The organism is Pseudomonas sp. B35(2017) (assembly GCF_002113645.1).
Taxonomy (GTDB): domain Bacteria; phylum Pseudomonadota; class Gammaproteobacteria; order Pseudomonadales; family Pseudomonadaceae; genus Aquipseudomonas; species Aquipseudomonas ekonensis.
In genome coordinates this window covers 57,672-115,342 of record NZ_NEIZ01000017.1, presented here as the reverse complement: position 1 = coordinate 115,342, position 57,671 = coordinate 57,672, and the positions used below count along the sequence as shown (strand labels likewise).

Sequence of the window (57,671 nt, the reverse complement as noted above, 5' to 3'; positions counted from 1 at the left end):
GCGATGGCCATGGTAATGCGCACGAACCTGAAAGATTCTGACCTGGGTGGTCACATCTCCAGCTTCGCCTCCAGTGCGACCCTGTACGACATCGGCTTCAACTACTTCTTCCAGGCCCCGACCGACGAGCACGGCGGCGACCTGATCTACTTCCAGGGCCACACCTCTCCGGGCGTCTACGCCCGTGCGTTCATGGAAGGCCGCATCAGCGAAGACCAGATGAACAACTTCCGTCAGGAAGTCGACGGCAACGGTCTGTCGTCCTACCCGCACCCATGGCTGATGCCTGACTTCTGGCAGTTCCCGACCGTGTCCATGGGTCTGGGCCCGATCCAGGCGATCTACCAGGCGCGCTTCATGAAGTACCTGGAGCACCGCGGCTTCATCCAGCCGGGCAAGCAGAAAGTCTGGTGCTTCCTGGGCGACGGCGAGTGCGACGAGCCGGAATCCCTGGGCGCGATCTCCCTGGCCGGCCGCGAGAAGCTGGACAACCTGATCTTCGTCATCAACTGCAACCTGCAGCGCCTCGACGGCCCGGTCCGCGGCAACGGCAAGATCATCCAGGAACTCGAAGGCGTGTTCCGCGGCGCCCAATGGAACGTGACCAAAGTCATCTGGGGCCGTTTCTGGGATCCGCTGCTGGCCAAGGACGTCGACGGCATCCTGCAGCGCCGCATGGACGAAGTCATCGACGGCGAATACCAGAACTACAAGGCCAAGGACGGCGCGTTCGTCCGCGAGCACTTCTTCAACACGCCTGAACTCAAGGCCATGGTCGCCGACCTGTCCGACGACGAGATCTGGAAGCTCAACCGTGGCGGCCACGACCCGTACAAGGTCTACGCGGCGTACCACGAAGCGGTCAACCACAAAGACCAGCCGACCGTTGTCCTGGCCAAGACCATCAAGGGTTATGGCACCGGCGCCGGCGAAGCGAAGAACACCGCGCACAACACCAAGAAGGTCGACGTCGACAGCCTGAAGCTGTTCCGCGACCGCTTCGACATCCCGGTCAAGGACGAAGACCTGGAGAACCTGCCGTTCTTCAAGCCGGAAGAAGGCAGCGCCGAAGCCCGCTACCTGGCCGAGCGCCGCGCCGCGCTGGGCGGTTTCGTGCCGCAGCGCCGCGCGCAGAGCTTCAGCGTGCCGACCCCGGACCTGGACACCCTCAAGGCCATCCTCGATGGTTCGGGCGACCGTGAGATCTCCACCACCATGGCGTTCGTGCGCATCCTCGCGCAACTGGTCAAGGACAAGGAAATCGGCCCGCGCATCGTGCCGATCATCCCGGACGAGGCCCGTACCTTCGGCATGGAAGGCATGTTCCGTCAGTTGGGCATCTACTCGTCCGTCGGTCAGCTCTACGAGCCGGTCGATAAAGACCAGGTGATGTTCTACAAGGAAGACCAGAAAGGTCAGATCCTTGAGGAAGGCATCAACGAAGCGGGCGCCATGAGCTCCTTCATCGCGGCCGGTACTTCGTACTCCAGCCACAACCAGCCGATGCTGCCGTTCTACATCTTCTACTCGATGTTCGGCTTCCAGCGCATCGGCGACCTGGCCTGGGCCGCCGGCGACAGCCGTACCCGTGGTTTCCTGATCGGCGGCACCGCCGGCCGCACCACCCTCAACGGTGAAGGCCTGCAGCACGAAGACGGTCACAGCCACATGCTGGCCGCGACCATCCCGAACTGCCGCACCTACGATCCGACCTACGGCTACGAGCTGGCGGTGATCATTCAGGACGGCATGAAGAAGATGACCGAAGAGCAACAGGACGTCTTCTACTACATCACCGTGATGAACGAGTCCTACCAGCAGCCAGCCATGCCGGCCGGTGCCGAAGAAGGCATCAAGAAAGGCATGTACCTGCTGGAAGAAGACACCCGCGATGCGGCGCACCACGTTCAGCTGATGGGCTCCGGCACCATCCTGCGCGAAGTGCGTGAAGCGGCGAAGATCCTGCGTGAAGAGTTCAACATCGGCGCCGACGTGTGGAGCGTCACCAGCTTCAACGAACTGCGTCGCGACGGCCTGGCCGTAGAGCGCAGCAACCGTCTGCACCCGGGCCAGAAGCCGAAGAAGAGCTATGTCGAAGAGTGCCTGAACGGCCGCAAGGGTCCGGTCATCGCCTCCACCGACTACATGAAGCTGTTCGCCGAGCAGATCCGTCAGTGGGTGCCGTCCAAGGAGTTCAAGGTCCTGGGCACCGACGGCTACGGCCGCAGCGACAGCCGCAAGAAACTGCGTCATTTCTTCGAAGTCGACCGTCATTTCGTGGTGTTGGCAGCCCTGGAAGCCCTGGCTGACCGCGGCGATATCGAACCTAAGGTGGTGGCCGAGGCCATCGTCAAGTTCGGCATCGACCCGGAAAAACGCAACCCACTGGACTGCTGAGGAGAAACTCTGTGAGCGAACTCATTCGCGTACCTGACATCGGCAGCGGTGAAGGTGAAGTAATCGAACTGTTTGTGAAGGTCGGCGACCGCATCGAAGCCGACCAGAGCATCCTGACCCTGGAATCGGACAAGGCCAGCATGGAAGTGCCGGCCCCGAAGGCCGGCGTCATCAAAAGCCTGAAAGTGAAGCTGGGCGACCGCCTGAAGGAAGGCGACGAGCTGCTGGAGCTGGAAGTCGAGGGCGCCGCCGCTGCGGCCCCTGCGCCTGCCGCCCCTGCTGCTCCGGCCGCCGCGCCTGCCGCTGCACCGGCTGCCGCCCCTGCGGCAGCTGCAGCCCCTGCTGCCGCTTCGGTGCAGCAAGTGCACGTGCCGGACATCGGTTCGTCGGGCAAGGCCCAGATCATCGAGATCCAGGTCAAGGTCGGCGACAAGGTCGAGGCTGACCAGTCGCTGATCACCCTGGAATCCGACAAGGCGAGCATGGAGATCCCGTCGCCCGCCGCTGGCGTGGTCAAGGCCATCAGCGTCAAGCTCAACGACGAAGTCGGCACCGGCGACCTGATCCTGGACCTGGAAGTGGCGGGCGCTGCGGCCCCTGCCGCCGCTCCGGCCCAGGCGGCAGCCCCGGCGCCCGCCGCTGCCGCGCCTGCCCCGGCTGCCGCCCCTGCGGCGCCGGTGGCCGACAGCGTCCAGGACATCCACGTTCCGGACATCGGCTCGGCCGGCAAGGCCAAGATCATCGAAGTGCTGGTCAAGGCCGGCGACAGCGTCGAAGCCGACCAGTCGCTGATCACCCTGGAATCCGACAAGGCGAGCATGGAGATTCCATCGCCTGCCGCCGGCGTGGTGGAAAGCGTCTCCATCAAGCTGGATGACGAAGTCGGCACCGGCGACCTGATCCTGAAGCTGAAGGTCAAGGGCGCCGCTCCGGCTGCTGCCCCGGCTCCAGCTGCCGCTGCTGCCCCAAGCGCTCCGGCACCAGCCGCTGCTGCTCCGGCTGCCGCTGCACCTGCCGCTGCCGCTCCGGTCGCCGCCCCAGCCAAACCGGGCGCCAAGGTTCACGCAGGTCCTGCCGTGCGTCAGCTGGCCCGCGAGTTCGGCGTCGAGCTGAGCGCCGTGAGCCCGAGCGGTCCGCACGGTCGCATCCTGAAGGAAGACGTGCAGGTCTACGTCAAGGCCATGATGCAGAAGGCCAAGGAAGCCCCGGCCGCCGCTGCCGGCGCGACCGGCGGCGCGGGCATCCCGCCGATCCCGGCCGTGGACTTCAGCCGCTTCGGCGAGATCGAAGAAGTGCCGATGACCCGCCTGATGCAGGTCGGCGCCGCCAACCTGCACCGCAGCTGGCTGAACGTGCCGCACGTGACGCAATTCGACTCGGCGGACATCACCGAGCTGGAAGCCTTCCGCGTCGCCCAGAAAGCCGTTGCGGAGAAGGCCGGCGTCAAGCTGACCATCCTGCCGCTGCTGCTCAAGACCTGCGCGCACCTGCTCAAGGAACTGCCGGACTTCAACAGTTCGCTGGCCCCGAGCGGCAAGGCGATCATCCGCAAGAAGTACGTGAACATCGGCTTCGCCGTCGACACCCCGGATGGCCTGCTGGTGCCGGTCATCAAGAACGTCGACCAGAAGAGCCTGCTGCAACTGGCTGCCGAAGCCGCTTCCCTGGCTGAGAAAGCCCGGACCAAGAAGCTGTCGTCGGACGAGATGCAGGGCGCCTGCTTCACCATCTCCAGCCTCGGCCACATTGGCGGCACCGGCTTCACGCCGATCGTCAACGCGCCGGAAGTGGCGATCCTCGGTGTCTCCAAGGCAACCATCCAGCCGGTCTGGGACGGCAAGGCCTTCCAGCCGAAGCTGATGCTGCCGCTGTCGCTGTCCTACGATCACCGTGTGATCAACGGCGCCGCCGCCGCACGCTTCACCCAGCGCCTGGGCAGCCTGCTGGCGGACATCCGCACCATCCTGCTGTAAAACGCTCGGCCCTCCCGCCACGGAGGGCCGAACGCCGCACGATTTCGGGCGCCACACGCCCGTACCTCAACCCCGCCTTTGGCGGGGCTTTTTTTGCCCTGAATACCCGCCTTCGCAGCGCTTATTCCCACAAGCCACGCTGACTTCGGCCACAGCCCGGGTCGACTTCCCGTCGATATTTTTTTAAGCCCCGCAACTAACCTTGGCGCGCAAAAGTTCACCCAGAAACTTCATTGCCTGTTTCTTTTTGTTCCACCTACATTCGAATGGATTCGAACATGTTCAAACCGACCGTTGGGCCGATTCTCGGTCACGTAACAACTCATCACGCCCGGATATTCATTCGCGGCGAGCACAATGGAAACACACCGGTATTTGCCGGTGTCCGCTATCGAAAGATCGGCGAAGCGCGTTGGTCAAACGCAACTTTCGTCAAACTCGATGCATGCAGTGACATGTCAGGCGTCGTGGCGCTCAACAACTTGAGCGAAGACACCGAACACGAATACCAGGCGGGCTGGTTCAGCCCGATGAGTCCGGCGCACACCGTGGAGAGCGTCGCGGAGTTGCCGCTGCAATGGCCCAGGGCGACCTATCGCCTGCGTACGCGCTCGGGCAAGCGGTCGCAGCCCCGGGCCTATGTCGTGGGCTCGTGCCGCTACTTGCGGATGACCGCCGGCATCGCCACGCTGCCCGCTCTGGGTGACCGGATCTTCGCGTCGATCCATCGGCTGGCCCATGATGCGCAACCGCCGGTGAGCGCCATGCTGATGACCGGGGATCAAGTCTATGTCGATGACCTGAACCGGATCGCGCCGGATCGGGAACACGAGGACATTCATAAAAAGTATCGAACTGCGTTCTCTCAACCGAACATTCGGCAACTAATGTCCGGCACTTCCACTTACATGATCCTCGATGACCACGAGATCGAAGACAACTGGCCGGCCAATGCCACAAAGAACGATCACGCGTTGTTTCGCAATACCATGGCCGCCTACGAAAGTTACCAGGTCAGCCATAGCCCGGCACATGAGCTGGATGAACAGTCGCAAATCAATCGCGCGAAACCCGAACGCTATTGGTATCGGTTCGCCGACGGTGACATCGAATGGTTCGTGACCGACAGCCGCACCCGGCGCAACCTGGCAGCCGGCGACCGGCGCATCCTCGACGAGGAACAGGAGCAGGCCCTGCTCAAGTGGCTGATCCACAGCCCGGCGCGGGTGAAGTTCGTGGTCACCAGCGTGATGTTCTACCCGGACCGCAAGCTCAACGGCGACGATGCCTGGATGGGTTTCCCCGAGCAGCGCCTGCGCCTGTTGGAGACCATCCGCCGGCACAGGATCGAGAATGTCGTGTTCGTCAGCGGCGACGTGCACGGCTCGCTGACCGCCCGCCTGAGCCACAGCGAAGATCCGGACTTCGAGGTGCACACCGTCGTGTCCTCGCCGCTGCACAACAGCATGCTGTTGCCCTACGCCAAGGCGTCCACCTTCATCCTCGACAAGCCGCTGGCCTGCACCGCGACCGGCGATTACCGACATGAACTGACCGGTCAGGTGATCAGCCAGGACAATTTCGCCCACCTGGTGGTGGAGGCCAACCGTCTGCAGGTTCACTATCACGACCGCGACGGCAAGCGTCTGCAGTCGGTCAGCATCCCGCTGCGCTGATCCGCCAGCACTGCCGTTCCGTGAGCAAAAGGCTCTGGGACGGCACTCTTGCGCCACCCCCGGATTGTTTTTCGCGGCCCGCTGGAGAAATGCGCCGGTCAGCCGACACATTCTTATAGCACTTGGCCTTCATCTCTCTTGTCAGTCGGTGCCGCAATGATGCAACCTTGCCGCAGGCAACAGTAAAGAGGGCGAGAGCCCGGCGCGTTCAGCATATTTCCAAGCGAGTTCCCTTCATGAAGAGCCAACCCGATGCCGCCAGCCGTATGGTGGCCGAGGTAGTGACGCAGTTGCCTGTGCCCTCGCGGCTCGGCATGCTGCGTTTCGAGCGCCTGAATGAAGCGAGCTGGGCGATGCTGTTCCTCGACCCCAACTGCGAACGCCAGTTCGGCCAGCCGGCCGTCGAGCTCTGCGCCCTGGTCGGCTCGCCCTACGCCAGCCTGATGGAGCCGGAGGCGCGCTATCAGCTGCACGACACGATCCAGCAGCAACTGAGCGCGAGCCCCCATTACCTGGTGCGCTACACCCTGCACACCGCCGCCGGCGTGCTGAGCGTGCTGGAACTGGGCGAGGCCTACAAACAGCACAACCGCCATCTGCTGCGCGGTTACCTGCTGGTGGTCGACGATGTGTTCGACGACGTGCCGGCGCTGCCCTCCGTCGACCTGGAAACCCAGAACTCACGCCTGCAGATCGCCCTGGAACTCAACCAGCGCGCCCAGCAGGAACAACTGCAGCACCTGGAGCGGGTGCGCGCCCAGCAGGACCTGATCCTGCTGCTGGCCCGCCAGCGCTACAGCAGCCACAACTCGCTGCAGGAAGCGGCCGAACTGATCACCCGCTGCGCCTGCGACATCTATGAGATCGACTGCGCCAGCCTGTGGAACCTCGAAGGCCAACAGTTGGTGCCGATCTCGGCCTACCACCGCGCCAGCCAGGAATACCTGCTGCCGGACGTGATCGACGTCAGCGGTTTCCCCGACTACATGGAGGCGCTGCACAGCAGCCGCGCCATCGACGCCCACAATGCGATGCACGACCCGCGCACCCGCGACATGGCCGAAGCCCTGCGCCCGCGCGACGTCAATGCGATGCTCGACGCCAGCATCCGGGTCGACGGCCAGGTGGTCGGCGTGCTCTGCCTGGAGCAGACCGGCGTGACCCGCGCCTGGCAATCCGACGAGATCGCCTTTGCCGGCGAACTGGCCGACCAGTTCGCCCAAGTCATCAACAACCACAACCGACGCACCGCCACCAGCGCCCTGCACCTGTTCCAGCGAGCGGTCGAGCAGAGCGCCAACGCCTTTCTGCTGGTCAACTGCGAAGGCGTGGTCGAGTACGTCAACCCCAGCTTCACCGCCATCACCCAGTACACCACCGAGGAAGTCCACGGCCAGCGCCTGTCTGAGCTGCCGGCCCTGGAAAACCTCAGCGAGCTGCTGTTCGACGCGCCGTCGGCGCTGGCCAAGAGCAACAGTTGGCAGGGCGAATTCAAGAGCCGGCGCAAGAACCTCGAACCGTACTGGGGGCAACTGTCGATCTCCAAGGTCTACGGCGACAACCGCGAGTTGACCCATTACATCGGCATCTACGAAGACATCACCCAGAGCAAGCTGGCGCAGCAGCGCATCGAACGCCTGGCCTACACCGACAACCTGACCAACCTGGGCAACCGCCCCGCGTTCATCCGCAACCTGGACGAGCGCTTCGCCCGAGACAGCGATACCCCGATCAGCCTGCTGCTGGTGGACATCGACAACTTCAAGCGGATCAACGACAGCCTCGGCCACCAGACCGGCGACAAGCTGCTGATCAGCCTGGCCCGGCGCCTGCGCAACAGCCTGAGCCCGAGCGGCAGCCTGGCGCGGTTCGCCAGCAACGAATTCGCGGTGCTGCTGGACAACACCGACCTTGAGGCCGGCCAACAGATCGCCAGCCAGCTGCTGATGACCCTCGACAAACCGATGTTCGTCGACAACCAGCTGATCAGCGTCACCGGTTCCGTGGGCCTGGCCAGCGCGCCGCTGCACGGCCGCGATCCGCAGACCCTGATGCGCAACGCGGGCCTGGCGCTGCACAAGGCCAAGGCCAACGGCAAGCATCAGGTGCAGGTGTTCACCGAAGCCTTGAACGCCGAGGCCAGCTACAAGCTGTTCGTCGAGAACAACCTGCGCCGGGCCCTGACCCAGAACGAACTGGACGTGTTCTACCAGCCCAAGCTGTGCCTGCGCAGCGGCCGGCTGCTGGGCATGGAAGCGCTGCTGCGCTGGAACCACCCGGAGCGCGGCATGATCCGCCCGGATCAGTTCATCAGCGTCGCCGAAGAAACCGGGCTGATCATCCCGATCGGCAAATGGATCGCCCGCCAGGCCTGCCGCATGAGCAAGGCCCTGACCGCCGCCGGCCTGGGCAACCTGCAGGTGGCGATCAACCTGTCGCCCAAGCAGTTCTCCGACCCGGACCTGGTGGCGTCCATCGCCAACATCCTCAAGGAAGAAGCGCTGCCGGCCAACCTGCTGGAACTGGAACTGACCGAAGGCCTGCTGCTGGAGGCCACCGAAGACACCCACCTGCAGCTCGACCAGCTCAAGCGCCTGGGCCTGACCCTGGCCATGGACGACTTCGGCACCGGCTACTCGTCGCTCAGCTACCTGAAGAAATTCCCGATCGACATCATCAAGATCGACCGCAGCTTCATCCATGAGATCCCGGACAACCAGGACGACATGGAAATCACTTCCGCCGTGATCGCCATGGCCCACAACCTGAAGCTGAAGGTGGTGGCCGAAGGCATCGAGACCGCCGAGCAGCTGGCGTTCCTGCGCCGCCACCGCTGCGACGTCGGCCAGGGCTACCTGTTCGACCGGCCGATCCCCGGCGCCGAACTGATCGGCACGCTCAAGCGCTACCCGCGCGGCCCGCTGTCCCTGTAAGCCCTGCCCCGGCCCGGATGGGCCAATCCCACATCGTTTGGCTAGTGATTAACTCGGCATCATTGGGCACACTGGCGGTCTGCTGATTGAACATCCCATCCTGACTGAGAGGAACGATCATGGTTCTGCGCTCGGAAATTCTGGTGAACAAAAACGTGCTACCGACTCAAGATCAAGCCCTGCCCGGCCGCGAAACCCCGATGGCCCTGCCCGAAAACCATTTCGTCTTCAAAGACACCCCGCTGCTCGGCCCGTTCTTCGACGATGTCGAGTTCGCCATTTTCGGCCTGGGTTGCTTCTGGGGCGCCGAGCGCCGCTTCTGGCAGCGCGAGGGCGTGGTCAGCACCGTGGTCGGCTACGCCGGCGGCTACACGCCGAACCCGACCTACGAAGAAGTCTGCTCGGGCCTGACCGCTCACGCCGAAGTGGTGCTGGTGGTGTTCGACAAGGCGAAAGTCAGCTACCAGGACCTGCTGAACATGTTCTGGGAACTGCACAACCCGACCCAGGGCATGCGCCAGGGCAACGACATCGGCACCCAGTACCGTTCGGTGATCTACGCCACCACCCCGGAGCAGCTGGATGCGGCGAACAAGAGCAAGGCCGTGTACCAGGCCGAGCTGAACAAGGCCGGCCTGGGCGAGATCAGCACCGAGATCGAGCAGGCCCCGACCGTGTACTTCGCCGAGGCCTATCACCAGCAGTACCTGGCGAAGAACCCGGAAGGCTACTGCGGAATCGGCGGCACCGGCGTGTGCATGCCGCCGAGCCTGGCGGGCAACTAAGCTTGAAACCGTGGCGAGGGCGTTGCTCCCTCGCCACAACTGGTTAAATGTTGATCAGCTCTCGGCGATCAACCAATCCATCTGCCAGCCGCCCTGGGTCTGCCCAAGCTTCTTGGACAGCCACGGCAGCAGCTCGCGCAACTCCTCTTCCAGCCCCCACGGCGGATTGGCGATCGCCAGTCCCGAGCCGTTCAGGCTGTTGGGCGTGTCCAGGGGATGCACCAGCAGTTCGACCCGCAGCAGTTTCGGTGCGCCGGTGCCGGCCAGATCCTGGTAGAAACGGCGCAGGGCGCGCTGGTCCTTCACCGGGTACCAGATCGCCGCCACGGTCTGACGCATCCGCGAGATCGCCTCTTTCAGGGAAGCGGCGCAGCGCTGCATCTCGTCGAGCTTCTCGAACGGCGGATCGATCAGCATCACCGCACGTTTTTCGGCCACCGGCAGCAGCGCCCGCGCCACGTGCCAGCCTTCGCCCAGGTGCACCGCCACCCGACGGTCGCCCTTCATGTTGTCCTTGAGCAGCACGCCGTCCTGCGGGTGCTTCTCGTTGAGCAACACCCGGTCCTGCGGCCGGGTCAGGCGCCGCGCCAGTTCCGGCGAGCCGGGGTAGTAGCGCAGCTGGCCGTCCGGGTTCATCTCGTGCAGCACCTGCATGTAGTCGGCGGTCAGCGCCGGCAGGTCAGGCTGGTTCCACAACCGTGCGATGCCTTCCAGGTATTCGCCGGTGCGGTTGGCCTGATCGCCCTGCAGGTCATACAGGCCGATGCCGGCGTGGCTGTCGAGATAGGCAAACGGCTGCTCCTTGCGCGACATCAGGGCGATGAGGCGGGTCAAGGTCAGGTGTTTGAACACATCGGCGTGGTTGCCGGCATGGAAGGCGTGACGATAATTCATGGTGGCTCCTGCGAGGGCCGCAAAGTTTACCTTTTACCGGGCGGCAAGTCAGGGGGCCGCAGCCGAACGGGCCGCTAAGGCCCCTCGCCCGCCAACCTCACTGCGTTTCCTCCAACAGGTAATCCAGCAGCGCCGTTTCCGACGCCTCTTGCGACACCGAAACCCGATAAAACCTTGCGACCTTGTGGCGCAGCACATCGGCCGGAAATGCCTGGGCCAGCGCCGGATGCGCCTCGTTCAGCCACTGCAAAGCGTTGCGCATCCGGACATCGCCGCCGAACGACGCCAGCAGCCCTTGCGGCACCCGCCACCAAGGAAAGGCACACCCCGAGGCTTGCCCCCGGCCACCGACCGTCACCGCCCGGCCATTGACCAGGGCACGCCCGAAGACCGCCAGCAGCGTCTCCGCATCGACCTCAGGCGACGCCAGGATCGGCAATAGGAAGCGCCCGTCCCAGAACCGGAAGAACGCCGGGCGCCCATCCGACAGAAGCACTTGCGTCAGGCTGCAAAGATGCGCGGCCACTTCTTCAAGGCTTGCCGAGGACACCCCCAGCCACCCCCAATCCTCAGACTCGGTGCTCGCCGCCCATTCCAGAAACTCACTGTCGGCGGCAACGACTCCCACGTAAGGCATTACCGCTTCCCACTCGGAAAATGCCGTTTCCGCCCAGACCGGTGTCGGCGCCTGCGAGGGCCAAGCCTTGAGCGGCTCTCCCGCGCTGGCACCGCTCAACACCGCAAACAACTGTTCCGAAGGCTTCAGCGGCTCAGCCGCCAGCCATTGATCAGGTCGCACAGATTCCCTCCTTGCACCGCTCGCACTCTTCGCAGAACGGCGCATCACTTTTCAGGCTCATGATTTGCGCGGCGGTCAGGATCGCCGCCGGCGCTGTCGCCAACCCCGCCGCCTGCCCCGCCACCGCCGGGGCCGCCGCCATCGGCGCCATCGGCGCGCCGCCCACCTGGATCGGCACGCTGCTGAAGATCCCGCCGGGGCCGATATTGATCCACTGTCCGCCCGCCTGGATCGTCGCGCTGGCGCCGCCGTCGATCACCACCTGCTGGCCGGCGCTGACGTGGAACTGTGCACTGGCGCTGAACGCCTGACTGCTCACGCGGACATGCCGGTCGCCGGTCACCGTGAGGTGGTCGTCCTGCTTCACCTCGGCCTGGCGCCGGCCGTGGGTGATGCGCTGTTCGTCGGCCTTCAGTTCGTGCTTCGCCAGACCGGTGACGACGACGCTGCGCTGGTTGTCCACCCGCACCTGTTGGTCGTGCAGCACATGCTGCGTCCAGTTGCGCTGGGCGCGCAGGTAGATTTCCTCGGCGCCCTTGCGGTCCTCGATGCGCAGTTCGTTGTAGCCCCCGCCGCCGGGGCTGCTCTGGCTGCGGAACACACTGCGGGTCTTGTCTGCCGGAAGCTCCAGCGGCACTGGGGTGGCGGCGTTCGGCAGGCAGCCCATGACCAGCGGCTTGTCCGCGTCGGCATCGACGAACCCCACCAGCACTTCCATGCCGACCCGCGGGATCAGCACGCTGCCGTAGCGGTCGTGGGCCCAACCGGTGGCGACCCGCAGCCAGCAACTGGAATGCTCATTGAGTTCGCCGTCCCGGTCCCAGGCCAGTTGCACCTTGATCCGCCCGTACTCGTCGCAGTGGATCTCGCTGTCTTTCGGCCCGGTGACGACCGCCGGCTGGTAGCCTGACATCCGCGGTTTTTCCGGAACCGCTGACGGGCGGAAGAAGACGTCCCACGGCGTGGCGAGAAAAGTGTTGCGGTAACCCTGGAACGCTTCCCCGTCGCTGGTGACCGATTCCTCCAGCACCTGTGGCTGGCGCCCCCGGTGCTCGACGGCGGTCAACAGCCACAGGTCGTTCCAGTCCTGGCGTGGATGCTCGATCAGTTGCAGGAAATGTCCGCTGAGCAACGCGGATTCGTCGCTGTGCCCCTCCGCCAGGCAGTGGTCGGCCAGGTGCCGCTCCAGGGTTCGCCGGGCCATTCGTTTGCCGGCCTCCCGCTCGGTGAACTGGCCGGGAAAGTGATAGTCCTCCAGCACCGGCCGCTGCTCGCTGTCGACCCGGGCCTCCAGGGACAGCTGCGGCTTTTCGAAATCGTAGTCACGGCGGGTGACCACGCTGGTGCGGGTCTCGACCCGGACACTCAGGCGCTTGACCGCCGGCGCCGCGGCGGCCATGCCGCTGCCCGGCAGGTAGGGCGTCGCCCCGGCCAGACGGGGAAACACGGTCTGGTCATCGCCGAACACCAGCAGATGCCCTTCCGGGCTGTGCTGAAAGTGGAAGTGAATGCCGACTTCGCCGCACAGCCGCTGAATGAACGTCAGGTCGCTTTCGGCGTATTGCACGCAGTATTCCCGGGGCGGGTATTCGCTGCCCAGACGGAATTCGAAGGCATCGCGCAGGATCCCGTGATCCTTGAGCACTTGCGCCACGATCTGCGGGACGCTCTGCCGCTGGAAGATCCGTTGGTTGATTCGGTGCCCGAGGTACGCCAGGCGCGGAACGAGGCTGACGTGATAGCGGGTCAGCCGCTTGCCCGAATCCCCCTGGCCGACGCGATGGATCTGACCGTGGATGCCGGATCCTTGCACACCGAAATTCAGAAACGCCTGACGGTGCAGCAGGCTTTCGAGATCCAGGTCCGGTCGTTCGCTGACCAGTTCCAGGTCGAAGCGAAAAGGTTGGCTGATGGCTTCCTTGCCCGTGAACTCAAGCACTTTGAGGTCATAGTGGGCGCCTTCGAGGGTCAACGTGAAACGCGGTTGATGGGCAGGCGCGAACATCCGATGTGTCTCTGCAGAATGAAGGCGGGCGATTCTGCATGAGGGGCCAAGACTGGAGAGCCAGTGACAGGAAAATCAGATTTGCCCTACTTGAAACTTCGATCTCCCCTTCAAAAATCAGCGCTTTCAACTACAGACACATCCCTCAAATACATCGCTGAATCTGTGGGAGCTGGCTTGCCAGCGATGAGGTCGGCAGATTCGACTGTTCGCTGACCGACACGCCGCCATCGCTGGCAAGCCAGCTCCCACAGGGTTCTCCAATACTCTTGAAAAATTGCAGGCATGAAAAACGGCCCGCCTCCGGGGGGGAGACGGGCCGTTTCAGGTCAGGCAATGGGCTGAGGCTCAGCCCGCCGCCCTCACTTGTTCAGGTGGTAATCCTGCTCGGCCGCCTCGAAGCGCTGAACCATGCCGGCGCTCGGCTGGCCCATCAGGCTGACCAGGTAGATCGCCAGGCTGGCGAAGATGAAGCCCGGGATGATTTCGTACAGGCCCAGCAGTTCGAAATGCTTCCACACGATCACGGTCACCGCGCCGACCAGGATGCCGGCCAGGGCGCCGTTGCGGGTCATGCCCTTCCAGATCACCGAAATCAGCACGACAGGGCCGAACGCCGCACCGAAACCGGCCCAGGCGTAGGACACCAGACCCAGCACGCGGTTTTCCGGGTTGGCCGCCATGGCGATGGCGATCAGCGCCACCAGCAGCACCATGGCGCGGCCGACCCACACCAGTTCCAGCTGCGAAGCGGACTTGCGCAGGAAGGTCTTGTAGAAGTCTTCGGTCAGGGCGCTCGAGCACACCAGCAGCTGGCAGCTCAGCGTGCTCATCACCGCCGCCAGGATGGCCGACAGCAGCACACCGGCGATCCACGGGTTGAACAGCAGCTTGGCCAGTTCGATGAACACACGCTCATGGTTCTCGCTGACCGGAGTGGCCACGGCCGGGTTGGCCGAGAAGTAAGCGATGCCGAAGAAGCCCACCGCCACGGTGCCGCCCAGGCACAGGATCATCCAGGTCATGGAGATGCGGCGGGCGTTGGCGATGGATTTCACCGAGTCGGCGGCCATGAAGCGCGCCAGGATGTGCGGCTGGCCGAAGTAGCCCAGGCCCCAGCCCATCAGCGAGATGATGCCGATGAAGGTGGTGCCCTTGAGCATGTCGAAGTTGCTCGGGTCGTTGGCCTCGATGGCCAGGAACGTGGTGTCCACGCCGCCGGTGGCCAGCAGCACGATGATCGGCGTGAGGATCAGGGCGAAGATCATCAGGGTGGCCTGGACGGTGTCGGTCCAGCTCACCGCCAGGAAGCCGCCGACGAAGGTGTAGGCGATGGTCGCCGCAGCGCCGGCCCACAGCGCGGTCTCGTAGGACATGCCGAAGGTGCTTTCGAACAGGCGGGCGCCGGCCACGATGCCGGACGCGCAATAGATGGTGAAGAACACCAGGATCACCACCGCCGAGATGATCCGCAGCAGGCCGCTCTTGTCTTCGAAACGGCTGGCGAAGTAGTCCGGCAGGGTCAGCGCATCGCCGTTGTGCTCGGTCTGCACCCGCAGGCGGCCGGCGACGAACAGCCAGTTCAGGTAGGCGCCGACGATCAGGCCGATGGCGATCCAGCTTTCGGACAGGCCGGACATGTAGATGGCGCCCGGCAGGCCCATCAGCAGCCAGCCGCTCATGTCGGAGGCACCGGCGGACAGGGCCGTCACGACGCTGCCGAGGCTGCGGCCGCCAAGAATGTAGTCGGAGAGGTTGTTGGTGGAGCGATAGGCCATGAAGCCGATCAGCACCATTGCTGCGATGTAGATCACGAACGTGATCAGTGTTGGATTGCTTGCGCTCATTACGTTTCGGCCCTGGCTTTGTTTTTATGTAGCGGCGGCGGTTGCACCGTCTGCAGACTGACGCCTGAAGGACGAAATGCACGGCCGCGCATTTATGACCGATGTTTCCCCAGGAAAGCCATCGGCCGATGCACCGGGTTGTCCCGGTTGCACCTAGGGCGCGAATCCTATGCAACAAAACAGAACAGGTGCAACCTGTTTCTTGGGAATCAGTTGCACCTACATCGCTTTTTCGGACGAAACGGCTGTTTTTGCCCCCAGCCTGGCGCATTGTCTGCACGACGCCCCCGCGAAAGCAGCACGCTAGAGCGGTCACTTCAAGCCAGAAAATAATTCCTGACGAGCTGCCGATAATTCCGACAAAAAATGGGTTGCACCCGGTTGCACCTCTTCCGGGCCACAGCTAATCTTGCCGCCAGCTGTTGCCGCGCAATTGCGGCACCTATGAGGATAAGAATATGGCTACCACCACCCTTGGGGTCAAACTCGACGACCCGACCCGCGAGCGCCTGAAAGCCGCCGCGACCTCGATTGACCGCACGCCGCACTGGCTGATCAAACAGGCGATTTTCAATTACCTGGAAAAACTCGAGGGTGGTGCAACCCTGAACGAGCTCAACGGCCTGGCCGTCAAGGACGCCGATGACGCGGGCGAAGTCCACGTGGACCATGCCCACCAATGCTTCCTCGAATTCGCCGAAAGCATCCTGCCGCAATCGGTGCTGCGCGCCGCGATCACCGCCGCCTACCGCCGCCCCGAGCCGGAAGTGGTGCCGATGCTGATCGAACAGGCCCGCCTGCCGGCGCCGATGGCCGAAGCCACCAACAAGCTCGCCGCGACCATCGCGGAAAAACTGCGCAACCAGAAGAGCGCCGGCGGCCGTGCCGGCATCGTCCAGGGCCTGCTGCAGGAATTCTCCCTGTCGTCCCAGGAAGGCGTGGCGCTGATGTGCCTGGCCGAAGCGCTGCTGCGCATCCCGGACAAGGGCACCCGCGACGCCCTGATCCGCGACAAGATCAGCACCGGCAACTGGCAGCCGCATCTGGGCAACAGCCCGTCGCTGTTCGTCAACGCCGCCACCTGGGGCCTGCTGCTGACCGGCAAGCTGGTCTCCACCCACAACGAAGCGGGCCTGACCTCGTCCCTGAGCCGCATCATCGGCAAGAGCGGCGAGCCGATGATCCGCAAGGGCGTGGACATGGCCATGCGCCTGATGGGCGAGCAGTTCGTCACCGGCGAAACCATCGCCGAAGCGCTGGCCAACGCGAGCAAGTTCGAAGCCAAGGGCTTCCGCTACTCCTACGACATGCTCGGCGAAGCCGCGCTGACCGAACACGACGCCCAGAAGTACCTGGCCTCGTACGAACAAGCCATCCACTCGATCGGCAAAGCCTCCCACGGCCGTGGGATCTATGAAGGCCCGGGCATCTCGATCAAGCTGTCCGCCCTGCACCCGCGCTACAGCCGCGCCCAGTACGAGCGCGTGATGGACGAGCTGTACCCGCGCCTGCTGTCGCTGACCCTGCTGGCCAAGCAGTACGACATCGGCCTGAACATCGACGCCGAAGAGGCCGACCGCCTCGAACTGTCGCTGGACCTGCTGGAACGCCTGTGCTTCGAGCCGCAGCTGACCGGCTGGAACGGCATCGGCTTCGTGATCCAGGCCTATCAGAAGCGCTGCCCGTACGTGATCGACTACGTCATCGACCTGGCGCGCCGCAGCCGCCACCGCCTGATGATCCGCCTGGTGAAAGGCGCGTACTGGGACAGCGAGATCAAGCGCGCCCAGCTCGAAGGCCTGGAAGGCTACCCGGTCTACACCCGCAAGGTGTACACCGACGTTTCCTACATCGCCTGCGCCCGCAAACTGCTGTCGGTGCCGGAAGTCATCTACCCGCAGTTCGCCACCCACAACGCCCACACGCTGTCGGCCATCTACCACATCGCCGGCCAGAACTATTACCCGGGCCAGTACGAGTTCCAGTGCCTGCACGGCATGGGCGAACCGCTGTACGAACAAGTCGTGGGCAAGGTCGCCGAAGGCAAGCTGAACCGTCCGTGCCGCGTGTACGCCCCGGTCGGCACCCACGAGACCCTGCTCGCCTACCTGGTGCGCCGCCTGCTGGAAAACGGCGCGAACACCTCGTTCGTCAACCGCATCGCCGACCAGTCGATCTCGATCCAGGAACTGGTGGCCGATCCGGTCGCAAGCATCGAGCAGATGGCCACCGTGGAAGGCGGCTTCGGCCTGCCGCACCCGCGCATTCCGCTGCCGCGTGACCTGTACGGCTCCGAGCGCGCCAACTCCAGCGGCATCGACATGGCCAACGAACACCGTCTGGCGTCGTTGTCCTGCGCCCTGCTGGCCACCGCGCACAACAACTGGAAAGCCGCGCCGATGCTCGGCTGCGCCTCCAGCAACGAAGCGCCGGCGCCGGTGCTGAACCCGGCGGACCACCGCGACGTGGTCGGCCACGTGCAGGAAGCCACCGTCGACGACGTCAACAATGCGATCCAGTGCGCCCTGAGCGCCGCGCCGATCTGGCAGGCCACCCCGCCGGCCGAACGCGCCGCGATCCTCGAGCGCGCCGCCGACCTGATGGAAGCCGAGATCCAGCCGCTGATGGGCCTGCTGGCCCGCGAAGCCGGCAAGACCTTCGCCAACGCCATCGCCGAAGTCCGCGAAGCCGTCGACTTCCTGCGCTACTACGCCGTGCAGGCCCGCAACGACTTCAGCAACGACGCCCACCGTCCGCTGGGCCCTGTGGTGTGCATCAGCCCGTGGAACTTCCCGCTGGCGATCTTCAGCGGCCAGGTCGCCGCCGCGCTGGCCGCCGGTAACCCGGTGCTGGCCAAGCCGGCCGAACAGACCCCGCTGGTGGCCGCCCAGGCCGTGCGCCTGCTGCTCGAAGCCGGGATTCCGGAAGGCGTGCTGCAACTGCTGCCGGGCCGCGGCGAAACCGTCGGCGCCGGCCTGGTGGGCGACGAGCGCGTCAAAGGCGTGATGTTCACCGGCTCCACCGAGGTGGCGCGCCTGCTGCAGCGCAACATCGCCGGCCGCCTGGACAACCAGGGCCGTCCGATCCCGCTGATCGCCGAGACCGGCGGCCAGAACGCGATGATCGTCGACTCTTCGGCGCTGACCGAACAGGTGGTGATCGACGTGGTGTCCTCGGCGTTCGACAGCGCCGGCCAGCGTTGCTCGGCCCTGCGCGTGCTGTGCCTGCAGGAAGACTCCGCCGACCGCGTCATCGAAATGCTCAAGGGCGCGATGGCCGAATCCCGTCTCGGCAACCCTGAGCGCCTGGCCGTGGACATCGGCCCTGTGATCGACGCCGAAGCCAAGGCCGGCATCGAGAAGCACATCCAGGGCATGCGCGACAAAGGCCGCAGCGTGTACCAGGTGGCCATCGCCGACGCCGAGGAAGTCAAGCGCGGCACCTTCGTCATGCCGACCCTGATCGAGCTGGAAAGCTTCGACGAGCTGCAGCGCGAAATCTTCGGCCCGGTGCTGCACGTGGTGCGCTACAAGCGCAAGGACATCGACCAGCTGATCGGCCAGATCAACGCCTCCGGCTACGGCCTGACCCTGGGCGTGCACACCCGCATCGACGAGACCATCGCCAAGGTGATCGACAACGTCAACGCCGGTAACGTCTACGTCAACCGCAACATCGTCGGCGCCGTGGTCGGCGTCCAGCCGTTCGGCGGCGAAGGCCTGTCGGGCACCGGCCCGAAAGCCGGCGGCCCGCTGTACCTGTACCGCCTGCTGTCCACCCGCCCGGCCGACGCCATCGGGCAGTCGTTCGCCCGCGGCGACGCGACCAACGCGCCGGACGTGCGCCTGCGCGACGCCATGGCCAAGCCGCTGGCCGCCCTGAAGACCTGGGCCGACAGCAACCAGTACGCTGACCTCAGCACCCTGTGCGTGCAGTACGGCGCCCAATCGCAGAGCGGCATCACCCGCGTGCTGGCCGGCCCGACCGGCGAGCGCAACAGCTACACGATCCTGCCGCGCGAGCACGTGCTGTGCCTGGCGGACATCGAAGGCGACCTGCTGACCCAGCTGGCCGCGGTGCTGGCGGTGGGCGGCTCGGCGGTTTGGCCGGAGTCCGACACCAGCAAGGCATTGTTCGCACGCCTGCCGAAGGACATTCAGGCGCGGATCAAGCGCGTGGCCGACTGGAACAAGGACGAGACGGTGTTCGACGCCGTGCTGCACCACGGTCATTCCGACCAGCTGCGCGCGGTGTGCGAGCAGGTGGCCAAGCGCAGCGGCGCGATCGTCGGCGTCCAGGGCCTGTCCCAGGGCGAGACCAACATTGCGCTGGAGCGTCTGGTGATCGAGCGGGCGTTGAGCGTCAACACCGCCGCGGCGGGCGGCAACGCCAGTCTGATGACTATCGGTTAATCAGCGACTCTGCCAGCCACATAAAAATGGGCGCTCTCACCGGCGCCCATTTTTTTTGCCTCTCCATCACCGTTATCAATCTTCCTGTTCAGCCTTTATTCGCACACCTAGACTCGATCCATTCCAAATACAGGTAGGCCGCCATGTCCGAGACGCTGCTCAGTTCCCGCAATCTGGCTTTCGAGCTGTACGAAGTCCTCGACGCCGAAGGCCTGACCCGGCGCGAGCGGTTTGCCGAACACAGCCGCGAAACCTTCGACGCCGCCATCGACACCGCCCGCAGCATCGCCGAGCAGCGCTTTGCGCCGCACAACCGCAAGGGCGACGAGAACGAACCGCGCTACGAGAACGGCCAGGCGATCCTGATTCCTGAAGTGAAGCCGGCGGTGGACGCGTTCCTGGAGGCCGGCTTCCTCAATGCGGCGCGCAGTTTCGAGGCCGGCGGCATGCAGTTGCCGACGCTGCTGTCCCAGGCCTGCTTCGCGCATTTCCAGTCGGCCAACGCGGCGACCACCTCGTACCCGTTCCTGACCATGGGCGCGGCCAACCTGATCGAAAGCTTCGGCACCGAGGAGCAGAAGCAGCGCTTCCTGGAGCCGATGATCGACGGCCGCTTCTTCGGCACCATGGCCCTGACCGAGCCCCACGCCGGCTCGTCGCTGTCGGACATCCGCACCCGCGCCGAACCGGCGGCCGACGGCACCTACCGCCTGAAGGGCAACAAGATCTTCATTTCCGGCGGCGACCATCCGCTGTCGGAAAACATCGTGCACATGGTGCTGGCCAAGCTGCCGGACGCGCCGCCGGGCGTGAAAGGCATTTCGCTGTTCATCGTGCCCAAGTTCCTGGTCAACGACGACGGCAGCCTCGGCAAACGCAACGACGTGCTGCTGGCCGGGCTGTTCCACAAGATGGGCTGGCGCGGCACCACCTCCACGGCGCTGAACTTCGGCGACAACGGCGAGTGCGTCGGCTATCTGGTGGGCAAGCCGCACCACGGCCTGAGCTACATGTTCCAGATGATGAACGAGGCGCGGATCGGCGTCGGCATGGGCGCGGTGATGCTCGGTTACGCCGGCTACCTCTATTCGCTGGAATACGCCCGCGAACGGCCGCAAGGGCGGCTGCCGGACAGCAAGGATCCGACCACGGCGCCGGTGGCGATCATCCGCCACGCGGACGTGCGGCGCATGCTGCTGACCCAGAAGGCCTATGTGGAAGGCGCCTTCGACCTCGGCCTGTACGCCGCCCGACTGTTCGACGACACCACCACGCTCGAGACCGAAGACGGGCGCAAGCAGGCCCATGAGCTGCTGGACCTGCTGACGCCGATCGTCAAATCCTGGCCGTCGGAGTTTTGCCTGAAGGCCAACGAACTGGCGATCCAGATCCTCGGCGGCCACGGCTACACCCGTGAATACCCGGTGGAGCAGTATTACCGCGACAACCGCCTGAACCCGATCCACGAAGGCACCCATGGCATCCAGTCCCTCGACCTGCTCGGGCGCAAACTGGCGCAGAACGGCGGCGCGGGGCTCAAGCAACTGATCCGCCTGATCGCCGACACCGCCGAACGCGCCCAAGCGTTCGATGCGCTCACGCCGCTGCGTGAGCCGTTGGAGAAACTGGTGGCCCGCCTGCAAGGCGTGACCCTCGGATTGCTGACCGACCTGGCCCAGGGCAAGGTCAACGGCAGCCTGGCGAATTCGGCGCTGTACCTGAAAGTGTTCGGCCACGCGGTGATCGGCTGGCGTTGGCTGGAGCAGTCGATCCGTGCCGAGGAAGGCCTGGCCAAGGGCAATGCGGCGGACGCCGACTTCTATAAGGGCAAGCTGCAGGCGGCGCGGTATTTCCTGACCTGGGAGGTGCCGGGGTGCCACCATGAGCTGACCTTGCTGGAGGCTCGGGACGATACCTGCCTGGCCATGCAGGACGCCTGGTTCTGATCCAAGTCATGTGTGGTGGTTGAGCGCCATTCGCCAGCAGGCTGGCTCCCACAGGAGAACGCGTTCCAAGGTGGGAGCCAGCCTGCTGGCGATGGCGTCGACCCCATCAACTCAGCTTGAACCCGCCCATCTGCCGCGCCAGGTCATCGGCCAGGCGCCGCAGCATCTGGCAGTCCTCGCGGCACGCCCTGACCTCTCCCGCCGTGGCCCGGGCCAGATCGGAAATGCCCTGAACGTTGCGGTTGATCTCTTCGGTCACCGCCGACTGCTCTTCGGTCGCCGTCGCCACCTGATGGTTCATGTCGCTGATGCGTTCCACCTGCCCGGTGATAGCGGTCAGCGACGCGCCGGTGCGCTGGCTCGACTCGACCCCGGTGCCGGTGGCGGCCTGGCCGGAGCGCATCGACGAGACGGCGTTTTCCGCGCCTTGCTTGAGGCTGCCGATCATCTGCTGGATCTCGTCGGTGGAGGCCTGGGTGCGCCGCGCCAGCGTGCGCACCTCATCGGCCACCACCGCAAACCCTCGGCCCATGTCTCCGGCGCGAGCCGCTTCGATGGCGGCGTTGAGCGCCAATAGGTTGGTCTGCTCGGACACGCCGCGGATCACCGCCAGCACCTGATCGATGGACGCCACCTGCTGGGCCAGCTCGCCGACCGCGCCGGCCGCGACACCGATCTCGTCGGACATGCTTTCGATATGGCGGATTGAGCCGCCGACCACTTCCTGCGCCTGCTGAGCCTCGTCGCGGGCGGTCTGCGAGGCGAGCGCGGCATTGCCGGCGTTCTGCGCGATCTCCTGCACGGTGAGGCCCATTTCGTGGACGGCGGTGGCGACCATGTCGGTCATTTCCTGCTGGCGGCCGGAACGCTCGGCGGTGTTGTCCACCACCCGGGCAACCTGGCCGACGGCGACGCGCAGGCTTTCGCTGGTGGTCAGCACTTCGCCGATCATGGCGCGCTGGCTGTCCAGGAAACGGTTGAAGCCGCGGGCGAGGTCGCCCAGCTCATCGGCCCGGCTGGAATCTAACCGATGGGTCAAATCTCCACCACCGCTACCGATCGCTACCAATGCCGCTGTTACCTGACGGATCGGCCGCACCAATCCCTGGGCCAGCCACACCACCAGCGCCAGGCACAGCAGCGCCACCGCGACGCCGATGCCGCTGCTCATCCACATCGCCCGGCGGGCCTCGGCGTAGATCTGCGACTGCGGCACTTCGGCCACCAGCGTCCAGCCCAGATCGCGCAGCGGCAGGCTGAAGGCGAGGAAATCTTCGCCATCGCGCCTGAAGGTGGCGTTCACCGCGGTCTTCTGGCCCAGCACGGCTTGCGCGGCACCTGCGCCGATCTGCTCGCTCAGCGTGCGCTTGCCGCTGAACTGCGCCTCGGGGTGCACCTGGATCAGACCGTCGGAACGCACGAGATAGACCTTGCCACGCTCGCCGAAGCTGAAGTCGTGGATCAGCTGCGACAGCTCTTTCATGCTCAGCCCGAGCCCCGCCACGCCCACCGTCTTGCCGGCCTGCTCGACCTTGAGGTCGATGAACAGCGCCAGCTCGCCGGTGGCGCCGTCCTTGTCGATGTTGAGGGTGCGCGGCTGGCCGCTGTCCAGAAAGGCATAGAACCAGGCATCGGCCGGGTTGGAGCGGCTGAGGGTGCGGTCCAGGCCTTTTTCGGTGAGGTAATGGTTGGAGGCGGTACCGACGATCAACGCCGTGAATGCTTTATGTTCGGCGCGGATGCCTTCCAGATACTGCACGAAGGCTGCCGTTTGGCTGCTGTCTTCGCCGTTGGCGAGCCAGTCGCGCACCATCTGGTTGCTGGCGATGTCCTTGGCGGCCGTCAGCGGCTGGACGAGGATGCGTTCGATGTCGTTGCGCGTCGCCTCGATGCTCGACGGCAGCGCCTGTTCCACCAGATAGCTCTGGGCGAGGCGGTTGACCACCAGGGTATAAATACCGACCACGATCAGAATGCTGACCAGCAGGGCGGTGCCCATGCCGAGGATCAACTGCCACTGAATACTGCGCCGCCAGAACTGCATGGATCACCCCCGAGGAATAAGAGGCTGAAACACTGCAACAGCCGTGCCGATTGTATACAGCTCAATCGACAATCTTATTCCCAGGTTGTGCTCAGGCCATCAACCCTGGTGGATGGTCTTGGCGATGGTCTCGACCGTGGCGCTGACTTGCTCTTGGTAACGCTCGAGTTCCTGCTGGTGCTGCTTCTTCATTTCGATCTGCTGCGAGCACAGGTTCATCGCCGCCAGCACCAGCAGGCGGTCGCCGATCAGGGTCGGGTACTTGCGCTTGGTGTCGGCCAGCGCGGCCTTGAGCATCATGGCCGCGTCCATCAGGGTCTGTTCTTCCCCGGCCGGTGCCTTGATCGAATAGTCTTCCCCGAGAATGGAGATGACCTTTACCCCGGCTCCGTGGCTCATACGCTGACCGGACCTGCGTTGACCCGGTCGACCAACGCCTGGATGCGGGCGGCGGTGGCGCCGTGCTTCTCTTCCTGCTCCATCAGGCTCAGTTGCAGGCTTTCGTTTTCATCCTTGGCCTGGGCCAGTTCCGCGGTCAGGGACTGGTTGGTGTGCGAAAGGGTCTGGTTCTGTTGCACCAGGTCGCTGACGAGCTGTTCCAATTGGCTGAGGGAGGCTTCCAACATTTTGATTTCCAGGCATTTTTCAAAGGGCGCGTACGATAAAGAAAAGTCACCGTGGATGCCAGGGTTAAACCGGCGCAAGGCCTTGATTTTCCTGGCGGTCGACCGTTCTCGCGAGCTTTAGAGACTGCCGTCGGCCGATTGGGTTCCTGCACTTCGTCGCTTGGGGCCCGATGCGGCAAATGCGCACAGGGGCTCAAGACTTCCATCCCATGACCGATAAGTCAGCCAACAGCAGTCTCAGCCCGCAAGGACGCGGCCCTTCCTGGTATCCCCAATGTCCCTTCGCAACATGAACATCGCCCCCCGGGCCTTCACCGGTTTCTCGCTGATCGGCGCCCTGATGCTGATCCTCGGCGTCTTCGCCCTGAACCAGATGAGCAACATCCGCAGCGCCGCCGAGAACATCACCACCAGCAGCGTGCCGAGCATCAAGAACCTCGACGAGTTCACCCAGCTGTCCCTGCGCCTGCGGGTGCTGTCGTACCGTTTGCTGGTGAACCGCGAGCCGGACGTCCAGCAAAAGACCATCGAGCTGCTGGAGATGCGCAACCAGCAGATCCGCAAGGCCCAGACCGACTACGAGCCGCTGATCAGCAGCCCGCAGGAACGTGCCGCCTATGACCATTACGTGCAGTTGCTGGCGCAGTACCGCCAGATCGAAGACCGGATGAAGACCCTGTCGCGCAACAATCAGGTGGATGCGCTGCGCAATCTGGTGAACACCGAGCTTTTGGACAACTCCGAAGCGATCAACACCGTGCTCAACCAGCTGATGCAGATCAACGGCGAGCAGATCAGCAAGACCAACCAGAACGCCGCCGACCAGTACGCCACCGCGTTCACCCTGGTGGTGAGCCTGCTGGTGATCGCCACCGGCCTGACCTTCCTGTTCGCCTGGCTGCTGACCGTCAGCATCACCAAGCCGATCGCCAAGGCCCTGGACGCGGCGGAAACCATCGCCGAAGGCAACCTGACCCGCTCGATCCACGTCGATGGCAGCGACGAAGCCGGTCGCCTGCTGGCGGCCATGGCCAAGATGCAGTCCAAGCTGCGCGATACCCTGCAGCGGATCTCCGGCTCGGCCACCCAACTGGCCTCCGCCGCCGAAGAGCTCAACAGCGTCACCGACGAAAGCGCCCGTGGCCTGACCCAGCAAAACAACGAGATCGAGCAGGCCGCCACCGCGGTCAACGAAATGACCAGCGCCGTGGAAGAGGTCGCCCGCAACGCGGTCAGCACCTCCGAAGCCTCCAGGCACGCCACCACCTCCGCCGGCGACGGCCGCGACCTGGTGATGGAGACCGTCAGCGCCATCGAACGCATGAGCGCCGACGTGCAGAGCACCGCCACCCTGATCGGCGACCTGGCCAACGAATCCCGCGACATCGGCAAGGTGCTGGACGTGATCCGCGGCCTGGCCGACCAGACCAACCTGCTGGCCCTCAACGCCGCCATCGAGGCCGCCCGTGCAGGCGAAGCCGGTCGCGGCTTCGCGGTGGTGGCCGACGAAGTGCGGGCCCTGGCCCACCGCACCCAGCAGTCGACCAGCGAGATCGAGCGGATGATCGGCAGCATCCAGAGCGGCACCGAACACGCCGTGGACTCGATGCGCAACAGCACCGAACGCGCCGAATCGACCCTGAACATCGCCCGCGGCGCCGGCCTGTCGCTGGACACCATCAACAGCGCCATCGTCGAGATCAACGAGCGCAACCTGGTGATCGCCAGCGCCGCCGAAGAGCAGGCGCAGGTGGCGCGGGAAGTGGACCGCAACCTGGTGAACATCCGCGACCTCTCGGTGCAGTCGGCCACCGGTGCGAATCAGACTAGTGCGGCGAGCAACGAACTGTCGCGCCTGGCGTTGGATCTGAACAACATGGTCGGCCGCTTCAGCCTCTAAGCCCTCCAGCGGTGAGGGAGCCTGCTCCCTCACCACAAAATCCAAGTCTGTCCGCGGTATCGCAAGGGGTGCGCAAAAAGCTCTTTGACAGCCGCGCATTTGCGCAGGTTATTATCGCTGGCACACAGACTGCATGGTCAGTCCGTGCCCGCCTTTACGCTTTTCTGGAGTGATGCCTTTGAATGCGACGACCATCAACAGCCTGTTCTTGATCGGCGCGTTGCTGGTAGGTGCAAGCATTCTGGTGAGCTCACTGTCCTCCCGCCTGGGCATCCCGATCCTGGTCATCATCCTCGCCGTGGGCATGACCGCCGGGGTCGACGGCGGCGGGATCATCTTCGACAACTACCCGACGGCCTACCTGGTCGGCAACCTGGCGCTCGCGGTGATCCTGCTCGACGGCGGCTTGCGCACGCGGGTGTCGAGTTTCCGCGTGGCGCTGTGGCCGGCGCTGTCGCTGGCCACGGTCGGGGTGCTGATCACCACGGGCCTGACCGGCATGGCCGCGGCCTGGCTGTTCGACCTGAACCTGATCCAGGGCCTGCTGATCGGCGCCATCGTCGGCTCCACCGACGCCGCGGCGGTGTTCTCGCTGCTCGGCGGCAAAGGCCTGAACGAGCGGGTGACCGCCAGCCTGGAGATCGAATCCGGCAGCAACGACCCGATGGCGGTGTTCCTCACCGTCACCCTGATCGACATGCTCGCCAGCGGCCAGACCGGCCTGCACTGGAGCCTGCTCACCCACCTGATCCGCGAGTTCGGCATCGGCGGGGTGATCGGCCTGGGCGGCGGCTGGCTGATGCTGCAACTGGTCAACCGGATCAACCTCGCCACCGGCCTGTACCCGATCCTGGTGATCGCCGGCGGCCTGGTGGTGTTCGCCCTGACCAACGCCCTGCACGGCAGCGGCTTCCTGGCGGTCTACCTGTGCGGCCTGGTGATCGGCAACCGCCCGGTGCGCAGCCGCCACGGCATCCTGCACATGCTCGACGGCATGGCCTGGCTGGCGCAGATCGGCATGTTCCTGGTGTTGGGGCTGCTGGTCACCCCGCACGACCTGCTGCCCATCGCCCTGCCCGCCCTGGGCCTGGCGCTGTGGATGATTCTGTTCGCCCGGCCGCTGTCGGTGGTGGTCGGCCTGCTGCCGTTCAAGGCGTTCCACGGCCGCGAGAAAGCCTTCATTTCCTGGGTCGGCCTGCGCGGCGCGGTGCCGATCATCCTGGCGGTGTTCCCGCTGATGGCCGGGCTGCCCAATGCGCAGCTGTACTTCAACCTCGCTTTCTTCATCGTGCTGGTGTCGCTGCTGGTGCAGGGCACCAGCTTGCCCTGGGTCGCCCGCCTGCTGAAGGTCACCGTGCCGCCGGAGCCGGCGCCGATCTCCCGCTCGGCGCTGGAGGTGCACGTCACCAGTGAGTGGGAGCTGTTCGTCTACCGCCTCGGCGCGGAGAAATGGTGCATCGGTTCGCCCCTGCGCGAGCTGAAAATGCCCGAAGGCACCCGCATCGCAGCCCTGTTCCGTGGCCAGCAACTGCTCCATCCGTCGGGTAGTACGGTGCTGGAAGTCGACGATCTGCTGTGCGTCATCGGCCACGAACACAACCTGCCGGCCCTCGGAAAACTGTTCAGCCAGGCGCCGCAGCGGGGCCTGGACCTGCGCTTCTTCGGCGACTTCGTGCTCGAAGGAGACGCCCAGCTTAAAGCCGTCGCCGCCCTTTACGGCCTGTCCGCCGAGGGCATCGATCCGGACATGACCCTGGGCCGCTTCATCGCCCAGAAAGTCGGGGGCGCCCCGGTGGTCGGCGACCAGGTGGAGTGGAACAACACCCACTGGACGGTCGCGGTCATGGACGGGAACAAGATCGGCAAAGTGGGCGTCAGATTCCCCGAAGGAAGTCGCCCGGGCCCCGGGCTCTTCCTCTAAACTGCGTCCACCTTCACTTGCTTGACCGGTCTCTATGCCTACCCTGCGTTCCTTTTTCGCCGCGGCCCTGCTGGGCCTGAGTCTTTCCGTCGGCCCGCTCCACGCCGCCGAGCCGCCGTCCAGCGAAGCCGTGCAGGCCAGCCTGGACAAGATCGCCGACCGCAAACTGCCCGAGGCCGACCAGAAGGCCCTGCAGACAGTGCTGCAGAACACGCTGACCCAGCTCAACAACCGGCGCGACTACGAACGCAAGCTGAGCGACCTCAAGCAGCAGCTGGCCACCGCCCCCAAGCAGACCCTCGACAACACCCGCGAACTGACGCGGCTCAAGGCCAGCAGCGTGGTGCCGGTGGCGCAGCGCTTCCCCAAGGAATCGATCGCGCAACTGGAACAGATGCTGGCCGAGCGCTCGACCCAGCAGAGTGACATGCAGAAGGCCCTGGCCGACGCCAACAGCCTGATCATCACCGCCCAGACCCGCCCCGAGCGCGCCCAGGCCGAGATCGCCGGCAGCCAGACGCGCATCCAGCAGATCAACACCGTGCTCAAGACCGGCAAGGACAGCGGCAAGCCGCTAACCGCCGAACAGCGCGACCTGCTCAATGCCGAACTCGTGGCCCTGAACGCCCTGATCCCGCTGCGCCGCCAGGAACTGGCCGGCAACAGCCAGTTGCAGGACCTGGGCAACAGCCAGCATGACCTGCTCTCGGAGAAGTCCGACCGCCTGGACCGCGAGCTTCAGGAACTGCAGACCCTGATCAACCAGAAGCGCCTGGCCCAGTCCCAGGAGACCGTCACCCAACAGTCCATCGAGGCCCAGAAGGCCGGCGGCAGCAGCCTGCTGGCCACCGAAAGCGCGGCCAACCTGAAACTCTCGGACTACTTGCTCAAGAGCACCGACCGCCTCAACGAAGTCACCCAGCAGAACCTGCAGACCAAGCAGCAGCTGGACAGCCTGACCCAGAGCGACTCGGCCCTCGACGAGCAGATCAACGTGCTCAAGGGCAGCCTGCTGCTGTCCAAGATCCTCTACAAGCAGAAGCAGGCGCTGCCGCGGCTGCGGGTCGACCGTGACCTGGCGGACCAGATCGCCGACATCCGCCTGTACCAGTTCGAAGTCAGCCAGCAGCGTGAGCTGCTGAGCAACCCGGCCGCCTACGTCGACAACCTGCTGTCCACCCAGCCGCCGGAGCAAGTCACCCCGCAACTGCGCAAAAGCCTGCTGGAGCTGGCCAACACCCGCGCCGACCTGTTGGAGCGCCTGAACCGCGAACTGAGCGCGGTGCTCAACGAATCGATCACCCTGCAACTGAACCAGAAGCAATTGCTGAGCACCGCCCAGAGCCTGCGCGCGACCCTCGACGAGCAGATGTTCTGGATCCCCAGCAACAAGCCGCTGGACCTGGAATGGATGCGCGGCATTCCGGAGCGCCTCAAACGGCAGATCGACACCCTGCCGCTGGCCTCCAGCCTCAGCGAACTGACCGACGGCCTGACCCAGCGTCCGCTGCTGTTCCTGCCGCTGGCGCTGCTGATCGGCGCGCTGCTGTGGCGGCGCAAGCACCTGTATGCGCGCCTGAACAAGGTCCACCAGGACATCGGCCACTTCAAGCGCGACAGCCAGTGGCACACGCCTCAGGCGATCCTGATCAACATCCTGCTGGCGATGCCGGTGACCCTGGGCCTGGCCCTCTGCGGCCTGGCCCTGCAGATCGACGCCCGGGGGCAGAACGCCAACATGGGCGCGGCCTTGCTGCAGATGGCCCAGGCCTGGCTGGTGTTCTACACCGCCTACCGGATCCTGGCGCCGGGCGGCGTGGCCGAGCTGCATTTCCGCTGGGAAAAGCCGCAGGTCGAGTTCCTCCAGGGCTGGATCCGCCGGCTCGGGCTGGTGGTGATGGCGCTGGTGGCCGTGGTGGCGGTCGCCGAGCTGCAACCGGCGGCGCTGGCCGACGACGTGATCGGCATGCCGGTGGTGCTGACCTGCTACGCCCTGATGGCCTGGCTGCTCAGCCGCCTGCTGATCAGCAGCCCGACCCACGAGAACGCCTCGCTGTTTCGCAAGGCCGTGGGGATCATGTTCACCCTGCTGCCGATCGCGCTGTTCGTCGCCGTGTGCTTCGGCTACTACTACACCGCGCTGAAGCTCAGCGACCGCCTGATCAACACCCTGTACCTGCTGATGCTCTGGCTGGTCATCGAGGCCACCTTCGTGCGCGGCCTGGCCGTGGCGGCGCGGCGCCTGGCCTACCAACGGGCGCTGGCCAAGCGGCAGGCGGCCAAGGAGGCCGGCGACGGCGAGGCCGTCATCGAAGAGCCGACCCTGGACATCGAGAAGGTCAACGAACAGTCCCTGCGCCTGATCCGCCTGGCCCTGCTCGGCGGCTTCATCGCCGCGCTGTACTGGGCGTGGGCGGACCTGATCACGGTGTTCTCGTACCTGGACAACGTCACCCTCTACGAATACACCAGCGGCACCGGCGCCAACATGAGCATGGTGCCGATCAGCATCGGCGACATGCTCGGCGCGCTGATCATCATCGGCATCACCTTCGCCCTGGCGCGCAACCTGCCGGGCCTGCTCGAAGTGTTCGTGCTGTCGAAACTGAACCTGGCCCAGGGCAGCGCCTACGCCACCACGACGCTGCTGTCCTACGTGATCGCCGGGGTCGGCTTCGTCTCGACCCTCTCGACCCTCGGCGTGAGCTGGGACAAGCTGCAATGGCTGGTGGCGGCGCTGTCGGTGGGCCTGGGCTTCGGCATGCAGGAGATCTTCGCCAACTTCATCTCCGGCATCATGATCCTGTTCGAGCGCCCGGTGCGGATCGGCGACACCATCACCATCGGCAACCTGTCGGGCACGGTGAGCAAGATCCGCATCCGCGCCACCACCATCACCGACTTCGACCGCAAGGACATCATCGTCCCGAACAAGACGTTCATCACCGGGCAACTGATCAACTGGTCGCTGACCGACACCATCACCCGGGTCACGCTCAAGCTGGGCGTGGACTACGGCTCGGACCTGGACCTGGTCAAGGAACTGCTGCTCAAGGCCGCCCGGGAAAACCCGCGGGTGCTCAAGGAGCCGGAGCCGCACGTGTACTTCCTCAACTTCGGCGAAAGCACCCTGGACCACGAGCTGCGCATGCACGTGCGCGACCTCGGCGACCGCAACCCGGTGATCGACGAGGTCAACCGCTTCATCAACCGCGAGTTCAAGAAGCAGCACATCAACATCTCGTTCCGCCAGATGGAGGTCTACCTGAAAAACCTCCACGGCCAGGAATACAAGATGGTGCCCATCGAGCCCGAGGCCAAAACCATCGTGCCGGTCGCCGACAACCAAAAGCCGCTGCAGGAACCGCCGCCGGCCAAGCTCGACTAACCGGCCTATTCCCAGCAGAATGCTCGGACATTCTGCTGGAGCCGGCCCTTGAAAGCCCTCGACGAACTGACCTTCGACAACCGCTTCGCCCGCCTGGGCGATGCGTTCTCGGCCCATGTGCTGCCCGACCCCATCGACAATCCGCGGCTGGTGGTCGCCAGCCCGGCCGCCCTGGCGCTGCTGGATCTCGACCCCGCAACGGCCGAAACGAAGGAATTCGCCGAACTGTTCGGCGGCCACAAGCTCTGGGCCGAGGCCGAACCACGGGCGATGGTCTATTCCGGGCATCAGTTCGGCGGCTACACGCCGCAGTTGGGCGACGGTCGCGGCCTGCTGCTGGGCGAAGCGGTCAACGATGCCGGCGAACACTGGGACCTGCACCTCAAGGGCGCCGGGCAGACGCCGTTCTCGCGCATGGGCGACGGCCGTGCGGTGCTGCGTTCGTCGATCCGCGAGTTCCTCGCCTCCGAGGCGCTGCATGCCCTGAACATCCCCACCAGCCGCGCCTTGTGCGTGATCGGCTCAGACACCCCGGTATGGCGCGAGAAACAGGAACGCGCGGCGATGGTGCTGCGCCTGGCGCCGAGCCACATCCGCTTCGGCCACTTCGAATACTTCTACTACACCCAGCGCACCGAGCAGCAGAAGCAACTGGGCGAACACGTGCTGGCCGAGCATTTCCCCCATTGCCTGGAACAACCGGAACCGTACCTGGCGATGTTCCGCGAGATCGTCGAGCGCAACGCCGGACTGATCGCCCAATGGCAGGCCTACGGCTTCTGCCACGGAGTGATGAACACCGACAACATGTCGATCCTCGGCATCACCTTCGACTACGGCCCGTATGCCTTCCTCGACGACTTCGACGCCCACTTCATCTGCAACCACTCCGACGACCAGGGGCGCTACTCCTTCAGCAACCAGGTGCCGGTCGGCCAGTGGAACCTCAGCGCCCTGGCCCAGGCCCTGACGCCGTTCATCAGCGTCGAGGCCCTGCGCGAAACCCTCGGCCTGTACCTGCCGCTGTTCCAGGCCCATTACCTGGACCTGATGCGCCGCCGCTTCGGCTTCACCACCGCCGAGGACGGGGATCAGGCATTGCTCGAACAGTTGCTGCAACTGATGCAGAACAGCGGCGTCGACTACACCCTGTTCTTCCGCCGCCTGGGCGAAGAGCCGGCGGAGCAGGCCGTCGCCCGGCTGCGCGACGACTTCGTCGACATCAAGGGCTTCGATGCCTGGGGCGAGCGCTATGTCGCCCGCGCCGCACGGGACGGCGACACCGGCCAGGACCAGCGCCGGGCGCGCATGCACGCGGTCAATCCGCTGTACATACTGCGCAACTACCTGGCCCAGCGGGCCATCGAAGCGGCCGAGAGCGGCGACTATTCAGAGGTTCGCCGCCTGCACGCGGTGCTGAGCAAGCCGTTCGAGGAACAGCCGGGGATGGAAAGCTACGCCGAGCGACCGCCGGAGTGGGGCAAGCATCTGGAGATCAGTTGTTCGTCGTGAGCCGTTTCATTCCAGAGGGTCGATGGCGCTCACGACACGGGCGACGATGTCCGCCATCGTCACGTCGTCCAACCGCTCGATGAACTTGGCCGAGCCTTCTCGCACGCGCTGCTCGATATCGAAACTTCGCACCTGGTTGCACACCGCCACACCATTGGTCTCATGGCCGCTGACGGTCACGGCAAGGCCAGAACTGCGGGCAAAGTTGCCTCCGCTGGTCACCGGGACGGTCATGCTGACGCCCAACGCGTTGATCTCGCATGGCGTGATAACGACAAAGCGGTGGCGGTTCATCATTTCCCTTCCGGCAACGGGATTGGGATCAATCCAGTACACATCCCCCCGCTGCGGGGGTTGCCTGCGCACCATCAACCCAATTCCCGCCCGATCGGACTGCCTTCCCGGGCTTCAGCCGTCTGAGCATTCAACTCTTGAAGCTGCTCGGCCCCCTCAAGCAGCTCAGACAACCGGTAGCGTTTACGTGCGGATGGATCCACCGGGCGGGCAATCAGTTCGCCATCCACCACATTCAGTTCAAGCTGCGCCCCCACTTCGAGGTGCATGAGCTTGAGCAGTGTCGGCGGTATCGTGATGATCGCCGCCCCACCTTGGCGACGGATCCTGGAGGTCACAGACATGGCGTCACTCCGTTCCGAGAAAAAGGAGTCGTTGGACTCCCCGAAAGTGCAACAAAAGTAGCACGCAGATTCAGGCAAAGCGATCTCCTGACGATAGACGCACAAAACGTTCAGGTGCCTTGCAGCGTAGTTTTGATTCGAGCCGGGAACCGGTTGAAACTGTGAGCAGTTGCGACATTGATAATTCGCTCCCGCGACACCAATTAATGCTCACCGAACGCCTATCGAAGAATCCCCATGACTGAAGCACTCCTCATCCCCTGCCCCACCTGCAACGGCCTCAACCGCATCCCCGCCGATCGCTTGGGCGACCACCCGAAATGCGGGCGCTGCAAGGCCGATGTCCTGCTGGACAAGCCTTTCGAGCTGAATCAGGGCGACTACGCCAGCCAGATCAAGGGCGACCTGCCGTTGCTGGTGGACGTGTGGGCGGACTGGTGCGGGCCGTGCAAGTCGTTTGCGCCGGTGTTCGCGCAGGCCGCGGCGCAACTGGCGGGCAAATGCCGGCTGGCCAAGCTCGACAGCGAGGCCAATCAGCAATTGTCGGCGCAGTTGGGGATCCGTTCGATCCCGAGCCTGATCCTGTTCAGGAACGGCAAAGAGGTGGCGCGCCAGAGCGGCGCGTTTCCGCTGCCGCAACTGATGGCCTGGCTGCGCAGCCAGGGCATCTGACAGCGGCCCCAACAATGTGGGAGCGAGCCCGCTCGCGAAGGCGGTTTGCCGTTCGGCATCTGCGCTGAGCAAACGTCCCTCATCGCGAGCAGGTTCGCTCCTACCCTTTTCAGGCGTCCGTCAGCAGGTTGTGCAGCTCGACGAACTGCTGGGTGAGCTTGTGCCGCGGATCCAGGTGGATCAATGGGATGCTGGCCTGGTGCGACTCACGCATCTTGACCGAACTGGCCAGGTAAACCGGCAGCACCGGCAGGCCTTCAGCGATCAGTTCGTCGAGCATCTGCTGGGGCAGGCTGGCCCGGGCCTGGAACTGGTTGACCACGATGCCCTCCACCTCCAGCGCTTCGTTGTGGTCGTCCTTCAGTTCTTCGATCTCCGCCATCAGGCCGTACAGTGCCTGGCGCGAGAAGCTGTCGCAATCGAACGGGATCAACACACGGTCAGCGGCGATCAACGCCGATACGGCATAAAAGTTCAACGCCGGCGGGGTGTCGAGGTAGATCCGGTCGTACTCGCCGTCCAGCTCTTCCAGCAGCTTTCGCAGCTTGTTGATCTTGTGCTTGGCCTCAAGCTTGGGCTGCAGGTCGGCCAGCTCGGCGGTGGCGGTGATGACATGCAGGTTGTCGAACGGGGTCTCGTAGATGTCCACCTGGTTCTTCTTCGAGAACGGCCCCGACGAGAGCGTCTGTTTGAAGAAGTCGGCGATGCCCATCGGGATGTCTTCCCCGGTGAGCCCGGTCAGGTACTGGGTCGAGTTGGCCTGGGCGTCGAGATCCACCAACAGCGTGCGATAGCCTTCGCTGGCGCTGACCGCCGCCAGATTGCAGGCAATGCTGGATTTGCCCACGCCACCTTTCTGATTGAACACCACGCGCCGCATGACTAGACCTCCGTCCATCAAAGAATGACCGAGTGTAGATGCGCCTGGCCCTGCTTCGCTACCTTCGCCGAAGCGGACTACAAGGTCATACGCAAATAGCCGACAACATTCGCGCAGACTCTGCCCGCTCACGCTGACTTGGCTGACAGACACGGCTTGCTCAATCTGGAAAATAGCCACCGGCAGTCCGCAATGCGTACCATTCGGTACATTGTGCTGTACAAAATGTAACCAACATTTGCTACACACTCGTCGCACCGGGATAATGCGCGCCACCCGGCGCCAAGCGCCGCGCCCACGGCACCTGAAGCCCGGCCGCGGCATCGGTCGAACCGCGTCAACGAAGCCCGCAGGGGCGGGATGAATGTCCGTGATCAACTTCAACATCGCCCAATGGCGCGCATGGGCCCCGGGGCTCGACAGCGAGCAGGCCTGGCAGGAATGGAGCCAGCGGCCGCTCGTGCCCGAGGCCAGCGACGCCGCCCCCGATGTGTCGTTCCTGCCGGCCATGCAGCGCCGCCGTCTCAGCCGTCTGGCACGGATGGCGTTCAGCGTCGGCTGGCCCCTGGCCGAAGGCCGGGACGACCTGCCGCTGGTGTTCGTGTCGCGGCACGGCGAGACCCCGCGCACCTTCGACATCCTCAGCGATCTGGCCACGGAACAGCCACTGTCGCCGACCCAGTTCAGCCTGTCGGTGCACAACGCGATCATCGGCCTGTGGTCGATCATGCGCGGCGAAACCAGCGAGATGACCGCGCTCGCCGCCGCCGGCGACGGGCTGGAGCACGGCATGCTCGAAGCCTGCGCACTGCTGGACGAAGGCGCACCGGCCGTCCTGCTGGTGATCGCCGAAGAACAGCCGCCCCAGGCCTATTCGGCGTGGATCGACGACGTGCCGTTCCCCTACGCCCTCGGCCTGCTGCTGACGCCGGGCACCGGCTGGCGGCTGACGCTGAACAGCGCCCCCGGTGCGCTGTCCAACGCGCACTGGCCCCACGCGCTGAACCTTGTGCAGACCCTGCTCGGCCAGCAAACCCTTTGCCAACATGCCTGGAAAAATCGAGTATGGACCTGGCAACGCAACCTGTGACCGGAAAACACCGCGACGCCTACCACTGGCGCCTGCTGGCCACTGCCGCAAGCTTCGCGTTGTTCGGGCTCGGCGGCCTGTGCCTGCGCCTGCTGGTGTTTCCGTTGCTGGCCTGCCTGCCGGGCGACGCCCAGGCCCATCGCCGGCGGGCGCGCCAGACCGTCAGCCGGCTGTTCTGGTTCTTCGTGCGGTTCATGGCCCGCACCGGCGTGCTGACCTACGACATCCAGGGCGCCGAACGCCTCGGCCGGCCCGGCCAGATGATCATCGCCAACCACCCGTCGCTGATCGACGTGGTGTTCCTGATCGGCCTGGTGCCCCACGCCAACTGCGTGGTGAAACAGAGCCTGTGGACCAACCCGTTCACCCGCGGCCCGCTGCGCCGCACCGGCTACATCAGCAACGACGGCAGCCTGGAAATGCTCGATGCCGCCGCCGACGCCCTGAAGGACGGCCAGCCCCTGATCATTTTCCCCGAAGGCACCCGCACCCGCCCGGGCCAGGCGCCGGCCTTTCATCGGGGGGCCGCGGCCATCGCGCTGCGCGGTGCCAGACTTCTCACACCGGTGATCATCAAGGTCAGCCCCACCACGCTGACCAAGGCCGAACCCTGGTATCGGATCCCCAGCCGCCGCGTGCATTTCAGTTTTCGCGTCGGCGCCGATATAGACCCACAGACCTTTGCCGCGCAGGGGCCCGCACCCCAGGCCTCGCGCAAGCTCAACGATTATTTGCACCAACTTTTCATTAAGGAGCTCGCCGAAGATGAGCGATCTGCACCGTGAGATAAAACGGCTGATCATCGATGCCCTGGGCCTCGAAGACATCAGCGTCGACGACATCGGCGACGACATGACGCTGTTCGGCGAAGGCCTGGGCCTGGATTCCGTCGACGCCCTGGAACTGGGCCTGGCCATCCAGAAAAAGTACGGCATCAAGATCGACGCCGATGCCAAGGACACCCGCAACCACTTCGCCAACGTGACCAGCCTCGCGGCTTTCGTCACGGCCAAACAGGCAGCTTGAGACCCACCATGCAAACTCGTGACGACATTTTCAACACCCTGCGCGACGCCCTGGTCGAACTGTTCGAACTGGATCCGGCCCGCGTGAGCCTGGAGTCGAACCTGTACCAGGACCTGGAAATCGACAGCATCGACGCCGTCGACCTGATCGATCACATCAAGCGCCAGACCGGCAAGAAAATCGCCGCCGAGGAATTCAAGTCGGTGCGCACCGTCAGCGACGTGGTCGAGGCGGTCTACCGTCTGGTTCAGCCGGCCGCATGAGCCGACTGATCGGCCTCGGCCTGCTGCTGGCGGGTCTGCTGTACCCCTTTGCGGTGTATTTCGGCATGGAGCACTTTGCGCCGTGGCAGTTCGGGCTGCTGCTGGGCGGCCTGTGGCTGGCCCGGGCGCTGACCGGTCGGCGCAAGCCCGGCAGCCTGTGGATGGCCGCCACGGCCATCGGCTTCTGCCTGGTGCTGGCGGTGTTCGACAGCCCGCGCCTGCTGCGCTGGTATCCGGTGCTGATCAGCGGCTTCATGCTGGCGCTGTTCGGCCTGAGCCTGAAGTACGGCCCGCCGATGGCCGAGCGCCTGGCGCGCCTGCGTGAACCGCACCTGCCGCCCGCCGCGGTGCGCTACACCCGCCGGGTCACCGTGGCCTGGAGCGTGTTCTTCTTCTGCAACGGTTTGTGCGCCGCCCTCCTGACCCTGTGGGCGCCGCTGCATTGGTGGATGTTGTACACCGGCCTGATCTCCTACGGACTGATCGGCCTGATGTTTGCCATTGAATGGCTGATACGACAACGGGTAAGAGGCCGTACATGAACTGGACAAGACTTGAGCAACTGTTGCTCAAGGAACTGCCGGCCCGCGCAGTCGCCTGCGCACCGGCGCTGAACCACGCGCAACTGCGCCGGCAGGCCCTGAGCCTGGCCGCCGGCCTGCAGGCCCGGGGCGTGCGGCAGATCGCCGTGCACCTGGAGGACGCCGCCGAGCTGGCCGTGGCGCTGCTCGGCGCCTGGCGCGCAGGCGTCGGCGTGCTGCTGCCTGCGGACCTGCAGGCCCAGACCCGCCAGCGCTGGTCGGACGACGTCGACCTGTGGCTGACCGACCAGGCCGGCGACCCGCACCTGAACGATTTCGACCCTCCGCCCCTGGACGCCGCCGAGCTCGACCTCGACCGTTGCCGGCTGAGCCTGTGCACGTCCGGCTCCAGCGGCGAACCCAAGCGCATCGACAAGACCCTGCGCCAACTGGCCAACGAGGTCGAAGCCCTCGAACAGCTCTGGGGCGCGGATCTGGGCCAGGCGTGCATCATCGGCAGCGTGGCCACCCAGCACATCTACGGCCTGCTGTTCCGCGTGCTGTGGCCGCTGTGCGCCGGGCGCCCGTTCGTGCGCCGGCAACTGCCGTTCCCCGAAGACCTGCAACGCGCCAGCCGCGAACACCCGTCCTTCGCCTGGGTCGCCAGCCCGGCCTTGCTCAAGCGCATGGGCGACAACCTCGACTGGCCGGCCCTGAGCGCCGTGCGCCGGGTATTTTCCTCCGGCGGCGCGCTGCCGCCGCACGCCGCGCAGGATCTGCACCGGCGCCTGGGGCAATGGCCGACGGAAATCCTCGGCAGCTCCGAGACCGGCGGCATCGCCTGGCGCCAGGGTGAACCGCTCTGGCAGCCCTTCCAGGGCGTCGAGCTGAGTCAGGACAACGACGGCGCCCTGCTGATCGCCTCGCCTTACTTGCCCGCCGGCCACATCGAACACACCGCCGACGCCGCCCGCATGGCGGCCGATGGCCGGTTCGAGCTGCTGGGCCGGCTGGACCGGATCGTGAAACTGGAGGAGAAGCGCATCTCCCTGCCGATGCTCGAACAGGCACTGACGGCCCACGACTGGGTCGCCGAGGCGCGACTGGGCGTGGTGCAGGAAAACCGCGCCTCCCTCGGCGCCTTGCTGGTGCTCAGCGAGCAGGGATTGCACACCCTGCGCGAGCACGGCCGGCGCCACCTGACCGAAACCCTGCGCCGGCACCTGAGCCCGCACTGCGAAGCCCTGGCCCTGCCCCGGCGCTGGCGGTTGATGCGGCAATTGCCCCTGAACACCCAGGGCAAACTGCCCCAGGCCGATGTCGACGCATTGCTGCTGGCGCCCCGGCCGAAGGCGCCGGAGGTGCTGGAGCAACTCGAGAGCGACGGCGAATGGAGCCTGCAACTGGCGGTGCCGCCGGACCTGGCCCACTTCAGCGGGCACTTTCCCAAGGCGCCGGTGCTGCCCGGCGTGGTGCAGGTGGAATGGGCGTTCAACCTCGCCCGGCACTGCATGAACCTCGGCGGAACGTTCGCCGGCATGGAAGTGCTCAAGTTCCAGCAACTGGTGCGCCCCGGCGACGAGATCCAGTTGCACCTTCGCTTCGATCCCGAGCGCGGCAAAGTGTATTTCGCCTACCGCAACGAAACCGCCACCTGCTCCAGCGGCCGGATCCTGCTGGGGGATCCCCGCCCTTCCCAAGCGGAGGGCCGGCATGCATAACCCTTGCGCGGTGATCCCCGTCTACAACCACGAAACCGCCGTCACCACGGTGGTTGACGCCCTGCTCGCCCAAGGCCTGCCGTGCATCCTGGTGGACGACGCCAGCCACCGCGCCTGCGCCCAGGTGCTCGACGCACTGGCCGGGCGCGAACGGGTTCACCTGGTGCGCCTGACCGCCAACCAGGGCAAGGGCGGCGCGGTGATGACCGGCCTGCGCGAAGCGGCGCGGCTGGGCTTCACCCACGCCTTGCAGGTGGACGCCGACGGCCAGCACGACCTGCAGGACGTCGCCCGCTTCATCGAAGCCTCCCGCGCGCTGCCCGGCGCGGTCATCTGCGGCTATCCGCTGTACGACGCCAGCGTGCCCAAGGGGCGCCTGTACGCGCGTTACCTGACCCACGCGATGGTGTGGATCAACACCTTGTCGCTCAAGATCCGCGATTCGATGTGCGGCTTTCGCGTGTACCCGCTGGAGCCGACGCTGGCGGTGATCGACTCGGCGCGGATCGGCAAGCGCATGGACTTCGATTCGGACATCCTCGTGCGCCTGGCGTGGCGCAACCGGCCGATGCACTGGCTGCAGACCCGCGTGCACTACCCGCTGGACGGCGTGTCGCACTTCCGGCTGTTCCACGACAACCTGCTGATCTCGGGCATGCACACCCGGCTGTTCTTCGGCATGCTCGTGCGGGCGCCGGCGATCCTCTGGCGACGGTGGCGGACATGAGCGCCGAGACCGAAGACAAGCACTGGGCCGACCGGCAGGAGCGCGGCAGCTTCCTGCTGATGAAATTCACAGCCTTCGCCGCACGGGTGCTGGGCCGGCGCCTGCTGAGCCCGCTGCTCTACGGCATCGTCCTGTACTTTTTCCTCTTCGGCCGCAGCGCCCGGCAGAGCGCCTGGCAATACCAGCGGCGCCTCGCCGACTGGAGCGGGCGCCGCGACCTGCGCCCCGGCCTGTGGCGGGTGTTCAGCCAGTTCATGGCGTTCGCCGATGCGATGCTCGACAAGCTCGACGTGTGGCACGGCAAGATCGGCCTCGAACAGATCGAGATCGTCGACCCGGCGCTGCTGCGCCACCAGATGCGCGGCAAGCGCGGGCAACTGCTGGTGGGCTCGCACCTGGGCAACCTGGAGGTGTGCCGGGCGCTTGCGGAGATCGGCGAGAAGGTCACCATGAACGTGCTGGTGCACACCAAGCACGCCGAACAGTTCAACCGCCTGCTGGGCGAGGCCGGGGCCACCAACCTGCGGCTGATCCAGGTCAGCGAGCTGGATCCTGTGATCATGCTGCAGCTGCACGAACGCCTGGAGCGCGGCGAATGGCTGGCGATCGCCGGCGACCGCGTGCCGCTGCACGGCGGGCGCAGCGTGACCGTGGACTTCCTCGGCCATCCGGCCGCGTTCCCCCAGGGACCGTGGCTGCTGGCCGGGCTGCTCAAGTGCCCGGTCAATCTCCTGATGTGCCTGAAGCGGCCCGACGGCCGCTACCGCCTGACCCTCGAACCCTTCGCCGACAGCGTGGAATGGAAGCGCAGCGAACGCGAACAGGTCATTCATCAGTGGGCATCCCGCTATGCCCGGCGACTGAGTCACTATTGCCTCGAAGCACCGCTGCAATGGTTCAATTTCTACCCATTCTGGAAAACCGATGACCACGCCAACCCCTGAGCCGGTAACCTTCGGCGAACGCCCCTTGCGCATCGAAGACGTGCTGGCCCTGGCCGAACGCCGGGCGCCCGCGCAGTTGCAGAGCGACGCCGACTACCGTCGGCGCATCGCCAAGGGCGCGCAGTTCCTCGACTCGCTGCTGGACAAGGAAGGCGTGATCTACGGCGTGACCACCGGCTACGGCGACTCCTGCGTGGTCGCGGTGCCGCTGCACCACGTCGAGGCGCTGCCGCAGCACCTGTTCACCTTCCACGGCTGCGGGCTGGGCAAGCTGCTCGACGCCCAGGCCACCCGTGCGGTGCTGGCCGCGCGGCTGCAGTCGCTGTGCCACGGCGTGTCCGGGGTGCGGGTCGAACTGCTGGAGCGGCTGCAGGCATTCCTTGAGCACGACATCCTGCCGCTGATTCCGGAGGAGGGCTCGGTGGGCGCCAGCGGCGACCTGACGCCGCTGTCCTACGTCGCCGCGACCCTGTCCGGCGAGCGCGAAGTGATGTTCCGCGGCGAGCGCCGCCAGGCCGCCGACGTGCACCGCGAACTGGGCTGGACGCCGCTGGTGCTGCGGCCCAAGGAGGCCCTGGCCCTGATGAACGGCACGGCCGTGATGACCGGCCTGGCGTGCCTGGCCTTCGCCCGCGCCGATTACCTGCTGCGGCTGGCCACCCGCATCACCGCGCTCAACGTGGTGGCGCTGCAAGGCAATCCGGAGCACTTCGACGAGCGCCTGTTCGCCGCCAAGCCGCATCCGGGGCAGATGCAGGTCGCCGCCTGGCTGCGCCAGGATCTGGCCATCGACGCGCCGACCGCGCCGCTGCACCGCCTGCAGGACCGCTACTCCCTGCGCTGCGCGCCCCACGTGCTCGGCGTGCTGGCCGACAGCCTGGGCTGGCTGCGCGGGTTCATCGAGACTGAACTCAACAGCGCCAACGACAACCCGATCATCGACGCCGAGGCCGAACGCGTGCTGCACGGCGGGCACTTCTACGGCGGCCACATCGCGTTCGCCATGGACAGCCTGAAAAACCTTGTGGCCAACGTCGCCGACCTGCTCGACCGCCAGCTCGCCCTGCTGGTGGACGAGCGCTACAACCACGGCCTGCCAAGCAACCTGTCCGGCGCCGACGCCGAACGGGCGATGCTCAACCACGGCTTCAAGGCCGTGCAGATCGGCGCCAGCGCCTGGACCGCCGAAGCCTTGAAGAACACGATGCCGGCCAGCGTGTTCTCGCGCTCCACCGAATGCCACAACCAGGACAAGGTGAGCATGGGCACCATCGCCGCCCGGGATGCGATCCGCGTGCTGGAGCTGACCGAGCAGGTGGCCGCCGCCACGCTGCTCGCCGCCCAGCAGGGCGTGTGGCTGCGCAGCCGGGCCGAAGACGCGCGGCCGTTGCCGCCGGCGCTGGCCGCGATGCACGAAACGCTCGCCGAGGACTTTGCCCCGGTGATCGAAGACCGCGCCCTGGAAGGCGAACTGCGCCTGTGCCTGCAACGCATCGGCGAACGCCGCTGGAGGCTGCATGCGTAGCGCCGGGGTGCTTCACGCCGATGCGGAAGTGGTCGTGCCGTTCTTCGACGTCGATTCCATGCACGTGGTCTGGCACGGCCATTACGTCAAATACCTGGAAGTGGCGCGCTGCGCGCTGCTGGACAAGATCGGCCACAACTACAGTCAGATGTCCGACTCGGGCTACGCCTGGCCGGTGATCGACCTGCAGTTGCGCTATGTGCGCGGCGCGGTGTTCGGCCAGCGGCTGAACGTGCGCGCCAGCCTGGTGGAATGGGAAAACCGGCTGAAGATCCATTACCTGATCACCGACGCCGTCACCGGCGAGCGCCTGACCCGCGCAAGCTCGGTGCAGGTGGCGGTGGAGATCGGCAGCCGCGAGATGCAACTGGCGTCACCGAAAGTCTTCACCCAAGCCGTGGAAAGGATGCTGCGATGACCGTTCTCTGCAAATGGCTCGGCGCTTTGGCGTTGCTGGCCGTGACGACGCTGGCCAATGCCTTCGACCTGGAGCAGCTGCGCGATCAGCTGGCCAAGCCTGACGTGATCCATGGCCGGTTCATCCAGGAAAAGCACCTGCGCGCGCTGCCCAAGCCGCTGATCAGCCAGGGCCGTTTCGTCCTGGCCAAAGACCACGGCCTGCTCTGGCTGCTGAAGACCCCGCTGCAGCAGGACTACCGCATCACCGCCCAAGGCATCGCCCGGCGCGATGCCGGCGGCTGGCAGATGCTGCCGGACAAGAGCGCCGGCGCCGAACAGAACCGACTGTTCCTCGCCGTGCTGCAAGGCGACAGCAGCGGCCTGCAGCGGGATTTCGAACTGGCCCTGAGCGGCGACGCCGGTCAGTGGAAACTGACCCTGACCCCGCGTTCGGTGCTGCTCAAGCAGGTGTTCGACCGGATCGACATCGGCGGCGGCGCCTTGGTGCAGACCATCGAACTGCAGGAAACCCAGGGCGACAGCACCGTGCTGCGCATGCAGGACAGCACCGCCGGCCAACCGCTGAGCGACGCGGAGCGCCATGACTTTGCCCCGTGAACGCACGCCGGGCGAACGCCGGCTGCCCTGGCTGTTCCTGATCCTGCTGCTGGCGGTCGTCGCCCTGGGCGCCTGGCAATGGCGCAACGGCGCGCCGCTGTCGGCCAACCTGATGGAGCTGGTGCCGGGCACCCACCCCGACGCGCTGGAGCTTAAGGCCGAACAGCGCATGCAGGAGCCGCTCAACCGCGAGATCCTGGTGCTGGTGGGCCACGCCGACCGCCGGCAAGCCGTCGCCATGGCCCAGGCCCTGGGCGAGCGCTGGCAGGCCAGCGGTCTGTTCGACAAGGTGCAGTGGAACCTTCAGGCGGACCTGCCGGCCCTGCGCACGCAACTGCTGCAAGGGCGGCTGGCGATGCTGTCGGCGGATGACCGGCAACTGCTGACCGAGCACCCGGATGCGTTCATCCAGCAACGGGTGCAGGCGCTGTTCGACCCCTTCGCCGGTTTCAGCCTGGTGCCCAGCCAGGACGACTGGCTGGGCCTGACCGGGCGCATCCAGAACAGCCAGCCCAAGCACGGCACCGTGCAGCTGGACATCGGCAGCGGCGCGCTGGTCGCCGAGGCCGACGGCAAGCAGTGGGTGCTGCTGCGCGCCCGCAGCACCGGCAACGCGTTCGACATGAACCTGCCGCCGCAGGTCGCCGCATTGCTGCAGCACAGCCGCGAACAGGCGGCGACGGCGGACGTGCAACTGCTGGCCGCCAGCGGCCTGCTGTACGCCGCCAGCGGCCAGCGGCAAGCCACGCAGGAGATGACCTGGGTCGGCGGCGGCGCCACCCTCGGCATCCTGTTGCTGCTGCTGTTCGCCTTCCGCCGCTGGCGGGTGCTGCTGGCGTTCGTTCCGGTGCTGGCGGGCATGTTGTTCGGCGCGGTCGCCTGCGTGGCGCTGTTCGGCCACCTGCATGTGATGACCCTGGTGCTCGGCTCCAGCCTGATCGGCGTGGCGGTGGACTACCCGCTGCATTACCTGTCCAAGGGCTGGAGCCTCAAGCCCTGGCGCAGCTGGCCGGCCCTGCGCCTGACCCTGCCGGGGCTGACCCTGAGCCTGGTGACCAGCGCCATCGGCTACCTGGCCCTGGCCTGGACGCCGTTCCCGGCCCTGACCCAGATCGCCGTGTTCTCCGCCGCCGGGCTGCTCGGCGCGTACCTGTCGGCGGTGTGCCTGCTGCCGGCGCTGCTGGGCAACGTCGAGCTGCGGCCGGCGCAATGGCCGCTGCGCCTGGCCGAACGACTGGTGACCCTGCGCGAACGTCTGCTGGCGCACGCCAAGACTCCCGTCCTGTTGGCGCTGCTGATCGCCTTCTGCACCGCAGGCCTGCTGCAGCTGGACACCCGCAACGACATCCGCCAGTGGATCGGCGCACCGAAACGACTGACCGACGAAGCCCAGGCCATCGCCCGCATCACCGGCTTCCAGCCCACCAGCCAGTTCTTCCTGGTCCGCGCCGCCAACCAGCAGGAACTGCTGGAGCGGCAAGCGGCGTTGAGCGAACGCCTGCAGCAACTGGTCAACCTCGACAAGCTGCAGGGCTATCTGGCCCTCGACCAGTTGCTCGGCCCGCCGGACCAACAGCAGCGGGTGCGCGAAGCCTTGGGCAAGCTGCCGCAGTTCTGGCAGCCGCTGATCGACCTCGGCGTGCCGCCCGAAGCGCTGCACGCCGAACTGGCCCGGTTGCAGGCCCTGCCCGCCGAGGACATCGACACCGCCCTGGCAGGCCCGCTCGGCGAGCCGTACCGCACCTTGTGGCTGGGCCCCACCGAAAACGGCGGCGTGGCGGCGATGACCAGCCTGCAAGGCCTGAACAACCCGGCGCTGCTGCGGGTGCAGGCGCGGGACTTGCCGGGGGTGGTGTTGGTGGACCGCCTCGGCGAGCTGAACGAGGTGTTCGCCGCCACCCAGATCAGCGCCGCCGAACTGAAGCTGGCCTCCTGCGTGCTGATCGTGCTGGTGCTGATCCTGCCGTTCGGCCTCGGCGGCGCGCTGCGCATCGTGTCCCTGCCGCTGCTGGCGGCGCTGTGCAGCCTGGCCAGTCTCGGCTGGCTGGGCCAGCCTTTGACCCTGTTCAGCCTGTTCGGCCTGTTGCTGGTGACGGCGATCAGTGTCGATTACGCGATCCTCATGCGCGAACAGGTCGGCGGCGCCGCCGTCAGCCTGCTCGGCACCCTGCTGGCGGCGGCCACGACCTGGCTGTCGTTCGGCCTGCTGGCGGTGTCGAGCACCCCGGCGGTGAGCAACTTCGGCCTGTCGGTGAGCCTGGGGCTGGCGTTCAGCTTCCTGCTCGCCCCCTGGGCCGGCCGTCATGCCCATGAGACCGTCGCCGCGGAGCCGGCAGCATGACGGTCGCCGCGTTCTGGCTGATGGCCTTGGCGCTGTTCGCCGGGGCGACCCGTGCCGGCCGGTGCCTGAGCCTGATCCCGATCGTCAGCCAGTTGCTGCTGGCCAGTTTCGTCCTGCCGGTGCTGATGTATTTCTGGATCGAACCGCAGTGGCACCTGAGCGGTGCGCAACTGATCGCGCCGGACTGGCTGAAACACCTCTACAGCCTGAGTTTCGCCCTGCTGCTGGGGCACATCCTCAGCGACGTGATCGACCTGCGCCTGGACCGCCAGAGCGTGAAGATCGCCGCGCCGAGCTTTGCCGTGCCGTTCGCCTGCGGCCTGGCGACCGCGCACTGGCTGCTGCCGGCGCAACCGTGGATCAGCTCGCTGGCCATCGGCCTGGTGTTCGCCATCACCGCGATCCCGGTGCTGTACCTGTACCTGCGCCACATCGGTTACCCGCCGGCCGCCACCCGGCGCCTGGTGCAGACCGCCATCCTGATCGACCTGGCCTGCTGGACGCTGTTCGGCCTGGCCCAGGGCAGCCTGCACCTGAGCAGCCTGCTGCTGCCGCTCGGGCTGGCCTGCGTGCCGTTGCTGCTGCGCCTGTTGCGCGTGCGTCGGCCGCTGTTCTACAGCCTCGGTTTCTTCGGCCTGCTGGTGGCGGCCGAACACTTCAAGCTCAATGCGCTGATCTTCGGCATCGGCTACCTGCTGTGCATGGCGGTGCTCAAGGTACCGCTGGTACTGCCGCTGCCGGCGCACTGGATGAACCGCCTGCAGACCTGGGTCGCCATTCCGTTGATCCTCACCTTCGGCATCGTCCAGATCGACGTGCACAGCGCCCTCGCCAGCCTCGGAGCCGCGCAATGGGCGGCGCTGCTGCTGTTGCCGGTCGCCAGCAAACTGCTGGGCAACTGGCTCGGCCTCGGCTGGGCCGGCGCCTCGTTCCCGGGCGCCAGCCGCTGGCGCGAAAGCGTGCTGCTGAACATCCGCGGCCTGAGCGAAATCGTCTTTCTCAACCTGCTGCTGCAACAAGGCCTGATCAGCCCGGCGCTGTACTTCGCGCTGATGCTGATGGGGCTGTTCGCAACGCTGATGCCGGCCCTCATCGGCCTGCACCGCGCGTCGCCGAACCCTACCGCCGCCCCGGCCAGGAGCTCACGTGCCGACCGTTGAAATGGAATCCCGCCAGGTGGCCGTGATCGGCGCCGGCCCGTCCGGCGCCATCGCCGCCGCGCTGCTCAAGCGCCAGGGGCACGATGTGCTGGTGATCGAGCGCCAACACTTCCCGCGTTTCTCCATCGGCGAGAGCCTGCTGTGCCATTGCCTGGACTTCGTCGAGGAAGCCGGCATGCTCGATGCCGTCAACGCCGCCGGGTTCCAGCGCAAGACCGGCGCCGCGTTCGCCTGGGGCGAGCGTTACAGCGCCTTCGACTTCAGCGACACCTTCACCGCCGGCAAACCGACCACCTTCCAGGTGCAGCGCGCCGCTTTCGACAAGCTGCTGGCGGATCAGGCCGCCCTGCAAGGGGTGGAGATCCGCTACGGCGAAACCATCGCCGGCGTCGACTTCGACCGTCCGCGGCCGCAACTGACCGTGCAGCGGGAGGACGGCGGCGAGTACCGCGTCGAAGCGGATTTCGTGCTCGACGCCAGCGGTTACGGCCGGGTGCTTGCGCGCTTGCTGGACCTGGAGGCGCCGTCGGACTTCCCGCTGCGCCAGGCGGTGTTCACCCACGTCGAAGACCGCATCGCCCACCCGGGCTTCGACCGCGAGAAGATCCTCGTCACCGTCCACCCGCAGCAGCGGGACGTCTGGTTCTGGACCATTCCGTTCAGCGACGGCCGCTGCTCGGTGGGCGTGGTGGCCGGTGCCGAACACTTCCAGGGGCACGAGGGCGACCTCGACGCCTGCCTGCGCGGCTTCATCGCACAAACGCCGAGCCTGGCCGGCGTGCTGGCGCATGCCGTGTGGGACACCCCGGCGCGTTCCCTCGGCGGCTACGCGGCCAACGTCAAGGCCCTGCACGGCCCGGGCTTCGCGCTGCTGGGCAACGCGGCGGAATTCCTCGACCCGGTGTTTTCCTCCGGGGTGACCATCGCAATGCGCTCGGCGAGCATGGCCGCCGGCCTGCTGCACCGCCAGCTGCAGGGCGAAACGGTCGATTGGCACAGCGAATTCGCCGTCCCCCTCAAACGCGGCGTCGACACGTTCCGCGCCTACGTCGAAGGCTGGTATGCCGGCACCTTCCAGGACGTGATCTTCCATGAGCACGCCTCCCCCGACATCCGCCGGATGATCTGCTCGATCCTCGCCGGCTACGCCTGGGACGGGCGCAACCCGTTCGTCAGCGAAGCGCGCCGCCGGCTGAAAACGATTTCCGAACTCTGCGCAAAGGACGCCCCATGAACTACTTGAGCGACAGCTACGTCGAGGAGACCCGTTTCGGCTTCTGGTTCCTGCGCAGCCACACCTGGCAGCACCATGTGCTGCGCGTGGCGATCAATGACCTGCGCGGTCTGTTCGACGGGCCGCTGCCGGAGCGCCCGGTGCTGCTGGACGCCGGCTGCGGCCAAGGCAAGTCCTTCCGTCACCTGCACCAGACCTTCGCGCCGAAGCACCTGATCGGCCTCGACGCCGACCCCCACAGCCTCGCCCTGAGCGCCGAGGAAGCCGCCAGCCTGAACCTGGACGTCGAGCTGATCGGCAGCGACTGCGCCAGCCTCAAGGTGGCCGACAACAGCGTCGACCTGCTGTTCTGCCACCAGACCTTCCATCACCTGGTGGAACAGGAAAAGGCCCTCGCTGAGTTCTACCGGGTGCTCAAGCCCGGCGGCCACCTGCTGTTCGCCGAGTCCACCGAGGCCTACATTGATACATGGGTGATCCGCTGGCTGTTCCGCCATCCGATGCAGGTGCAGAAGAGCGCGGCGCAGTACCTGGAGATGATCCGCGGGCAGGGCTTCGAGTTCACCGGGCGCAACGTCTCGTACCCGTACCTGTGGTGGAGCCGGGCGAAGGATTTCGGCCTGCTCGAACGCTTCGGCCTGCGCCGGCCCAAACCGTTCGGCCAGCGTGAGGAAACCCTGGTCAACGTCGTCGCCCGCAAACCGCTGGAGGTCGCAGACTGATGCTGTGCGTACCGTATGGGCGCGGGCTCGCCCGCGAAGGCCGTGTGCCGGCCGCCCCCGTTGCCGGGCTTTGGCGCGCCGTGTCCGCGCTGCTGCGCCTGTTCGCGCTCGCGGGCCTGGCCTTGCTGGGCGCCTGCGCCAGCCAGGCGCCGCTGCCGGCGGCCGACCCGACGCTGCCTTTGCCGCTGCAACTGCACATCGAGCGGCAACTGGCCGGCCAGCGCCAGGACTGGCTGCTGGTGATACAGCGCGAAGGCGGCGGGATCCGCTGGTCGATGATGGATCCCTTGGGCATTCCCCAGGCCCGCCAGCGGCTGGTCGACGGACGCTGGCAGGCCGACGGCCTGCTGCCGCCCAACCCGGAAGCCCGGGAACTGTTCGCCGCGCTGCTGTTCGCCCTGACCCCGTCCGCCGAACTGACGCACAATTACCCCGCCGCGCAACAGGGCGGCGGGCATCGTTCCCTGCCGGCGCGCTGGGACATCCGTTACGCACAACCGTTGAGCTTCGAATTGAATCTGCCCCAAGGCCCGCACTACCGCGTGTCCCCGCTCGGTGAACCGACGCCATGACCACCTACCTCAATGCCCTCGGCGTGGTCTGCGCCCTGGGCCGCGACAAGCCTGAAGTCGCCCGCAACCTGTTCGCCGGCGACTGCTCGGGCATGCGCCGCGAGGCCGGCTGGGTGCCGGAGCGCGAGCTGCCGGTGGCGGGCGTCCACGGCGACCTGCCTCCCGTTCCGTCGGCGCTGGCGGCGCACGGCAGCCGCAACAACCGGCTGCTGCTCGAAGCCGCCCTGCAGATCCGCGACGACATCGATCAGGCGATCCGCACCTACGGCCCCGACCGCGTCGGCGTGGTGCTCGGCACCAGCACCTCGGGCATCGACGAAGCCAGCCAGGGCCTGGCCCGCTACCTCCGCGAGCAGCGCTTCCCGGCCGACTACGACTACCGGCAACAGGAACTGGGCGCTCCGGCGAACTTCCTCGTCGACTGGCTGCAACTGAGCGGCCCGGCCTATGTGATTTCCACCGCCTGCACCTCCAGCGCCCGCGCGCTGATGAGCGCCCGCCGCCTGCTCGATCTGGGCGTGTGCGACGCGGTGCTGTGCGGCGGCGTCGACAGTCTGTGCAAGCTGACCCTCAACGGCTTCACGGCGCTGGAAGCGGTATCGGACGAACGCTGCAATCCGTTCTCGGCCAACCGCGACGGCATCAACATCGGCGAGGCGGCGGTGCTGTTCGTGATGAGCCGCGAACGCGGCGCAGGTCCTGCGATCGCGTTGCTGGGCGATGGCGCCAGTTCCGATGCGCATCACATCTCCGCACCGGAGCCCTCCGGCCGCGGCGCGCTGCAAGCGATGCAGAAGGCCTTGGCCCGCGCCGGCCTGCAAGCCTCGCAGATCGGCTACCTGAACCTGCACGGCACGGCGACCCAGCACAACGACGCCATGGAAAGCCTGGCCGTCGCCGGCCTGTTTCCGGACGGCGTGCCGTGCTCCTCGACCAAGCCGATGACCGGCCACACCCTCGGCGCCGCCGGGGCTCTGGAGGCCGCGTTCTGCTGGCTGAGCCTGGCGGCCGAGAACCGCGAAGGGCGCCTGCCGCCGCACATCTGGGACGGTCAGGCGGATCCGGCGTTGCCGGCCCTGCGCTGGGTGACCGCGCACGACCGCCTGTCGTCCATTGCACCCCGCTACCTGATGAGCAACTCGTTTGCCTTCGGCGGCAACAACGTCAGCCTGATTATCGGAGACGCACCATGAACGACTGGCCGCTCGCCGAACTGCTGCCCCACGCCGGCGACATGATCCTGATCGACCGGATCCTAGGCTTCGACGACGAGCAGATCCGCACCTGCCTCACGGTCCGCCCCGACGGCCTGTTCAGCCTGCCCGACGGCAGCCTGCCGGCATGGGTCGGCCTCGAACTGATGGCGCAGAGCGTCGCCGCCTTCGCCGGCTGCCACGCCCGGCAAAAGGGCAACCCGGTGGAGCTGGGCTTCCTGCTCGGCACCCGCCGCTTCGAGTGCAATGTCGAGGCGTTCCCGGCCGGCAGCGAGCTGACCGTCCACGGCATCCGCTCGCTGGAGGACGACAACGGCATGGGCGTGTTCGAATGCCACATCGATGCCCCCGGCATCCACGCCAGCGCCCGGCTCAACGTGTTCCGCCCGCCGCGGCCGGCCGCTTACCTCGATCAAACAACCTCTGGACAGAAAAGGGAGTCGAACGATGACTGAATCCGTACTGGTCACCGGCTCCAGCCGTGGCATCGGCCGCGCCATCGCCTTGCGCCTGGCCCGCGCAGGCCATGACATCGTCTTGCATTGCCGCAGCGGCATGGCCGAGGCGCAGGCCGTGAAGGCCGAGATCGAAGCGATGGGCCGCAACGCCCGGATCCTGCAGTTCGACGTGGCCGACCGCGAGGCCTGCAAGGCCGTGCTGGAAGCCGACGTCGAAGCCCACGGCGCCTGCTACGGCGTGGTGCTCAACGCCGGCCTGACCCGTGACGGCGCCTTTCCGGCCCTGGGCGAGGACGACTGGGACGTGGTGCTGCGCACCAACCTCGACGGTTTCTACAATGTCCTGCACCCGCTGACGATGCCGATGATCCGCCGCCGCGCCGCCGGTCGGATCGTCTGCATCACCTCGGTGTCGGGGCTGATCGGCAACCGCGGCCAGGTCAACTACAGCGCCTCCAAGGCCGGCGTGATCGGCGCGGCAAAGGCGTTGGCGATCGAGCTGGCCAAGCGCAAAATCACAGTGAACTGCGTCGCGCCGGGCCTGATCGACACGGCGATGCTCGACGAGAACGTGCCGGTGGAGGAACTGATGAAAATGATCCCGGCGCAACGCATGGGCACCCCGGAAGAGGTGGCCGGCGCGGTGAATTTCCTGATGTCGGCGGAAGCGTCGTACATCACCCGCCAGGTGCTGGCGGTCAACGGAGGCCTGTGCTGATGAAACGCGTCGTCGTCACCGGCATGGCCGGCATCACCTCGCTTGGCAGCGACTGGGATACCATCGCCGGCAACTTCGCCGCCAACCGCAGCGGCATCCGCCGGATGGACGAATGGGACCGGTTCAGCGAACTCAACACGCGCCTGGCCGGCCCCATCGATGACTTTTCCGTGCCCGCGCACTGGACGCGCAAGCAACTGCGCAGCATGGGCCGGGTTTCGCGCCTCGCCGTCGGCGCCGCCGAACAGGCGCTGGCCGACGCCGGGCTGCTCGGCGACGACTCGATCCGGGACGGCCGCATGGGCGTGGCCTGCGGTTCGTCCACCGGCAGCACCGACGAGATCAAGGCGTTCGGCAACATGCTGCTCAACTCGGTGGCCGAAGGCCTGAACGCCAACTCCTACGTGCGGATGATGCCGCACACCACGGCGGCCAACATCAGCATCTTCTTCGGCCTCACCGGGCGCCTGATCCCGACGTCCAGCGCCTGCACCAGCGGCAGCCAAGGCATCGGCTACGCCTACGAGGCGATCAAGTTCGGCCGTCTGCCGATGATGCTCGCCGGCGGCGCCGAAGAGCTGTGCCCGACCGAAGCCATGGTGTTCGACGCCCTGTACGCCACCAGCCTGAAGAACGACGCCCCGCACACCTCCCCGCGCCCCTACGACAAGGGCCGCGACGGCCTGGTGATCGGCGAAGGCGCCGGAATGCTGGTGCTGGAGGAGCTGGAGCACGCCCTGGCCCGCGGCGCGCGGATCCACGCCGAGATCGTCGGCTTCGGCAGCAACGCCGACGGCCAGCACACCACCCGTCCCGAGCTGGTCACCATGCGCCGGGCCATGGAACTGGCGCTGGAGGACGCCGGCCTTGCGCCGGACGCCATCGGCTACGTGAACGGCCACGGCACCGCCACCGAACAGGGCGACATCGCCGAGACCCTGGCCACCAGCGGCCTGTTCGGTGAACGCATGCCGATCAGCTCGCAGAAGAGCTTCCTGGGCCACACCCTGGGGGCCTGCGGGGCGCTGGAGTCGTGGTTCAGCATCGAAATGCTCAACCGCGACCTGTACGTGCACACGCTCAACCTCGACGAGATCGATCCGCTGTGCGGCAAGCTCGACTACCTGCGCGGCGAATTCCGGCAGATGAGCCATGACTACGTGATGAACAACAACTTCGCCTTCGGTGGCGTCAACACGTCGTTGATCTTCCGGCGTTGGCGCTGAAAGGCGATCTGATGAAGGTGCAGTGGCGCCGGAAATGACAAAGGGCGCCTTGCGGCGCCCTTTCACAGGCAGGTCGGCGTGTCATGGCCCATCACCTGCCTGGCTCTGCGATAGCTGCTTGCACAGGATCCTCAGAGTCTCACAAGCCCCTTGCGGGAACATCGACAGTATTGGCCGACAAGCGATATCGGGCAACGGCTGGCATTTGGCCCCTAACCATCAGAAGACGGCCATGAGACTCGTTTTAATGAAGGGCTGATTCTGGGCAAGACCGAAGACTTTCCCAACGACAGTTCCGTTACGCGAGATGTATAGCGGCAACCTCAATACCGAATCCCTTCGCCAGCACCATCTACACTCGCTCAAGCAGGCCTGCGCAAACGCCTGTCGGAACGGCGGGCCTTTCACTCGCGGTTCTCTTTCGCGTCAAGGAGTAGACCATGCCAGTGAAAGCCCTGATCGCCGCCGCTGTCCTCGCCCTGCTGCCGGTGGCCAGCCACGCCACCAACCTGATGTACATGCCGTTCGAGACCGTGCTGTCGGACGCGATCCGCGCCGGGCGGCTGGACGGCAGCGTGAAGTTCTACCTGACCGGCAACACGCCGCCGGGGGTTCAGCAGATGCTGCGCCGGGACGTGGTCAGCGATCTGGAAACCAACGGGTTCAACAAGAGCGATCACGACTCGTGCGAATGGGTGCTGCAATCGAACCTGATCGCGTTGCAGGCCGAGGCCAAGCGCGTCGGTGCGAATGCGGTGACCAACATCGTGAGTGTCTACGACGGGCACGTGCGCAAGGATCTGAACACCTACGAATGCCGGGCCGGGGTGTTCGTGACGCGGGTGGCGCTCAAGGGGGATCTGGTCAGAGTGCCTTGAGCGTCCTGGCCCCTCCCACAATAGCCGACGCAATCCCTGCGGGAGCGAGCCTGTTCGCGATCGACGGCGCAGCCCTCACGCCGTCAAGGGCTCGACCTTGCGCGTCAGCAGCTCCACGAACGCCTTGGCCATCGGCGATTTCTGATCCTTGCGCTGCACCAGCCACACCGCCGACACCGCCGCCGGGTCGAGCAGCGGGCGGTAGACCACGCCGTCGATGCGCATCCGCTGGAAGGACGCCGGCAGCACCGACACGCCCAGCCCTGCCGCCACCAGGCCGATGATGGTCATCGCCTCGCCGGCCTCCTGGGCGAAATGCGGGCTGAAACCGGCGTCGCGGGCCAGGCTCAGCAGTTGTGCATACAGGCCGCTGCCGTAGCTGCGCGGGAAAAACACGAACGGCTCCAAGGCCAACGCCGACAGGAACAGGCCGTCTTCGCTGCCCGACGCCAACGGATGCTTGGCGCTGAGCACCGCCACCAGCGGCTCCCGGGTCAGTTCCACCACGCTCAGCGAATCCGGCAGCCCCGCCAGCGGGCGCATGATGCCGACCTCGATCGACTCGTCCAGCAGCGCATCGGCCACCATCGTGCTGCTCATCTCCCGCAGCTTCAGGTGCACTGCCGCAAAACGCTGGCGGAAAGCGAAGATCGCCTGGGGAATGGTCGAGTTGAACGGCGCCGACGAAGTGAAACCGATCTTCAGTTCACCCAGTTCCCCCAACTGCGCACGCCGTGCGACGTCCGCCGCCTTGTCGACCTGGGCCAGCGCCAGCCGCGCCTCTTCCAGGAACAGCCGTCCGGCCTCGCTGAGCTCGACCCGACGGTTGGTGCGCTCGAACAGGCGCGCACCGATTTCCTGCTCCAGCGCCTGGATCTGCTGGCTCAACGGAGGCTGGGAAATGCCCAGCGACTGGGCGGCGCGGCCGAAATGCAGCTCTTCGGCCACGGCGATGAAGTAGCGCAGGTGACGTAATTCCATGGCGTTCCCAATAGGTCGTCAAAGCTATCAAACAGGTCGAACAATATATTGGATAGAAACATTAGCCAGCTATATGATTTTTTCACTGCCCGCCTGCCTGTGCCCTCCGAGGTCTGAAGTGAAAACCGCCGTCGCACCCCTCGCCCATGAAATCCCTCCCGTCGCGAAAGACGACGTGATGGCCGAACTGCAAGAGATCTACATCGAAAAAGGCACGCCGGCGTTCATGCGCACGGTGCTGGCGCTGTTCTGCGGCGGCTTCGCGACGTTCGCCCTGCTGTACTGCGTGCAGCCGATGATGCCGCTGCTGTCCAAGGAGTTTTCGGTCAATGCCGCGCAAAGCAGCCTGATCCTGTCGGTCGCGACCGCGCTGCTGGCCGTGGGCCTGTTGATCACCGGTCCCGTATCCGACCGCATCGGCCGCAAGCCGGTGATGGTGGCCGCCCTGTTCGCCGCGGCGCTGTGCACGGTCGGCAGCGCCCTGATGCCGGGCTGGCACGGCGTGCTGTTCATGCGTGCATTGGTCGGGCTGTCGCTGAGCGGCCTGGCGGCGGTGGCCATGACGTACCTGAGCGAAGAGATCCATCCGCAGCACCTGGGCCTGGCCATGGGCCTGTACATCGGCGGCAACGCGATCGGCGGCATGTGCGGGCGCCTGATCGTCGGCGTGCTGATCGACTTCGTCAGCTGGCACACGGCAATGCTGGTGCTCGGCGCCTTGGCGCTGATCGCGGCAGCGGTGTTCTGGCGGATCCTCCCCGAATCGCGCAACTTCCGCCCGCGTTCGCTGCACCCGCGCAGCCTGCTCGACGGTTTCCTGATGCACTTTCGCGACGCCGGCCTGCCGCTGCTGTTCCTGGAAGCCTTCGTGCTGATGGGCGCGTTCGTCACCCTGTTCAACTACATCGGCTACCGCTTGCTGGCCGAGCCGTATCACCTGGATCAGGCGTTCGTCGGCCTGCTGTCGGTGGTGTACCTGTCGGGCATCTACAGCTCGGCGAAGATCGGCGCTTTGGCCGACCGGCTGGGCCGGCGCAAAGTGCTGTGGGCCACCATCGTGCTGATGTCCGCCGGCCTCGCCTTGACGATGGCCACACCGCTGGCGCTGGTGATCACCGGCATGCTGATCTTCACCTTCGGCTTCTTCGGCGCGCACTCGGTGGCCAGCAGCTGGATCGGCCGCCGCGCGACCAAGGCCAAGGGCCAGGCCTCGTCGCTGTACCTGTTCAGCTACTACGCGGGGTCAAGCATCGCCGGGACGGCGGGCGGGGTGTTCTGGCACGTGGGCGGGTGGAACGGCATCGGCCTGTTCATCGGCGCGCTGTTGCTGGTGGCGCTGCTGGTGGCGTTGAAGCTGGCCAAACTGCAACCCCTCGGCGGCGTGAAGGCCTGACAGACCGCCAAAAAACAACGGTGGGAGCGAGCCTTCCCGCGATAGCGGTGAATCCGTCAGAACTTGCGTGTCTGACGCTCCGCCATCGCGAGCTGGTTCGCTCCCACCGTTCGTATCGGGTGTCGGTTACTCGTGATACTGCGCCGACAACTCATGCACCGCCCGCAGGAAGGCGCCGGCGTGTTCCGGATCGACCTCGGGGGTGATGCCGTGGCCGAGGTTGAACACATGGCCGCTGCCCTTGCCGTAGCTGGCGAGGATGCGTCCGACTTCGGTGCGGATCGCTTCCGGCTTGGCGTAGAGCACGGTCGGGTCCATGTTGCCTTGCAGCGCGACCTTGTCGCCGACACGGGCGCGGGCGTTGCCCAGGTCGCACGTCCAGTCCAGGCCCAGCGCGTCGGCGCCGGCCTCGGCGATGCTCTCCAGCCACAGGCCGCCGTTCTTGGTGAACAGGATCACCGGCACCTTGCGGCCTTCGTGCTCGTGGATCAGGCCGCTGACGATTTTCTTCATGTAGGCCAGGGAGAATTCCTGGTAAGCCGCCGCCGACAGGTTGCCGCCCCAAGTGTCGAAGATCTGCACCGCCTGCGCGCCGGCCTTGATCTGGCCGTTGAGGTAGGAAGTCACCGACTGCGCCAGCTTGTCGAGCAGCAGGTGCATGGCCTGCGGGTTGTCGTAGAGCATGGCCTTGG

Annotated in this window: 46 protein-coding genes and 2 pseudogenes (2 of these 48 cut by a window edge); 35 read left to right on the top strand and 13 right to left on the bottom strand. The window is 65.9% G+C overall.

The genetic code is table 11. The features are described from left to right. The 5 genes from aceE to msrA all read left to right on the top strand — a co-directional run. Window positions 1-2,397, top strand: the 3' portion of a protein-coding gene (gene aceE, locus CAG41_RS22960; protein ID WP_085585318.1) for a pyruvate dehydrogenase (acetyl-transferring), homodimeric type. It extends 249 nt beyond the left edge of the window; the window shows 2,397 of its 2,646 coding nt (coding positions 250-2,646); its start codon lies beyond the left edge, outside the window; it ends in the stop codon at window positions 2,395-2,397. 11 nt (window positions 2,398-2,408) lie between these two features. Further along, window positions 2,409-4,370 (top strand): dihydrolipoyllysine-residue acetyltransferase, encoded by a 1,962-nt coding sequence (aceF, locus tag CAG41_RS22955; protein WP_085707506.1) that lies wholly within the window; start codon window positions 2,409-2,411, stop codon window positions 4,368-4,370. A 278-nt stretch (window positions 4,371-4,648) separates the two neighbouring features. Beyond that, on the top strand, window positions 4,649-6,046 hold the full coding sequence (locus tag CAG41_RS22950; protein WP_085707505.1) for an alkaline phosphatase D family protein: 1,398 nt from the start codon (window positions 4,649-4,651) through the stop codon (window positions 6,044-6,046). A 236-nt stretch (window positions 6,047-6,282) separates the two neighbouring features. Beyond that, window positions 6,283-8,979, top strand: a complete 2,697-nt coding sequence (locus CAG41_RS22945; protein WP_085585324.1) for a GGDEF and EAL domain-containing protein — start codon at window positions 6,283-6,285, stop codon at window positions 8,977-8,979. 119 nt (window positions 8,980-9,098) lie between these two features. After that, on the top strand, window positions 9,099-9,764 hold the full coding sequence (msrA, locus tag CAG41_RS22940) for a peptide-methionine (S)-S-oxide reductase MsrA (RefSeq protein ID WP_085585326.1): 666 nt from the start codon (window positions 9,099-9,101) through the stop codon (window positions 9,762-9,764). A 54-nt stretch (window positions 9,765-9,818) separates the two neighbouring features. Here msrA and CAG41_RS22935 read toward each other — a convergent pair whose 3' ends face one another. From CAG41_RS22935 to putP, 4 genes are all read right to left on the bottom strand, one after another. Then, entirely contained in the window at window positions 9,819-10,658 is an 840-nt protein-coding gene (locus CAG41_RS22935) for a 23S rRNA (adenine(2030)-N(6))-methyltransferase RlmJ (RefSeq protein ID WP_085585328.1), read from the bottom strand. Window positions 10,659-10,755: 97 nt separating this feature from the next. Then, window positions 10,756-11,502, bottom strand: coding sequence for a DUF4123 domain-containing protein (locus CAG41_RS22930; protein WP_085585330.1), 747 nt, complete (start codon window positions 11,500-11,502; stop codon window positions 10,756-10,758). Next, window positions 11,447-13,462: a type VI secretion system tip protein VgrG gene (locus CAG41_RS22925; protein WP_085707504.1), complete on the bottom strand. Its 2,016-nt coding sequence runs from the start codon at window positions 13,460-13,462 to the stop codon at window positions 11,447-11,449. Before CAG41_RS22925 ends, CAG41_RS22930 begins: the two co-directional genes overlap by 56 nt. A 362-nt stretch (window positions 13,463-13,824) precedes the next feature. Then, window positions 13,825-15,309 (bottom strand): sodium/proline symporter PutP, encoded by a 1,485-nt coding sequence (putP, locus tag CAG41_RS22920; RefSeq protein ID WP_085585334.1) that lies wholly within the window; start codon window positions 15,307-15,309, stop codon window positions 13,825-13,827. A gap of 458 nt (window positions 15,310-15,767) precedes the next feature. Between putP and putA the strand changes: the two genes are divergently transcribed. Next, window positions 15,768-19,721, top strand: a complete 3,954-nt coding sequence (putA, locus tag CAG41_RS22915) for a trifunctional transcriptional regulator/proline dehydrogenase/L-glutamate gamma-semialdehyde dehydrogenase (protein ID WP_085707503.1) — start codon at window positions 15,768-15,770, stop codon at window positions 19,719-19,721. A 143-nt stretch (window positions 19,722-19,864) separates the two neighbouring features. After that, the gene (locus CAG41_RS22910; RefSeq protein WP_085707502.1) at window positions 19,865-21,667 is read left to right on the top strand and encodes an acyl-CoA dehydrogenase; all 1,803 of its coding nucleotides are present in this window, start codon (window positions 19,865-19,867) and stop codon (window positions 21,665-21,667) included. A 106-nt stretch (window positions 21,668-21,773) separates the two neighbouring features. Here the strand turns inward: CAG41_RS22910 and CAG41_RS29280 are convergent, their stop codons facing one another. The 4 genes and pseudogenes from CAG41_RS29280 to CAG41_RS22895 all read right to left on the bottom strand — a co-directional run bounded on the left by CAG41_RS29280 (window position 21,774) and on the right by CAG41_RS22895 (window position 24,337). Further along, entirely contained in the window at window positions 21,774-22,505 is a 732-nt protein-coding gene (locus tag CAG41_RS29280; protein WP_371857108.1) for a methyl-accepting chemotaxis protein, read from the bottom strand. 135 nt (window positions 22,506-22,640) lie between these two features. Then, window positions 22,641-23,666 (bottom strand): annotated as a pseudogene (locus tag CAG41_RS29275) (cache domain-containing protein); the annotation flags it as partial. Between the two features lie 144 nt (window positions 23,667-23,810). After that, window positions 23,811-24,110: a cell division protein ZapA gene (locus CAG41_RS22900; RefSeq protein ID WP_085585342.1), complete on the bottom strand. Its 300-nt coding sequence runs from the start codon at window positions 24,108-24,110 to the stop codon at window positions 23,811-23,813. Beyond that, the gene (locus CAG41_RS22895) at window positions 24,107-24,337 is read right to left on the bottom strand and encodes a hypothetical protein (protein WP_085585344.1); all 231 of its coding nucleotides are present in this window, start codon (window positions 24,335-24,337) and stop codon (window positions 24,107-24,109) included. Before CAG41_RS22895 ends, CAG41_RS22900 begins: the two co-directional genes overlap by 4 nt. 274 nt (window positions 24,338-24,611) lie before the next feature. Between CAG41_RS22895 and CAG41_RS29270 the strand changes: the two are divergent. The 5 genes and pseudogenes from CAG41_RS29270 to selO form a co-directional block, all read left to right on the top strand. Then, a pseudogene (locus tag CAG41_RS29270) lies at window positions 24,612-25,334 on the top strand (MCP four helix bundle domain-containing protein); the annotation flags it as partial. A 30-nt stretch (window positions 25,335-25,364) separates the two neighbouring features. Further along, a complete protein-coding gene (locus CAG41_RS29265; protein ID WP_371916646.1) occupies window positions 25,365-26,237 on the top strand; it encodes a methyl-accepting chemotaxis protein in 873 nt (290 codons plus the stop codon). Window positions 26,238-26,415: 178 nt separating this feature from the next. Next, complete coding sequence (locus CAG41_RS22885; RefSeq protein ID WP_085631022.1) at window positions 26,416-28,158, top strand: potassium/proton antiporter; 1,743 nt, start codon at window positions 26,416-26,418, stop codon at window positions 28,156-28,158. Between the two features lie 34 nt (window positions 28,159-28,192). Continuing rightward, complete coding sequence (mscK, locus tag CAG41_RS22880; RefSeq protein ID WP_085585351.1) at window positions 28,193-31,546, top strand: mechanosensitive channel MscK; 3,354 nt, start codon at window positions 28,193-28,195, stop codon at window positions 31,544-31,546. A gap of 48 nt (window positions 31,547-31,594) precedes the next feature. After that, a complete protein-coding gene (gene selO, locus CAG41_RS22875) occupies window positions 31,595-33,058 on the top strand; it encodes a protein adenylyltransferase SelO (protein WP_085585353.1) in 1,464 nt (487 codons plus the stop codon). Between the two features lie 6 nt (window positions 33,059-33,064). Here selO and CAG41_RS22870 read toward each other — a convergent pair whose 3' ends face one another. Together CAG41_RS22870 and CAG41_RS22865 are read right to left on the bottom strand one after the other, a co-directional pair. Then, complete coding sequence (locus CAG41_RS22870) at window positions 33,065-33,427, bottom strand: type II toxin-antitoxin system PemK/MazF family toxin (protein WP_085640382.1); 363 nt, start codon at window positions 33,425-33,427, stop codon at window positions 33,065-33,067. After that, the gene (locus CAG41_RS22865; RefSeq protein ID WP_085640384.1) at window positions 33,427-33,696 is read right to left on the bottom strand and encodes an AbrB/MazE/SpoVT family DNA-binding domain-containing protein; all 270 of its coding nucleotides are present in this window, start codon (window positions 33,694-33,696) and stop codon (window positions 33,427-33,429) included. Before CAG41_RS22865 ends, CAG41_RS22870 begins: the two co-directional genes overlap by 1 nt. Window positions 33,697-33,933: 237 nt before the next feature. On the opposite strand from CAG41_RS22865, the gene trxC reads away from it, so the two are divergent. Continuing rightward, the gene (trxC, locus tag CAG41_RS22860; RefSeq protein ID WP_085631024.1) at window positions 33,934-34,368 is read left to right on the top strand and encodes a thioredoxin TrxC; all 435 of its coding nucleotides are present in this window, start codon (window positions 33,934-33,936) and stop codon (window positions 34,366-34,368) included. Window positions 34,369-34,477: 109 nt separating this feature from the next. Here trxC and CAG41_RS22855 read toward each other — a convergent pair whose 3' ends face one another. Next, a complete protein-coding gene (locus CAG41_RS22855; RefSeq protein ID WP_085585361.1) occupies window positions 34,478-35,248 on the bottom strand; it encodes a ParA family protein in 771 nt (256 codons plus the stop codon). Between the two features lie 364 nt (window positions 35,249-35,612). Here CAG41_RS22855 and CAG41_RS22850 point away from each other — a divergent pair, with 364 nt between their 5' ends. From CAG41_RS22850 to CAG41_RS22750, 21 genes are all read left to right on the top strand, one after another. Then, window positions 35,613-36,338 carry a beta-ketoacyl synthase chain length factor gene (locus CAG41_RS22850; protein ID WP_085585363.1) on the top strand — a complete coding sequence of 242 codons (726 nt, stop codon included), beginning with the start codon at window positions 35,613-35,615 and terminating at the stop codon, window positions 36,336-36,338. Next, on the top strand, window positions 36,314-37,123 hold the full coding sequence (locus tag CAG41_RS22845) for a 1-acyl-sn-glycerol-3-phosphate acyltransferase (protein WP_085640388.1): 810 nt from the start codon (window positions 36,314-36,316) through the stop codon (window positions 37,121-37,123). Before CAG41_RS22850 ends, CAG41_RS22845 begins: the two co-directional genes overlap by 25 nt. Then, entirely contained in the window at window positions 37,104-37,364 is a 261-nt protein-coding gene (locus tag CAG41_RS22840) for a phosphopantetheine-binding protein (RefSeq protein WP_085585367.1), read from the top strand. The genes CAG41_RS22845 and CAG41_RS22840 overlap by 20 nt, the downstream gene beginning before the upstream one ends. A gap of 8 nt (window positions 37,365-37,372) precedes the next feature. Beyond that, entirely contained in the window at window positions 37,373-37,627 is a 255-nt protein-coding gene (locus tag CAG41_RS22835) for an acyl carrier protein (RefSeq protein ID WP_007947135.1), read from the top strand. After that, window positions 37,624-38,169: a hypothetical protein gene (locus CAG41_RS22830; protein ID WP_085585369.1), complete on the top strand. Its 546-nt coding sequence runs from the start codon at window positions 37,624-37,626 to the stop codon at window positions 38,167-38,169. Before CAG41_RS22835 ends, CAG41_RS22830 begins: the two co-directional genes overlap by 4 nt. Further along, the gene (locus CAG41_RS22825; protein ID WP_085707500.1) at window positions 38,166-39,869 is read left to right on the top strand and encodes an acyl-CoA synthetase family protein; all 1,704 of its coding nucleotides are present in this window, start codon (window positions 38,166-38,168) and stop codon (window positions 39,867-39,869) included. Before CAG41_RS22830 ends, CAG41_RS22825 begins: the two co-directional genes overlap by 4 nt. After that, window positions 39,862-40,596, top strand: a complete 735-nt coding sequence (locus tag CAG41_RS22820; RefSeq protein WP_085585373.1) for a glycosyltransferase family 2 protein — start codon at window positions 39,862-39,864, stop codon at window positions 40,594-40,596. The genes CAG41_RS22825 and CAG41_RS22820 overlap by 8 nt, the downstream gene beginning before the upstream one ends. Next, window positions 40,593-41,540 (top strand): glycosyl transferase, encoded by a 948-nt coding sequence (locus CAG41_RS22815; RefSeq protein ID WP_085631030.1) that lies wholly within the window; start codon window positions 40,593-40,595, stop codon window positions 41,538-41,540. Before CAG41_RS22820 ends, CAG41_RS22815 begins: the two co-directional genes overlap by 4 nt. Beyond that, the gene (gene hutH / locus CAG41_RS22810) at window positions 41,521-43,065 is read left to right on the top strand and encodes a histidine ammonia-lyase (RefSeq protein ID WP_085707499.1); all 1,545 of its coding nucleotides are present in this window, start codon (window positions 41,521-41,523) and stop codon (window positions 43,063-43,065) included. The genes CAG41_RS22815 and hutH overlap by 20 nt, the downstream gene beginning before the upstream one ends. Beyond that, window positions 43,058-43,483 carry a thioesterase family protein gene (locus tag CAG41_RS22805; RefSeq protein ID WP_085585379.1) on the top strand — a complete coding sequence of 142 codons (426 nt, stop codon included), beginning with the start codon at window positions 43,058-43,060 and terminating at the stop codon, window positions 43,481-43,483. The genes hutH and CAG41_RS22805 overlap by 8 nt, the downstream gene beginning before the upstream one ends. Beyond that, window positions 43,480-44,082, top strand: a complete 603-nt coding sequence (locus CAG41_RS22800) for an outer membrane lipoprotein carrier protein LolA (protein WP_085585382.1) — start codon at window positions 43,480-43,482, stop codon at window positions 44,080-44,082. The genes CAG41_RS22805 and CAG41_RS22800 overlap by 4 nt, the downstream gene beginning before the upstream one ends. After that, window positions 44,066-46,423, top strand: a complete 2,358-nt coding sequence (locus CAG41_RS22795; protein ID WP_085707498.1) for an MMPL family transporter — start codon at window positions 44,066-44,068, stop codon at window positions 46,421-46,423. The genes CAG41_RS22800 and CAG41_RS22795 overlap by 17 nt, the downstream gene beginning before the upstream one ends. Continuing rightward, window positions 46,420-47,583, top strand: coding sequence for a sodium:proton antiporter (locus CAG41_RS22790; RefSeq protein ID WP_085707497.1), 1,164 nt, complete (start codon window positions 46,420-46,422; stop codon window positions 47,581-47,583). Before CAG41_RS22795 ends, CAG41_RS22790 begins: the two co-directional genes overlap by 4 nt. Then, window positions 47,570-48,817: an NAD(P)/FAD-dependent oxidoreductase gene (locus CAG41_RS22785; RefSeq protein ID WP_085631041.1), complete on the top strand. Its 1,248-nt coding sequence runs from the start codon at window positions 47,570-47,572 to the stop codon at window positions 48,815-48,817. The genes CAG41_RS22790 and CAG41_RS22785 overlap by 14 nt, the downstream gene beginning before the upstream one ends. Next, on the top strand, window positions 48,814-49,539 hold the full coding sequence (locus tag CAG41_RS22780; RefSeq protein ID WP_085640398.1) for a class I SAM-dependent methyltransferase: 726 nt from the start codon (window positions 48,814-48,816) through the stop codon (window positions 49,537-49,539). The genes CAG41_RS22785 and CAG41_RS22780 overlap by 4 nt, the downstream gene beginning before the upstream one ends. A gap of 89 nt (window positions 49,540-49,628) precedes the next feature. After that, window positions 49,629-50,111, top strand: a complete 483-nt coding sequence (locus CAG41_RS22775; RefSeq protein ID WP_085585501.1) for a hypothetical protein — start codon at window positions 49,629-49,631, stop codon at window positions 50,109-50,111. Then, entirely contained in the window at window positions 50,108-51,304 is a 1,197-nt protein-coding gene (locus tag CAG41_RS22770) for a beta-ketoacyl-[acyl-carrier-protein] synthase family protein (protein ID WP_085707496.1), read from the top strand. Before CAG41_RS22775 ends, CAG41_RS22770 begins: the two co-directional genes overlap by 4 nt. Next, window positions 51,301-51,780 carry a hotdog family protein gene (locus CAG41_RS22765; protein WP_085585394.1) on the top strand — a complete coding sequence of 160 codons (480 nt, stop codon included), beginning with the start codon at window positions 51,301-51,303 and terminating at the stop codon, window positions 51,778-51,780. Before CAG41_RS22770 ends, CAG41_RS22765 begins: the two co-directional genes overlap by 4 nt. After that, on the top strand, window positions 51,773-52,501 hold the full coding sequence (fabG, locus tag CAG41_RS22760; protein ID WP_085640402.1) for a 3-oxoacyl-ACP reductase FabG: 729 nt from the start codon (window positions 51,773-51,775) through the stop codon (window positions 52,499-52,501). The genes CAG41_RS22765 and fabG overlap by 8 nt, the downstream gene beginning before the upstream one ends. Next, window positions 52,501-53,727, top strand: a complete 1,227-nt coding sequence (locus CAG41_RS22755; RefSeq protein WP_085585397.1) for a beta-ketoacyl-ACP synthase — start codon at window positions 52,501-52,503, stop codon at window positions 53,725-53,727. Before fabG ends, CAG41_RS22755 begins: the two co-directional genes overlap by 1 nt. Before the next feature lie 440 nt (window positions 53,728-54,167). Continuing rightward, a complete protein-coding gene (locus CAG41_RS22750; RefSeq protein ID WP_085640404.1) occupies window positions 54,168-54,605 on the top strand; it encodes an excinuclease in 438 nt (145 codons plus the stop codon). A 75-nt stretch (window positions 54,606-54,680) separates the two neighbouring features. Here the strand turns inward: CAG41_RS22750 and CAG41_RS22745 are convergent, their stop codons facing one another. Continuing rightward, window positions 54,681-55,586, bottom strand: a complete 906-nt coding sequence (locus CAG41_RS22745; RefSeq protein ID WP_085585403.1) for a LysR family transcriptional regulator — start codon at window positions 55,584-55,586, stop codon at window positions 54,681-54,683. A 178-nt stretch (window positions 55,587-55,764) separates the two neighbouring features. On the opposite strand from CAG41_RS22745, the gene CAG41_RS22740 reads away from it, so the two are divergent. Beyond that, a complete protein-coding gene (locus tag CAG41_RS22740) occupies window positions 55,765-56,979 on the top strand; it encodes an MFS transporter (protein WP_371857676.1) in 1,215 nt (404 codons plus the stop codon). Window positions 56,980-57,105: 126 nt separating this feature from the next. Here CAG41_RS22740 and hemE read toward each other — a convergent pair whose 3' ends face one another. Continuing rightward, on the bottom strand, window positions 57,106-57,671 hold the 3' portion of the coding sequence (gene hemE / locus CAG41_RS22735; RefSeq protein ID WP_085707495.1) for a uroporphyrinogen decarboxylase. It continues 502 nt past the right edge of the window; 566 of the gene's 1,068 nt are visible here — the last part of the coding sequence; its start codon lies beyond the right edge, outside the window; the stop codon is at window positions 57,106-57,108.

What these genes read in the sequence shown, in the direction of transcription:
- CAG41_RS22800 (WP_085585382.1), top strand. Translation starts at nt 43,480, where the DNA reads ATGACCGTTCTCTGCAAATGGCTCGGCGCTTTGGCGTTGCTGGCCGTG.
- trxC (WP_085631024.1), top strand. Translation starts at nt 33,934, where the DNA reads ATGACTGAAGCACTCCTCATCCCCTGCCCCACCTGCAACGGCCTCAAC.
- CAG41_RS22755 (WP_085585397.1), top strand. Translation starts at nt 52,501, where the DNA reads ATGAAACGCGTCGTCGTCACCGGCATGGCCGGCATCACCTCGCTTGGC.
- CAG41_RS22910 (WP_085707502.1), top strand. Translation starts at nt 19,865, where the DNA reads ATGTCCGAGACGCTGCTCAGTTCCCGCAATCTGGCTTTCGAGCTGTAC.
- CAG41_RS22820 (WP_085585373.1), top strand. Translation starts at nt 39,862, where the DNA reads ATGCATAACCCTTGCGCGGTGATCCCCGTCTACAACCACGAAACCGCC.
- CAG41_RS22840 (WP_085585367.1), top strand. Translation starts at nt 37,104, where the DNA reads ATGAGCGATCTGCACCGTGAGATAAAACGGCTGATCATCGATGCCCTG.
- msrA (WP_085585326.1), top strand. Translation starts at nt 9,099, where the DNA reads ATGGTTCTGCGCTCGGAAATTCTGGTGAACAAAAACGTGCTACCGACT.
- CAG41_RS22855 (WP_085585361.1), bottom strand. Translation starts at nt 35,248, where the DNA reads ATGCGGCGCGTGGTGTTCAATCAGAAAGGTGGCGTGGGCAAATCCAGC.
- CAG41_RS22945 (WP_085585324.1), top strand. Translation starts at nt 6,283, where the DNA reads ATGAAGAGCCAACCCGATGCCGCCAGCCGTATGGTGGCCGAGGTAGTG.
- CAG41_RS22750 (WP_085640404.1), top strand. Translation starts at nt 54,168, where the DNA reads ATGCCAGTGAAAGCCCTGATCGCCGCCGCTGTCCTCGCCCTGCTGCCG.
- mscK (WP_085585351.1), top strand. Translation starts at nt 28,193, where the DNA reads ATGCCTACCCTGCGTTCCTTTTTCGCCGCGGCCCTGCTGGGCCTGAGT.
- CAG41_RS22865 (WP_085640384.1), bottom strand. Translation starts at nt 33,696, where the DNA reads ATGTCTGTGACCTCCAGGATCCGTCGCCAAGGTGGGGCGGCGATCATC.
- CAG41_RS22830 (WP_085585369.1), top strand. Translation starts at nt 37,624, where the DNA reads ATGAGCCGACTGATCGGCCTCGGCCTGCTGCTGGCGGGTCTGCTGTAC.
- CAG41_RS22870 (WP_085640382.1), bottom strand. Translation starts at nt 33,427, where the DNA reads ATGGTGCGCAGGCAACCCCCGCAGCGGGGGGATGTGTACTGGATTGAT.
- CAG41_RS22770 (WP_085707496.1), top strand. Translation starts at nt 50,108, where the DNA reads ATGACCACCTACCTCAATGCCCTCGGCGTGGTCTGCGCCCTGGGCCGC.
- CAG41_RS22925 (WP_085707504.1), bottom strand. Translation starts at nt 13,462, where the DNA reads ATGTTCGCGCCTGCCCATCAACCGCGTTTCACGTTGACCCTCGAAGGC.
- CAG41_RS22935 (WP_085585328.1), bottom strand. Translation starts at nt 10,658, where the DNA reads ATGAATTATCGTCACGCCTTCCATGCCGGCAACCACGCCGATGTGTTC.
- CAG41_RS29265 (WP_371916646.1), top strand. Translation starts at nt 25,365, where the DNA reads ATGGCCAAGATGCAGTCCAAGCTGCGCGATACCCTGCAGCGGATCTCC.
- CAG41_RS22740 (WP_371857676.1), top strand. Translation starts at nt 55,765, where the DNA reads ATGGCCGAACTGCAAGAGATCTACATCGAAAAAGGCACGCCGGCGTTC.
- CAG41_RS22850 (WP_085585363.1), top strand. Translation starts at nt 35,613, where the DNA reads ATGTCCGTGATCAACTTCAACATCGCCCAATGGCGCGCATGGGCCCCG.
- CAG41_RS22790 (WP_085707497.1), top strand. Translation starts at nt 46,420, where the DNA reads ATGACGGTCGCCGCGTTCTGGCTGATGGCCTTGGCGCTGTTCGCCGGG.
- CAG41_RS22835 (WP_007947135.1), top strand. Translation starts at nt 37,373, where the DNA reads ATGCAAACTCGTGACGACATTTTCAACACCCTGCGCGACGCCCTGGTC.
- fabG (WP_085640402.1), top strand. Translation starts at nt 51,773, where the DNA reads ATGACTGAATCCGTACTGGTCACCGGCTCCAGCCGTGGCATCGGCCGC.
- CAG41_RS22765 (WP_085585394.1), top strand. Translation starts at nt 51,301, where the DNA reads ATGAACGACTGGCCGCTCGCCGAACTGCTGCCCCACGCCGGCGACATG.
- CAG41_RS22795 (WP_085707498.1), top strand. Translation starts at nt 44,066, where the DNA reads ATGACTTTGCCCCGTGAACGCACGCCGGGCGAACGCCGGCTGCCCTGG.
- CAG41_RS22950 (WP_085707505.1), top strand. Translation starts at nt 4,649, where the DNA reads ATGTTCAAACCGACCGTTGGGCCGATTCTCGGTCACGTAACAACTCAT.
- CAG41_RS22815 (WP_085631030.1), top strand. Translation starts at nt 40,593, where the DNA reads ATGAGCGCCGAGACCGAAGACAAGCACTGGGCCGACCGGCAGGAGCGC.
- CAG41_RS22895 (WP_085585344.1), bottom strand. Translation starts at nt 24,337, where the DNA reads ATGTTGGAAGCCTCCCTCAGCCAATTGGAACAGCTCGTCAGCGACCTG.
- CAG41_RS22825 (WP_085707500.1), top strand. Translation starts at nt 38,166, where the DNA reads ATGAACTGGACAAGACTTGAGCAACTGTTGCTCAAGGAACTGCCGGCC.
- putP (WP_085585334.1), bottom strand. Translation starts at nt 15,309, where the DNA reads ATGAGCGCAAGCAATCCAACACTGATCACGTTCGTGATCTACATCGCA.
- hutH (WP_085707499.1), top strand. Translation starts at nt 41,521, where the DNA reads ATGACCACGCCAACCCCTGAGCCGGTAACCTTCGGCGAACGCCCCTTG.
- CAG41_RS22780 (WP_085640398.1), top strand. Translation starts at nt 48,814, where the DNA reads ATGAACTACTTGAGCGACAGCTACGTCGAGGAGACCCGTTTCGGCTTC.
- CAG41_RS22845 (WP_085640388.1), top strand. Translation starts at nt 36,314, where the DNA reads ATGGACCTGGCAACGCAACCTGTGACCGGAAAACACCGCGACGCCTAC.
- CAG41_RS22745 (WP_085585403.1), bottom strand. Translation starts at nt 55,586, where the DNA reads ATGGAATTACGTCACCTGCGCTACTTCATCGCCGTGGCCGAAGAGCTG.
- CAG41_RS22900 (WP_085585342.1), bottom strand. Translation starts at nt 24,110, where the DNA reads ATGAGCCACGGAGCCGGGGTAAAGGTCATCTCCATTCTCGGGGAAGAC.
- CAG41_RS22805 (WP_085585379.1), top strand. Translation starts at nt 43,058, where the DNA reads ATGCGTAGCGCCGGGGTGCTTCACGCCGATGCGGAAGTGGTCGTGCCG.
- CAG41_RS22930 (WP_085585330.1), bottom strand. Translation starts at nt 11,502, where the DNA reads ATGCGCCGTTCTGCGAAGAGTGCGAGCGGTGCAAGGAGGGAATCTGTG.
- CAG41_RS29280 (WP_371857108.1), bottom strand. Translation starts at nt 22,505, where the DNA reads ATGGTCGCCACCGCCGTCCACGAAATGGGCCTCACCGTGCAGGAGATC.
- putA (WP_085707503.1), top strand. Translation starts at nt 15,768, where the DNA reads ATGGCTACCACCACCCTTGGGGTCAAACTCGACGACCCGACCCGCGAG.